Genomic DNA, 57671 nt, shown 5'->3' with positions numbered 1-57671 from the left:
ACTGAGCTGACGTGATATCTTCCAGAATAACGGTAAATTCATCCCCACCTAATCTCGCAACTGTATCGCTGTCCCTTACACAGGAACGGATGCGCCGAGCCACTTCGCACAACAAGATGTCTCCGGCTTTATGGCCCAATGAATCGTTGATATGTTTGAAATGATCCAAGTCGAGAAAGAACACGGCAAGTCGACCATTTTGTCGTTTGGCTTTGTGTATGGCATGTTCAAGGCGATCTTTAAATACACCTCGGTTAGGTAAACCAGTCAGAATATCGCTGCTGGCTAATCTAGTCAGTCGCTCTTCATTCTGACGTTGATGAGTCACATCTTCATACAGCCAGATGGATCCCTCTGCTGGATTGACCGGATCAATTACCTGACCGGCGACTGCACACCAGAATTTCTCGCCATTAGCACGGATCATTTCAACCTGAGCTTCAAAGTTTTCAGCTTCAGACAATGTGCTGTAAGCCTGTTCGCCAAAGCGTTCAAAAGCTTCTTCGCTGGGATGCAGACATAAAGTGCTTTTGCCTTCAATATCCTCTCGGGAAAACAGAAACAATTGTTCGAATTTATTATTTACCCGAATAATCTGGCGATTCTTGATAAAAGCAATACCTACCATGGCATTTTCAAGAATGGCATTTAATTCATTACTGGTTTGGACTAATGCCAGTTTGGTTCTTTTCCATGAGCTGATATCCGATATCACGCAAACCCAGATATCGTCATCAAACTCTGATAAAGGACTGAGCGAGACCCACATGGAAAATGACTCACCAAACCAGTTCAAACCCTCAAACTCACGATTGTCTTTTTGCTGCTGCTCAATATCACCAAGCGAGTGAATCGATTCCGTTTGTGCAAAGAACTGCAATATTTTCTGGCCAGCCAATTGGCTTTCACTGGCCTTTAATATTTTTTCTGCCGCCGGATTACAGGAACTGATTGTTCCATCGGCCTGAAGCGCCAGAATAGCTTCCGGAACACCATTAAGAATGGCACGAATCCGTGTTTCCCGCACCTCCAGTGAGTGTCTGGTCTCATCCAGTGTCTCAATCAGACTCTGGGTTTGCGCAGCAAAAACATTAAAGTCATTGGCAAGTAAGTTAAATTCACTTTGACCATTATCTGTTGGCATCCGGGTATCAAAATTCTGAGCAGACAAGGAATGCATCGCTTTACGTAAGCGTTGCATCGGCTGATTAATACGTGCTGTCATGGTGAGTACAAAACCGGTAATACCTAACGAAATAATCAAACAACTTATAATCATCCACCATTTGGCTGTCTTGGCCAGTGCGGCTGAGGCCTGCGTTCTGACCAGCCCCTGCTCCCCTACTCTGGCGGAAAGGTTATTCAGATTCAGCATCAATATTTCCAATATATCCAACCCCTGCTGTTGCACGATTTGGGATTGTTCATATGCCTCTATTTGTCGGATACGCAATTGATAAACCGAATTATCATTGTCTACTACCAAGTGAATAAAGCTATCAATCTGTTGTTGTAATCTATCGGCCTGTAGCATCAAATCAGGGTAATTTTGTAGATGCTGCTTGATTACCAAAATAGCATTACGCAACATCGCCTCTTGTTCCCTAATATCGTTTTCCCTGATACTCAGCAGCAAATCCTGATTTTGTGTTTCACGAATTTTCTGACTTAACATACTGATACGCAACACATTCAGCATCAAAGAATAGCTGCTTCGTTCTACGGCACTGTAATTATCAATTAACGTAGTTGTATCAGACTGTTCAACTAATGCAGGAGGACGTAAGGACTGGATTTGTCTGGTCAGGGTCAAATCAATTTTGCCGGTAATCGCTTCGGCAATTTCCTGAATTTCTTCTCCCAGCAAGGACACACTTTCGGTACGTTGTTCAAGCTGTTCAGATAATTGGTGCTGAACCTGCATTTGCTGCAGTAACTGACTATCAGTTTCGAGAAACTGTTGATAATAATCAGTTAAAACAGTGGTGAGCTCTGGTGAAATTTCCAGCTCCTGCATACTTACCAGTAAACGTTGCCAGGTTTGTTCGAATTCAGCCTCAAGCGGCGCTCGTTTAGCAACACTGGCAAGTTCATCAGCATTTTGGGCACTGATAATCTGCTTCTGCCTGGTAATAAAGGCGGCCGCGCTGGTCGTAATTTGTCGAGCATTATCTACCAGCGGAAACACTTGTTCGGTAAGCTGGAGTTGATTTTTGGTGTAATGATGATGGCTGAACATGGCTATTGCCGCCATTAGCAATACCATCAATACGGTAATGACTGCCCAGAAGTGCAGCAGTGCACGGATGCTCCAGTTTTTAAACATATTTTCCCTGTTCATTTTGCTCACATCCTGTAGATGAAGCTACTGTGGTAACTCAAAGTCACGCCATTCAAAGGATCTAAACGAACCGTTTTCAAGTTTGCTGAGCCAGACTTTGTTGCCTACAGCAGAGGTATTACTGGCAAAACTGCTCTGGGTCTCCAGACCAATATCCCAATCCTTCAGATCATAAAGAGCATCAACTACTGACTGTCGTGTTACTGGACCATCAATACGTTTTAATGCCTGGCAAAATACTTTTGCCACGATGTAGCCTTCCAGAGAGACCGTATTGGGCTGCAAGTTTTTATCATATTGCGCCAAAGCCTGCCGATATTCATTGACGATCGGCAAATCCGCATCGACTTCCGGCACAACCTGACTGACCAGAACATTTGCATCAATCCCTTTAAGAGATTGCTCCAGTACATGGCTACCGACAAATGACACATTCACAAACCACATGTCCGGCTTATCTGCATGCAATAGTTTTATAAACTTGGCCGATGGGGCATAACTGCCAGCCATCAGAATAACTTTGGGTGTTTTTTTTGCTTTGAGAATCGTCGCAACAGCACTTTCGACATTCATTGTATTGCGAGAATAATAGGCATGAGGCAGGTACTCCGCCCGATAAAACCCTTTGGCTTGCAAGGCCAGCGCAGCTGACTGATATACCGCATTGCCATAACTATCCTGCTGCGTAAAAAAAGCGATCTCATCGGCTTGAATGCCCGCATTCAATAAACCGTAAATCAACGTTGCGACTTCCTGTCGATATCCTGGCCGAATATTAATGATATAACGACTAGGGGGATCTCGCCTTAGCACTTCACCGCCGGAAAATGCACCGACCAAAGCAACCTGAGATTGTTCCGCAATCGGAACAGTGACAACTGCCGTTGGTGTTCCAACATTACCCAGTACCGCCACGACATCATGCTCAGTAATAAGCTGCCGCATATTAGAGGCTGCCAGAACTGGTTCGTAGGAGTCATCCAGTGCCAATAGTTCAATACGATTGCCCTGAATGCCTCCCTGATCATTTACTTTGGAAAAAAAAGCGTTTATTCCGGCTTGCATTGACAATCCCATTTCAGCTAGTGGACCAGTCAATGCACTACTCATGCCAACATGTATATTTTCAGCCAGGACGTTTTTCGTCAGCAAAAGGCCAACGCAACACAGAATAACAAGCCTATTCATCCTTGCGGGCTTCATTCTTTACTTGTGGTTCTTCATCCGCTTCGGTCTCTTCAGGATCGTTATCATCATCCATCAATACCCGGTTAGCGGCGCCATCCATATCGTCGTACTGACCACTTCGAACAGCCCAGAAAAACACTGCAACACCCACCAGGCCCAGCAATAACATACCGGGTAAAAGTCCATAAATGACTTCCATAGCCTACCTCTTTACTATTCGACTAATCCTGGCAGCATTACCAATGACAAGTAACGAACTAATCGGCATCGTGATTGCTGCCAGTAAGGGACTGACTAAGGCCATCATAGCTAATGGAACCATAATCACGTTATAACTTATGGATAATACAATATTCTGCCGGATGGTGCGTAATGTCCGAGCAGCCAACTGCCTTGCCAAAGCGACCTGACTCAGTTGATTATGCGATAGGATAATATCGGCACTTTCAATAGAGACATCGGTCCCCGAAGCCAGAGCTATACCCACATCAGCCTGAATTAATGCGGGTGAATCATTAATGCCATCACCGACCATTGCAACAAAATCGCCTTGTTGCTGTAATCGCTGAATCACCTGCCGTTTCTCAGCAGGCAATACTTCGGCCAATCGCTGGATATTGCCTAAATCTGCGGTAACCGAATCCACTACCAGTTGACGATCACCACTTAATACAGTGACTTTAAGCCCCTGTGCCAACATGTCAGCAATCACGTTTTTTGCGTCATCTCGTAACGTATCGAACAAGCCTAAAATGCCTATCAGTTTTTGATCACGTGCCACAAATACACCGCTGATCCCTTGTTGTTCCAGCTGATTGACCTGTGATTGCCATTCGCCATTTAGCTTTATATCATGCAGCGTCATCCATTCCGCCGTACCTACCAGAATTTTCTGTCCCTCAATATCCGCTTCCACCCCTCTTCCCGGAGAAGCATTAAACCTGGAAATCTCCAATAAAGGCAGATTCTCTTGCTGAGCGGCTGAGATAATGGTTTTTGCAATACCGTGTTCGGACTGTTGCTCTGCTGACGCCGCAATCTGTAAGACCGTTTGTGGGGAAATGCCTTCCGCGGTGAATCGTTTAACCAGCCTTAATTTACCTTCAGTCAATGTGCCTGTTTTATCAAACACATAATGAGTCACACTGGATAACTTCTCTAATGCAACACCTTGTTTGATCAAAATACCATTGCTAGCCCCTACACCACTGGCAACCGCAATCGACATTGGGGTTGCCATGCCAAAAGCACAGGGACAGGTCACTACTAATACTGAGGCTGCAGCCAATAATGCTTTTTCAAAATCACTTCCCACCCAGTACATAAAGGTCAATGTAGCAAGGGTCAAGGTAATTACCACAAACCAGGGAACGATTTTGTCTGCCAGGGTTTGAATAGGGGCTTTAGAGGTTTGCGCCTCATCCATCAGCGCAATGATTTTCGCCAGGGCAGTATGGCGTAACACATGTTTTGCTCTGACAACAAAAGCGCCTTCCCCATTAATACTGCCGGCCACTACAGAATCTTCAGGTTGTTTGCGAATCGGTTGTGATTCGCCAGTCAACATTGATTCATCGACGACACTTTCACCCTCGGTCACAATGCCATCGACTGGTATATTCTCACCGGGACGGACCAGCACCAAATCCCCTGCTTTTACCGAACGGATAGGCACTGTTTTCTGGACACCCGCTTCAATTAGGGTTGCCAGTTTCGGTTGTAACTCCAGCATGCGCCGCGTTGCGGATAGCGCGTTCCGCTTGGAAAGCGCTTCCAAATATCGGCCAATAAGAATCACAAAGATAAAATTCACTACCGTATCAAAGAAGACTTCGCCATCTAACGATCCAGTGAAGGTGATATACGTTGAGTAAATATAGGTTGCAGTAGCACCGATAGCAATCGGTAAATCCATGGTCAGATAACGGCTGCGTAATCCACTTATTGAATTGTGAAAAAATGGATAACCTGAATAAAGCAATGTTGGTGTGGCAATAAAAAAGCCCACCCAATGAAACAGATTGCGGAACTCGTCTTCTGCTGCACCGGAATACAATGCAATGGAAACCCACATCAGGTTCATCATGGCAAAACCGGCAAAAGCCATTCGATATACTAATCCACGATGACGCTTGGCCAATGCACCTTCTGCCGTTTCCGGGTCAAAAGGCACTGCTGCATAGCCCAGTTTAGCGAGGTGCTGCATTAAAACAGATAAGGAAGTTTCGCGATTATCCCAGCGAATTCGACAGCGTTTTGCTGTCAAATTTACATCTGCCTCCAACACACCCGGTAATTTATGTAGTGCATGTTCAATTAACCAAACGCAGGCAGCACAATGTATCCCCTCGATTAACAGGTAAATGGTGCGTTTATCGCCTAGATCATCAACATAATCTGCCTGAATTTCATCAATATCATAGGCATGAAAATCATTAGCTGTTTCAGGCGGGGGGGCAAGTGATTCGCCTTCTGGCGTTTTATTATAAAAACCCTGTAGTCCCGCTGCGTAGATTGTCTGGCATGCCATTTGGCAGCCATGACAACAAAAGTCATGTGGAAGGGAATTTATTTGTGCAGTAAATTCACCGGGATTTTTGACAATTAATCCACAATGAAAACATTCGCTTTTTTTAGTTTGCGCGGCAGATTCAGACAAAAACTATCAACTTGCTTTTAAATAATTAAGGATCAATATAAATTCTGCGGGTGATCAGAAACTCATCATCTCCACGTTTGGCTTCAACTATTATGTCCCAGTTACCTGGCAAGCCAAACTCAATATCCGCGCCATAACGTCCCAGACCAATAGGATTCATTTCAACCGAAAAATCTTCACGCTGATCTGAAGGGCGATAAGCGAATAAGCTGACAGAATCCAATTCTACAGTTGTAGAATTTTTTCCTTGGATCAGCACTTCATAAGCCTGACGCTGATTGACCCGGTTATTTGCAGGAACCATAATAACCCCGCTCCAGCCGAGCTTATTTTCCTGTTCAAGCTGCATATCTTTCTCAGCGTAAGCCTTGCCTCGCTCATAGTAATTATCGACGACCAGATTTGGTGGCGACTTAAATGCCAGGTAGATAAATATGATATTCATCGTGACAAACGTGCACAAAAAAGCGAGAAAACCTAAGACCCATGGATTCTTCAGTGCTTGATTATTTTCTTGTGAGATTGCCATCATTTCGGCCCCATAAAGACACTTTCATACTGGACAGAAACACCCGGGTTGGAAACGACATTAGCAATAAAAGTCAGGTGTTCAAGTTCTTTGTTGAGTTCTCCATCTGGCACTCTAACCAGTGCCTGTAATGGAATAACCTTACCGGGTTCAATAATAACGCTGTGGTCAATACCATGCAAAGTGGCGCCTTCCAAACCACTGATGCCATACTGAACTTCCATGGTTTTATTGGTTTTGTTAAGCATTTTAAGTGTGTAACGGTTCTGAATAGATCCATCACTTAGCTGAACAAATACCGGTTGTCGATTGTGAATAACCTGAAACTCTGTCGACGAGAGCGTGGCAAATCCATAACCAACGCCAGACATTGCCATCATCAATATAAATGAATAAATAATAACTCTCGGACGTTTATATAACGGGGCCGGTTGAGCATTGTGATGTAAATCCTTGTATGACGCATAACGAATCAGACCACGAGGCTGATTGGTTTTGTCCATAATACTGTCACAGGCATCAATACACATACCACAGGTGATACATCCCTCTTGTTGCCCCTTACGTATATCAATTCCGGTAGGACATACTGCAACACACACCTTGCAATCGATACAGCTGCCTTTACTAGAGTCCATAGCACCTTTTTTAAGCTTACCACGGGGTTCGCCACGTTCGGCATCATATGCTGGCAGCACGGTATCCTGATCATACATAACTCCTTGCAGACGGGCATATGGGCATAGCCAGAAACAGACCTGCTCACGCATAAATCCAGCAAAGATATATGTTCCAATAGTAAACATAGCCAGGACTATCCAGGCAGCTAATGACGCCTGCAGATGAAAATAGTCATACCAGAGTTGATACGCATCGGTAAACCAGGCAGCAAAGGTAACGCCAGTCAGTAAGGCAATTGACAACCATAAAGCATGTTTCAGAACAATGCGGGAGACTTTGCTGATGGTATTCGGTGAGTTTTTAAACTTCATCGCTTTTTGAGGTGTATCACCTTCAATACGGGTTTCGATAAAGGTAAAAACATCGGTCCAGACAGTTTGAAAACAGAAATAACCACAGAATACCCGACCCGCAATACTGGTTACTGCCGCCAACAATATGGCAAAGAATAATAATGTAAGGGAAAGCATCCAGATATCTTGTGGGAAAATGGTGATATCTAAAAAGTTGAATTGACGATTGGGGATATCGAAAAGAATTGCCTGTTGGCCGTTCCAGCGTAGGTAAGGCCCAATAAAGAAAATTAACCAGACCGACATACCAAACCATTTAAGGCGTCTGAAACGACCAGACATCCGCTTTGCTACGACCTTAGTGCCACCGGCATTAACATGCCAGTCAGAGACCTCATCATAGATGTCATTAATATTGAGCTCTGCTGACTTCAGTTGTTCCGACACAGTTTGTACCTCACAGGCAACTTATCCGATGGAATTATACCACGCCAAATAATATAAGCATTTACTAATTTAGCTTTTGACGTACAAAAAAAGCCGACAAAATCGGCTTTTTTTGATTCGTCGCTCTGTCAATTATCGTTGGAACTGTCTTCCATGTTTTTAACGACCTTGTAGGCAATCACGCCAATCACAACAATTGTCAATACAAGACTTACAATCGCACCAATCGCTACAGCATCTAAACCCATATCAATCTCCTTGAATCTATCGACTCGTAATTACGTTAGCTTGAGTCTACTCTACGCCACCACCGAGTTGATGGACATAAACAGCCAGTTTTTTGATTTCAGTTTCTGAAAGCCGTTGAGTTTCATCACCTTCATAATATTCTTCAGGATCATCACCGTATTCTTCTGCTTCCAAACGTACGGCAAGCTTTTCATTCCAGGCTGGCATTACTGCAATACGAGTCTTTGGATCATTCGCAGCATTTACGCCGTGAAGAATCGTATGGCGAATTTCATCCGGTTCCCCAGAAAAGCGCCAGACTTTATCTGATAAGTTAGCCGAGCCTAATTGCTGAATGCCTTTAGCATCTGCACCATGGCATGCTACACAACCTTTTTCGTTGTAAAGTTTCCATTGCGCTTCGGTGGCTTCACCAGCCGAGTTACTCAACACGAATTCAACCAGACCATCCACTTCTTCTTCGGTTAACAGCTCAGCATGTGCTGGCATCATTCCTTGACGACCTTTGGCCAGGGTTTCAATGATCTTGTTTACCGTTCCACCGTACAACCAGTCATCATCAGCCAGGATAGGATATCCCGAACCAGGTTGAGGATATCCACCCACACCATGACAAGCGGCACAATTGTCACCATAAAGCACTTTGCTTGAACCTACTGCATAGCGTAACAGCTCATCATCTTCGAGAATTTCTTCTGCTGACATTGCAGCAATACGATCTTCAAAAGGTGCACGTTTTTCCTGAATTTTTGCCATGTCATCCTTGTATTCATTGATCTGCGTCCAGCCCAGAATACCTTCGGTGTTTCCATTCACTAATGGCAGAGAAGGATAAAGAATAAAATACACCAGCACTAACAAACCGCTCAGGTATAAAGCTATTGTCCACCAACGCGGCGGTGGATTAGTCAATTCTCTGATGCCATCCCATTCATGTCCGGTATCAGGACATTCATTTGGGTTTTTATTGTTATCAGCCATCATTTTTCTCCGAATTTATATCGTCATCTCTCAGTGGCAAGTCACGATGCGATTCAAGTTTTTCTTTGTTTTTAGGGCGTAACACCCAGAAATACATACCAAACATCAGTAAGAAAATAACAACCGTCAGAATGGTACCCACCCAATCGCTTACGGTCATTGCAGACCAGTTTGTCTTAAAATAAGACAGAAAATCACTCACGGTAATCTCTTCCTGGTTCAAATTGAATCATGGTGCCAAGCACTTGCAGATAAGCGACCAGAGCATCCATTTCAGTTTTGCCTTCTACGAATTCTGCTGCTCCCAGAATTTCTTCATCACTGTAAGGAACCCCCAGGACTTTCATTGCTTTGAGTCGCTTAACCATGCCTTCACCATCGATGGTGGATTTGTCCAGCCAAGGATATCTAGGCATAACGGATTCAGGTACAACAGAACGCGGGTCACGCAAATGCTGAATATGCCATGCATCAGAGTATTTACCACCAACACGCGCTAAATCAGGACCGGTACGCTTGGAACCCCACTGAAATGGGTGGTCATATTTGGACTCAACAGCCAATGAATAATGACCATAACGATCTTTTTCATCACGGAATGGACGTACCATTTGTGAATGACACAGATAGCAACCTTCCCGCTGATAAATGTCACGTCCAGCTAGCTCAAGTGCAGTGTATGGACGTACACCCTGCAGTTCTTCGTATTCTGGAAAAACATCATCCTCAAAAGTATTATCCAAATAGAACAATGGAACGATCTCGACAATACCACCGACTGACACTACCAACGCCGTCGCTAGCACCAGCCCCCACACATTTTGTTCTACCCACTCTTGAAAGCTAATGCGTTTATTAGATTTTTTAGCCATGCTGATACCCTCAAATATTCGCTGCAGTTGCCATTTCGGCGGACGGTTTTGCAATCGCGCGGCGAATAGTCACTGTTACGTTAAACAGCATGATGACCGCACCCAGGAAGAAAATCAGTCCACCAATTGCACGCATCGCGTAATAAGGATGCATTTGTGCTACAGACTCAACAAAGGTGTAGGCCAAATTGCCATATTCATCGTATGCACGCCACATCAGGCCTTGCATGATACCGGACACCCACATTGCAGTGATGTAAATTGCGGTACCAATAGTCGCCATCCAGAAATGCAGATTGACCAGTTTGACTGAATACATGGTTGTACCCCACATACGTTCGACCATATGGTACAAGGCACCCACAGAAACCATTGCAACCCAACCAAGTGCGCCTGAATGAACGTGACCGATAGTCCAGTCAGTGTAATGTGACAACGCATTTACGGTTTTCGAAGCCATAACCGGACCTTCGAAAGTTGACATCGCATAGAACGCCAAAGAGACAATCAGGAAACGTAAAATATAGTCTGTACGTAATTTGTCCCACGCACCGCTCAGGGTAAACATACCGTTTAACGCACCACCCCATGAAGGAATAATCATCGCAAGGGAAATGGCTGCACCCAGTGAACCGGTCCAATCTGGCAGAGCGGTATATTGAAGATGGTGAGCCCCCAACCAGACATAACCGAATACCAGCGCCCAGAAGTGGATAACTGACAGGCGGTACGAGTAAACCGGACGGTTTGCCTGTTTAGGTACGAAGTAATACATGATGCCTAGGAAACCAGCAGTCAGGAAGAAACCAACAGCGTTATGACCCCACCACCATTGAATCATCGCATCCTGAACCCCGGAGAAAATGGAATAGGATTTCCACATACTGACGGGAATAGACAGACTATTGACTACATGGAGGTAGGTAATCATGATCATCATTGCCAGGAAGAACCAGTTGGCAACATAGATATGCGAAACCTTTCGGATCGATAAGGTCATGATGAAATTGAACATGTAGGCAATCCAAACCACCGCAATTAAAATATCCAGCGGCCATTCCAGTTCAGCATATTCTTTTGATTGAGTCAGACCTAAAGGCAGAGTAATGATGGCTCCGAGAATAATCAGGTTCCAGCCCCAGAAGGTGAACCATGCCAATTTATCACTCCACAGTCTGACGCCAGAGGTGCGTTGAACAACATAAAATGCTGTCGCCATCAAAGTCGAACCACCAAACGCAAAGATAACCGTATTGGTATGTAATGGGCGTAGTCGACCAAAACTGATATACGGATTATCAAAATTCAAATCTGGCCAGGCTAACTGCGATGCAATAAATACACCCATACCCGTTCCGGCAACCAAATAGACACACGCCATATAGGCGAACCATTTGACCACTTCAAAGTTGTACTGTTGTTTCGCCTGCATAGCGATCACACCTTCTCTTTCATGAAAACTCTTTCACTGTTTCTTTATTAAGAAAACAGAACCCCATTTCATTCTGCCTAACGTTCCAGCTAATGAATTTTACCGCAAAACAACTAGGTTGATGATTTCAAATCCGTGATCCAGATCAATTTTGCTGGTTTTGCTTCTACTTTCACTGGCTTGAAGTTATCCAAATAGGAGAATTTTCCTGACTTCATCTGACGGGGTCAAGTATTAGCAAAAAAGCTATTTCAGCAGAAGCTAATAAGTAACGTAAAAACAATGATTTAATCCATATGTTTAATATGGTTATTTACTTGTTCAATTGCGGTGCATTAGTCGTCATCCGCATTAATTGTAAAAGTAAATCAATACTATTGGTTTTCTGCCTTCATTCAACAGCAAGTTATAGGTACGGCAAGCAGCGCCAAGTGACATGGTTTCCAGTGAGATCCCATACTGTGCCAGGTTGCCAGTAATTTGTAATATATTGGGAGTAATACCTTCGTTATTCACCATAATGACAACGTCAGCATTGAAGGATTTTATTATCTCAATTTGAGAATCGCTAGACTGTTCAGCGAGAGTTTGGAGATCCAGTGCATCGAATACACCTTCAGGAGATAAAACACAGTCATGTGTTATTTGTTGTGGAATTTGATTTGGAGCTTGAATCAGTAGAAAGCCGTCGCCATAACTTTTAATTACAAGAGCGTCAGTAACGGCTTCCTGACTAATTTTCATTTTTGTTAAAAACCAGCGGCATTATTAACGCGATCGCGTAATTCTTTTCCGGGTTTAAAGTGTGGTACATATTTTTCATCAAGTTTAACGGATTCACCGCTTTTTGGATTACGTCCTACTCTTGGTGGACGATGATGCAAGGTGAAACTGCCAAACCCTCTGATCTCAATACGATCACCACGTGACAGACAATCGCTCATCTGTTCAAGAATTAACTTCACCGCTAGTTCAACGTCTCGGTAATTCAATAGAGATTGTTTTTCGGATAGTATTTCTATCAAATCAGACTTGGTCATAATTTCCTAGATTCCCGGCAGTAGACTTTTGGGTTATGCCTTAAATAAAAAGGCAGCTGTATAACAAGAAAATGAGCATCCGGCCTGACCGGATGCTCACCCAATGATCAGATTAGCTGTCTTTCTGATTCATCTGTTCTTTCAGCAAATCACCTAAAGTGGTATTGCCGGAACTAACATTACTGTACTCTTTCACTGCTTCAGATTCTTCCTGATCATCCTTAGCTTTGATTGACAGAGTCAGCGTGCGATCCTTGCGAGACATTCCTGTAAATTTAGCTTCAACTTCATCACCGATATTCAGCACTTTGCTGGCATCTTCGATACGCTCACGTGCGATATCAGCTACGCGAACGTAACCTTCAACACCTTCAGCCAATTCAATCGTTGCACCTTTAGCATCAACTGCAATGACTTTACCAGTCACAACGGTGCCACGTGGGTGTTCAGACAGATAAGCTGAGAACGGATCGTCCTGCAATTGTTTGATACCCAGTGAAATCCGTTCACGTTCAGGGTCAATCGCCAATACAACAGCTTCCACTTCATCGCCTTTTTTGAAGTCACGAATTAATTCTTCGTTTTCTTCTTCCCAAGAGATGTCTGACAAGTGGATCAGGCCGTCAATGCCACCATCCAGACCAATGAAGATACCGAAATCAGTGATTGATTTGATAGCGCCGCTGACTTTATCACCTTTGTTATGAGTCATTGAGAACTCTTCCCAAGGGTTAGTCTGGCACTGTTTGATACCCAGTGAGATACGACGACGTTCAGCGTCAATATCCAGAACCATAACTTCAACTTCATCACCCAAAGTAACCAGTTTAGAAGGGTGAACGTTTTTGTTGGTCCAGTCCATTTCAGACATGTGAACCAAACCTTCAACACCATCTTCGATTTCAACAAAGCAACCGTAGTCAGCAATGTTAGTGACTTTACCCTGGATGCGGGTGCTATTTGGATAACGACGTGCGATATCTTTCCATGGATCGTCGCCCAACTGTTTCAGGCCTAGCGATACACGTTCACGTTCTTTATCAAATTTCAGAACCTGTACATCGATTTCGTCACCGATAGCGACAACTTCTGAAGGATGTTTAACACGTTTCCATGCCATATCAGTGATATGCAACAGACCGTCAATACCACCCAAGTCAACAAACGCGCCGTAATCAGTCAGGTTCTTAACGATACCTTTAACAACTTTGCCTTCTTCCAATGTTTCCAGAAGGGCTTCGCGTTCAACGCTGTTCTCAGCTTCCATAATGGCACGACGAGAAACAACGATATTGTTACGTGGGCGATCCAGCTTAATCAGTTTGAACTCAAGCTCTTTGCCTTCGAGGTGTGAAGTATCACGGATAGGACGTACATCAACAAGTGAACCCGGCAGAAACGCTCGGATGTTTTCCAGATCTACAGTGAAACCACCTTTAACCTTACCGGAAATAATACCGATAACAGTTTCATTGGCTTCAAATGCATGTTCCAATCTAATCCATGCTTCAGCGGCTTTGGCTTTTTCACGTGATAATTGTGTTGCACCAAATCCATCTTCCAGTGTTTCCAGAGAAACATCGACCAAATCACCAACAGAAACGGTGATTTCACCTTTTTCGTTCATGAACTCGGCAACTGGGATAGCGCCTTCAGATTTCAGACCTGCGTTAACCATAACAACATCAGGACCAACATTGACTACCGTACCGGTAACAATTTTGCCTGGTTGCATTGGGGTTGCGTTTAGACTCTCTTCAAAGAGATCAGCAAAGCTTTCGCTCATTATAAATATCCTTGATCCTGTTCAGATAACAGAATCGCCCGTTAGTCCTGCGATTGCAGGAAATTAACAAAAAACCTGCCTGGAACACCCAGACAAGTACCCTAATAAATCAGCCGATTAATGCACTGACTTTTTCTAAAACAGCTTCGATACCGAGTTGTGTTGAATCGAGAATAACGGCATCATCGGCAGGCCGTAGTGGCGCTACTTCACGTTGCGTATCCCGTTCATCACGTTCTGATATTTCGGCTACGAGATCGGAAAGGTTACTATCAATTCCTTTCTCTTTCAACTGCTTATATCGTCTCTCCGCCCGAACCTTGGCACTGGCTGTGAGAAAGACTTTGTATGGCGCATCTGGAAACACCACCGTACCCATATCGCGGCCATCTGTGACTAAACCTGGCGGTTGGCAAAAATCACGCTGTCTTTGTAATAAAGCTGAGCGAACTGCCGGAAATGCGGCAACTTTTGATGCGGCATTGCCGGCCTGTTCAGAACGAATCAGTAACGAAACATCTTCGCCTTCGAGAATAACCTGCAACTGTCCATCCTTTAACACAAACTGCACATCCAGCTGACCCGCTATGGATGCCAGCGCTGCTTCATCCGTTAAATCAATTTGATGCTTTAATGCCGCCTGAGCCAGGACACGGTAAATTGCACCACTATCCAGGTAGTGCCAACCCAGCTTTTCTGCCATACGCTGGGCCAAAGTGCCCTTTCCGGAGCCGCTTGGACCATCAATTGTTAATACAGGTATATCAGACATCGAAGGCATCAATCTGCAAACCACAGTGAGTCGCTAATTCGACAAAATTTGGAAATGAGGTTGCCACATTGGCACAGTCATTAATCTGTATGGCGCCGCCAGCCTGTAGTGCCGCCATAGCAAATGACATCGCAATACGGTGATCACCATGTCCATCCACTTCGCCACTGCCAATAATGCCACCTTCTATAATCATGCCATCAGACGTTGGCTGAGCATCGATGCCGAGTGCCTGTAATCCATCAGCCATGACCTGAATTCGGTCACTCTCTTTCACCCGTAATTCTTCAGCACCCGTCAATACTGTGCGGCCTTCTGCACAGGCTGCGGCAATAAATATTGCCGGAAATTCATCAATCGCCAATGGCACCTGATCCTGAGGAATTTCAATTCCGCTCAACGGTGCATAGCGAACCCGGATATCTGCCACCGGTTCACCACCGGTTACCGCTTCGTTGCTCAAGCTTATATCCGCCCCCATTTGCTTCAAAATATTGATGACACCCGTCCGCGTAGGGTTAATACCTACATGTTGCAGAGTAATATCCGAACCCGGTGCAATAGCGGCTCCCACCATAAAGAACGTGGCCGAGGAAATATCGCCAGGCACATCAATACTGGTTGCGGTTAATTTTCCGCCACCCTGAATACTGATGCGGTTACCGTGAACCACGACTGGATATCCCATGCCTTGCAACATGCGTTCAGTATGATCGCGAGTCGGGGCAGGTTCCGTCACGCTAGTGGTTCCTTCAGCATACATGCCGGCAAGTAACAGACAGGATTTAACCTGAGCACTGGCCATTGGCAAGTCATATTCAATAGCCTTTAATTTATGGCCACCATGAATAGTCAGAGGCGGTTTACCATCTGCACTATCGATATTTGCCCCCATGAGGGCTAAGGGATCGGTTACCCGACGCATGGGACGACCTGATAAAGATTTATCACCACTCATCGTCACATCAAAACTTTGCCCTGCCAATAAACCACTTAATAAGCGAATTGACGTGCCAGAGTTACCGACATATACATCATTTTCCGGGGCTTTCAGTCCATGCATACCGACACCATGCACGGTGACTTTGCCATCCGTCGGCCCATCAATTTTGACACCCATGGCACGAAAAGCGGCCAATGTCGCTAGTGCATCTTCACCTTCCAGAAAACCGCTGATTTCAGTCACACCCTCTGCCAGTGATCCCAGCATAATAGAACGATGTGAAATGGATTTATCTCCGGGCACGCGGAAGCTGCCTGTTAATTGACCACCAGCCTGTACTATAAATTTACGATCCTGCTGCCCGCTCACGCTACTGTTCACTCCCACTTTACACTTCGCTGTTATCTTTCAGATCTGGATCGGCGAAACGTGTATCTCTGGCCCGTTTTGCTCGCCCGAATATATCAATAAGATAATCGCCATCATCTTGCCGAATCGCCTGTTCAATCTTATCCAGACCACTACGATATTGTTGTAATAATTCTAGAATCGCACTACGGTTGCCGAGGCAGATATCCCGCCACATCACTGCATCACTTGACGCGATCCGGGAAAAATCTCGAAAGCCACCAGCGGCATATCGCAATACTTCATCGCAATCTTCACGCTGGGCTAACATTCCGACCAGATTAAACGCCAAAACATGCGGTAAATGACTGGTAGCAGCCAGCACCACATCATGATGCTCAACCTCCATTTCAAATACATCTGCACCGGCCTGTTGCCACATTTGACGCACTTGTTCCAGAGCTGATTTATTGGTTTCTGCCACTGGGGTTAAAACGACCCGATGCTGTTGATAAAGCTCAGCAAACGCAGCTGATGGGCCACTTTTCTCAGTACCGGCAATCGGATGGCCTGGCACAAAGTGATCAAACTTAATCCCCAATGCCTGGCGAGCCGCATCAATAACCTGTTGTTTGGCACTGCCACCATCAGTCACAATCGTCTGCGGTTTAAGATGCGGTGCTATTTGTTCAAATACTGCCTGCATCGCCCCCATTGGTACTGCCACAAATACCATATCGGCATCTGCTACGGCCTCCGCCAGCGACGCTGCTGCTTTATCGATAATACCTAACGCCAAAGCTTCTTCACGCGCGGCCTGAGAGCGAGAGAAACCTGTCACCTGTTCAACCAATCCGGCTTTTTTTAATGCCAAAGCCAGTGAACCGCCAATCAGTCCAACGCCGATGATAGCCAGATGCTTAATCATTTGGCCTCTGACAAACTGTTTGCCAATGCTTCAAGACAACGCTGGTTTTCATGCTCCAGGCCGATGCTTATGCGTAAATGGTTTGGCAGACCATAGCCTGCAACCGGTCTGACAATAACGCCCTGTTGCAGCAGCTTTTCATAAATATCAGCAGCATTGGTGTTTACATCAACACAGATAAAATTGGCTTTTGAGGGAATATAATTCAATCCCATCGCATCAAAGCCATCGATGTATTGCTGCATCCCTTCGGTATTCACCTGTTTAGCACATTGCAGATAATCTTCATCGCCCAACGCGGCAATCGCAGCACTCATCGCCAGATGATTGACATTAAATGGCTGGCGCAGACGATTTAATAAATCAGCAATCTCTGGACTTGATAGCGCAAAACCCACCCGTAATCCCGCCAGACCATAAGCCTTGGAAAAGGTACGGCAAATGATTAAGTTAGGAAACTGTTTGAGCCAATCAATGCTGTTTACCTCTTCATCGCCATATTCAATATAGGCTTCATCCAATACGACTATCACGTTATCAGCAACTGACTGCAGAAAAGTATGAACTTCCGTTGCCGGAATATGCGTTCCGGTGGGATTGTTAGGATTGGCAATAAAAATCAGCTTGGTTTTTTCAGTGATGGCCCGCTGCATGGCTGTTAAATCATGTCCATACTGTTTGGCGGGCACTTCCACCAATGTGGCACCTATTGCCTGCGTCACCAATGGATATACTGCAAACGCGTGTTGGGAGAATATGACTTCATCCGCAGGTGAAGCAAAACAGCGAGCAATAAGCTCCAGCACATCGTTAGAACCATTCCCTAAGGTAATCTGGTTGGCATCAATCTGAAACTTTTCAGATAAAGCCAGTTTTAATGCATAGCCATTACCATCCGGATAACGGGTTAAATCGCGAGTTGCCAACGCAATTGCAGCTTGTGCAGCTTGTGATGGACCAATCGGACTCTCATTTGAGGCGAGTTTGATGACATCTCTTACGCCATATTGACGTTGTAATTCCTCAATGGGTTTTCCCGGTACATAAGGCTGCAAACCGGCAATGCTTTCTACCGCTAAATCACACAGATTCATTTTTGCTCCGCTGGTTTTTTGAAACTATCCACAATCAACAATACGGCGCCAATACAAATAGCCGCATCGGCTATATTAAAGGCTGGCCAGTGATAACTTCCAACATAGATATCTATAAAATCAATAACATAGCCATGGATGAATCGATCAATAACATTGCCGATAGCACCGCCAATAATCAATGCAATTGCTATCGCTTCGACTTTTGCCTGCGCTTTCAAACGTGATAACCAAATCATTAACACTATTGAAACGGAGATCGCCAGACCAATAAAGAAAAAGCGTTGCCAGCCACCGGCCCCCGCCAGAAAACTGAATGCCGCTCCACTATTGTGTGCCAAAGTGAAATTGAAATACGGCATCACGGCGACGGTTTGATAAAGCTCCAGCCAGTTTGCCATAACAACTTTGGTCAGCTGATCCAGCACAATAACCAGGGCGCTAATCCATAACCACTTCATCATAATATTGGCCTCAGGCAAAACGGCGGGTTTCGCCATCGCCATCTACGTTTTCAACACAGCGACCACATAATTCAGGGTGGTCAGCGTGACTGCCCACATCGTCAGTTTGGTGCCAGCAACGTTCGCAGCGAGAATTTGCAGAAGCTTGAATATTGACTGCCAGGCCCGTCAAACCGGTATTAATAGCCGTTCCCGGTTTATCTGCCATTGCAAAACGCCTGGCTGACGATGTAATCAATACGAACTTCAACTCATCGCCAACTTTATTCAATATTTCCAGCAACTTATCTTCTGCATACAGATTAACGTCAGCAGTTAAACCGCCTTTTACTTCGCCGTGATTTCGTTTGTTTTCCAATTCTTTTGCTACGGCTTCACGTACAGAAAACAACTGTTGCCAATCAGCCACCGACAAAACACTATCTTGCGATAAAGGTTCCAGAGATTGATACCAGTCATTCAATAACACCGAAGCATTACGTTGACCCGGAATAAACTCCCAAAGCTCATCCGCAGTGAAACTCAGTATCGGTGCAATCCAGCGGCTTAACGCTTCGAGGATATGATACATAGCTGTTTGCGATGAACGGCGTCCAAGGCTGTCAGCTGGCATCGTATACTGCCGATCTTTGGTGATATCCAGATAGGCACTGCCCAGCTCATTGGCACAGAAGTTATGTACTTTCTGATAAATCAGATGGAACTGATAGCTTTCATAAGCCGCCAGGATTTCCAGCTGCAGATGATAGGCACGATCCATTACCCAGCGATCCAGTGGTAATAACTTCTCCGTGGCGACCAGATTGGCGGCAGGATCAAAATCATTCAGATTCGATAATAAATACCGTGCAGTATTACGAATACGGCGATATGAGTCCGCGGTGCGTTTCAGAATTTCATCCGATACCGTCATTTCAGCACTGTAATCCGTCGCCGCTACCCAGAGACGGATAATATCGGCACCAAGATTATTGACTACTTTTTGCGGTGAAACCGTATTTCCCTTGGATTTGGACATTTTCTTGCCTTCGGCATCCACGGTAAACCCGTGGGTCAGCACCGCTTTGTAAGGTGCTTTACCAGTAGTAGCAACTGATGTCAGTAATGATGATTGGAACCAGCCACGGTGTTGATCACTGCCTTCAAGATACAAATCTGCAGGGCGTTGTAAATCATCACGCCGGGTTAACACGCAGGCATGTGAGACTCCGGAATCAAACCAGACATCCAGCGTATCGGTGACTTTGAAATAATTTTCTGCGTCTGCACCAATCAAATCGCTGGCATCCATATCAAACCAGGCATCGATACCCTCCTGTTCAACAGCCAAAGCAACTTTTTCGATTAAAGCCTGTGAATCGGGATGTAATTCCCCACTCTGCTGATGAACAAATAATGGAATAGGCACACCCCAGGTACGTTGGCGGGAGATACACCAATCCGGACGACCTGACACCATATTTTCAATACGTTTCTGGCCCCAGTCCGGCATCCATTTAGTGGTAGCAATCGCCTGCATGGCCTGATCGCGCAAACCATTCTGATTCATGCTGACAAACCATTGAGGTGTGGCACGAAAAATAATCGGCGTTTTATGCCGCCAGCAATGTGGATAGCTGTGACGGATATCGATATGGCACAGCAAAGCCGATTTTTCTTTTAATAATTCAATAACCTGTGGATTGGCCTTAAATACCGACTCACCGGCAAACACTGGGGTATCAGGCAAAAACACACCATTGCCCCCCACTGGATTATCTACTTCCAGCTTATATTTCAGACCAACAATATAATCATCCTGACCGTGACCGGGAGCAGTATGTACCGCACCGGTACCGGCATCAGTCGTGACATGGTCACCCAGAATAACTGGCACCTTGCGATCATAAAACGGGTGTTGCAACTGTAAACCTTCAAGCGTTGCGCCTTTAACCCGGGCAATCACTTCACCGGTTAATTGATAACGTTCCAGCGCTTTTTCATACAACGCTTCAGCGAGCACCAAACGCTCGTTATCACATTGCACCACAACATAATCTAACTCAGGATGTAAACAAACAGCCTGATTGGCAGGCAGTGTCCATGGTGTGGTAGTCCAGATAGCAATGCTGACAGCGCCAGAGCCATTGTTCGGACAGGCTTTATCAAATGCAGCCACATCGACCAAAGGAAAACGGACATCAATGGCCGGTGACGTTTTATCCTCATATTCGACTTCGGCTTCAGCCAAAGCTGAACCACAATCCACACACCAGTGAACCGGTTTCACACCCTTGTGTAAATGACCGTTTTCAATGATTTCACCCAATGTGCGGATAATGTCAGCCTCAAACTGAAAATCCATGGTCAGATAAGGATTATCCCAATCGGCCAGTACACCCAGTCGTTTGAAATCTTCACGTTGCCCATCAACCTGTTTAGCCGCATAGTCACGACAGGCCTGACGGAACTCTGCCGGACTGACTTTTACACCGGGCTTACCAACTTTTTTCTCGACATTTAATTCAATAGGCAGACCATGGCAATCCCAGCCGGGAACATAGGGAGTATCAAAACCACTAAGGGTTTTGGATTTAAGAATAATATCCTTGAGGATTTTATTAACGGCATGGCCGATATGGATTTCACCATTGGCATATGGAGGTCCATCATGCAGAATGAATTTGGGTTTATTTTGATTTTTTTGTCGCAACTGCTGATAAAGTTCTTGCTCCTGCCAACGCTTTAACATTACTGGCTCACGATTGGGCAAGCCGGCTTTCATTGGAAAGTCAGTCGCAGGAAGATTTAAAGTCTGTTTGTAGTCGGCCACAAAACGTCTCGTTGTCGTCAAATAATAAAGCGCTCGATTATACGGGTTTTTCGCGCTGACCTAAATCACTGAAAAGAGTTTGTTTGGCCTTTGCCTGATGTTACACAGTAAAATGCCCAATCATTGTCCCCTTTGTTAATTTAAGAGCACCACATTCAATGACTGCAACGGAAAAAGTGATCATTAAAGGCATCACCAAAGACGGCGGTAAATTTCGCCCCAGTGACTGGGCTGAACGACTGTGTGGTGCGGTGGCCAGTTATGGTCCTGGTAGAAGAATTATCTTTCACCCACGGGTAAAACTCGCCTCATTGGAAGGCACAAAATGTGTAGTAATTGATGCGCAGCTTGAAGAAGAAGATGTCATGTTGTTCGAGTTTCTCATCGAATTTGCTGACGATAACCAGCTGCAAGTTGAAAGAATGGCGAAGCTACCCGAATCATAGGCTGAAGATTGGCGCTATTTTAGTCTCAACAGAGATGACGATGGAAAGATAAACAGGCTCTAATCTTCATGCTCGGCGTCCGGCCAGTTCTGGATATAATTTTTTAACAGTTTATTTTCAAACTTCGCTTTTTTCAGCAGCTCTTCCACAATATCGGTTATGGATAACATGCCTTCAAGATTGCCTTTGTAAACTACCGGTAAATGACGGATATTATGCTCGACCATCATATTCATCACTTCTTCAAGCGTATTATCCGGATCACAAGTATAGGGATTGGGTGTCATGGCATCAGCGGCAGTTTTCGGCTCCCACATGGCGTGCTTCTTGTGCAACACATTCAGCAAATCACGCTCTGACAAAATTCCCACTAACGCACCGTTATCCGTCACCACTAATGAACCAATACGATGTTCCATCATCAAATGAACGGCTTTGTCCAGCGAATCGGTTGGTGTCAGGCCGATAACCGGCTTACCTTTGTTTTTGGTAATGAGTCTGACTTTCATCTCTCTCTCCGGTAACGAATGGAAAATTCATTCTGCTTGAGAGTGGCGCCAATTAGCAAGACTGTCAATAAAGTTTCAATATAAATCAGAGGCTACAAGCCGAAGCTATGTAGCCTCATATGTCCATTACCAGTTGTAACTGCCCGTTAGCATCACACGGCGCCCTTCACCGAAATAACATAGTTGTTCAGTGCATGACGTATCGTATTCTTTATCGAATAAATTTGTGACGTGTAATGCCAGTCCAATATTTTGAATCTGATAACGCAGGCTGGCATCCATAACGGTATAACTTTCACTGTCCAGCTCTGCGACGGTCTCACCGGTTACAAAAGCAATCGTGTTGTTATTTAACGTCGAGTAGCTGCTTTGACCCACATAATGCAGCCCCAAACCTAATCCCAAGTTTTTAAACATCCCGGTTTGTTGGGTATAGTCCAGCCAGACACTGGCAGTCTCGTCAGGTTGCATTGGCGTTCGACTGTCTTCTTCCCAGGCATTAGGTGATTTGGTGATACGAGCATTAATATAACTATAGGCTGCCGATAATCTGAAACTATCTGATAAAGCCATTGCAGCTTCAATTTCTACCCCTTTGGATTTAACTTCACCGACTTGGCGGCGAGTGGCTACACCGGCAGAGTTATATTCACTTAACACATAATTCTCTTTGGTCAGTTCAAACAAAGCCAAACTGATAAAGCTGTCGCTGCCTTCAGGTTGAAATTTAACCCCAATCTCATATTGATCAGAGAGCTCGGGATCGAACAAATTACCGTTAACATCGGTATCGTTGACAACATTAAATGCTTCGCTATAACTGATATAAGGCGCAATACCATTATCAAACTTGTAGACAAGACCCAATCGACCGGAAAACTGTTTTTCTGACTGACTAACATCAGAAGCAGAATTTTCCCTGTCAAAATTGACATCAATATCCGTTTTCACCCAGTCATAACGCCCACCCACCATCAGACGCCATTTGTTATAGGCAATCTGATCCTGAAGATAGGCACCAGTCTGACGACTGTAAACCTCTCGATCTTTTAGCAAGGCCGGATAGGCGATCTCCTGATCATAGTCAGGACTCAGGTAGTTAATAGACGGGGCATTACTTCTGTAGCGCTGTTCATCGGCATTGCTATAGCGCCAATCCAAACCAATCATCATTTGGTGAGCCAGAGCACCTGTGTCAAAAACCGTTTCAAGACGATTATCAATGGCAAGCGCATCCAGTTTTTCATTCTCTATTGCTGCGTTGCGCTGTAAGTCAGCGGTAAGAGGATTACCACCGCGTAGTGACAGATAGCGATAGTTGAGATCCACCTTGTCATAGCGAAGGTTTTGGCGAAATGCCCAACTATCGTTGATGACATGGGAGAACTCGTAACCCACTGATTGATAATCACGCTCGAACTTGTTGAAATCATCATCACCAATAAAAAAGCCGTTATCAATATCGTAAGTTGTCCCAATAGCGTTGAAAGCTTCAAGAATATAAGGCGAGAGATGTTGATTAAAACTGTAGATCTGATCATCTTTTTGTTGCAATGCTAACAGCGTAAGTTGTGTGTCATCACTTATATTCCAGGTAATTGATGGTGCGATCAATTTACGCCTGGTTTCATTTTGATCGACTTCTGTGTTGGCCTCATTGCCCAAGACTATCAGGCGATATAAAAATTGGCCGTCTTCATCAATCGCGCCGCTGAAATCACCACTTAATTCAGCAAAATCATCCGATCCCGCAGATACTCGCAATTCACGTCGTGTTTCTTCGGTCGGCCGTTTAGTGACCAGATTCACCAGACCACCCGGCTGCGCCTGCCCATAAAGCACTGAACTAGGGCCACGGAGCACTTCGATCCGTTCCAGTGTGTAATTATCAGCCCGTGGCAAACCGTAAAGACTGGTCGGTTGCAATAAACCATCTCGGTAAACTTGTGATTTGGCATCAAAACCGCGGAGACTGAACCAGTCATAACGTGTGTCATAGCCGTAAGGAACACTCAAGCTCGGCGTGTAACGTAATGCATCCTGAACATTTAATGCCCCACGAAGCTGCAGTTGCTGCTGGGTAATAACAGAAACGGATTGTGGTGTATCCAATAAATCGGCACTGCCTTTGGTGGCTGAGGTACTTCGGACAGCTGCATATCCCGCTAATGGTGCATAAGGCGAAATGACTGTCTGCTGTCCCGTTACGGTAACCACTGGCAATAAGGCACTTGTCGAACCTGTATCAGTGATCAAGAAACTCTTATCCGCTTGTTTTTGAACAGTAAGTGAGGTGGATTTTAATAACTGTGTTAAGCCTGCTTCTACTGAATATTCCCCGCGGAGTCCTTGACTTTGCAGTCCCTGAGTCAGTTCTGGTGAGTAGGTCAATAAAATATCGGCTTGCTGGCCAAATTGATTTAAAACAGAAGACAGTGAGCCTGCGCTGATATCAAACTTAACTTGATCATGAAGACCTTTGGTCGACATTTCAGCCGCTTGCACTGTATTGGTTGTGGTGAACAATAAGCCACCACTAAAGAGTATTGCGAGGGTCACGGCGCTCAATAGCGTCGGTGTTTGAAGGGTAGTTTTTAACATTTTATTTCTCGTTCTCCAGTAACAATTCAAGTCTCTATCTGTACTGTCACGTGAGAAATAAAAACGGACCACAAAAAATTAATTTTTTGATTTTGCCTTCAATGTTATCCAGTAGCGGGTTCGGTAAACCAGTTCAATCGGCAGTGAGGTAGTTAACGCTCGAAGGACACGATCAATATCATCCAGCGGATAGGTACCCGAAACCCGCATTTGGCTCACCGAGTTATCACAATGAATCCAGCCATGGTGGTGATAACCAAGCTCTTTTACAAAGTCACTCAGAAACATCGCATCAACAACCAGTATATTTTGCTGCCAGGCCAGATCACTACTTTCCGCAACCATCAATTCACTTAAGCCATTCTGGTCAAATACCAGTTTCTGTCCTGACTCTATGCGTAACGGTGAAAAGTGCAATTGATCTGTTTGCCATAAATTGACGGCTCCCTCATAGACAGCCAATAATCCGTCTTGCTCACGGCTGCGAATATAAAACCGGGTACCAAGTGGTTGAAAACGCGCCCATGCAGCATAAACGACCAACGGCCTGGCGGCCTCACCCCTAGCTGTTTCTATCAATACATCGCCGGTTAACAAATAAAGGCTACGTTCATTTATGGAGAAACTGACGTTAATAGCACTCTCTGCATTGAGCTCAATTCGCGTACCGTCGTTGAGAGTAATTTGCCTGGTTTCGCCCTTACCAGTGCGGTAGTCAGCCGCCATAACTGGAAATAACTGATGACGTTGTAAAGCGATCCCACCACCAGCACCGACAAAAGCGATGGCGAGGATGGATCGAAGCAATTGGCGACGATTTTTGTTCTCAAGCGTCACACTTTTATGGGTAAGCGTTTTGGAAATTGGGTTAGCCAATGAGCCCAATTCCTGATTGAATTGTTCGATTTTCAACCACGCTTGATAATGCGTTTGGTCACTATCGATCCATGCTTTCCAGCTTCGTTGGAGCTCGGCATCCTGTGGGCTTTCTTTGAGCGAGAAATACCATTCCACCGCTTGTACAGCAATATCTTCGTTAATCTTCAGTGCCGCCATAGTTTATTGAAGATTAATAGCGAAATAACACTGTGCGGCAGCCTGAGTCAGATAACGCTTAACGGTGGAAATGGAAATATTGAGTTTCTCGGCAATCTGCTGGTAACGCATACCATCAAGCTGGGAATACAAAAAAGCCCGTTTGACTATGGCAGGCAATCCATCCAAACGCGCATTTATCTCTACTATCGTTTCGATAATCACAGCCCGCTCCTCTTCTGAAGGATGCAATGGTTCTGGATACGCCCGCAAAGCGTCGAGGTAAGCCTGTTCAATTTGCTGGTGACGCCAATGATTGGCAAGACTGCGGCGAGCGATAGTTGTGAGAAAGGCCCGCGGCTCATGGATCTGTTTGTTTTCTTCACGAGTCAGTAATTTAACAAACACATCATGAGAAATATCCGCCGCAAATTCAGGAGAGTCCAGTTTTCTGCGTAGCCAACTCAGCAGCCAAGAGTGATGATCTTTATATAATTCGCCAATATAGTGCTGATCGATTATCTCTGAAGCCGACATGGAAAACTTGACCGTATAAAGTAATGAGAATCATTATCATATAATGACAGACATTACATAGGCAAACTGTCGTGCCGACTAAATCAGAGATGTTCGCGGGTAGAACGGAATTCAATTTCCGGCCAGCGTTCGATTGTCAGATCCAGATTGACCCGTGTCGGGGCAATATAGGTTAGGTTGTCCGCTCCGTCCAGGGCCAGGTTCATCGACGCTTTACGCTTGAATTCCTCCAGCTTTTTCACATCATCGCAATACACCCAGCGTGCGGTATGCACCTGAACCGGTTCATATGCGCATTCAACACCATACTCACCTTTCAATCGGTGTACGACAACATCAAATTGCAATACACCAACCGCGCCGAGAATCAGGTCATTGTTATCCAATGGACGAAATAACTGGGTGGCGCCCTCTTCACTGAGTTGTTGTAATCCTTTTAACAAGGCTTTGTTTTTTAATGGATCTTTTAAACGAACGCGCCGGAATAATTCTGGAGCAAAGTAAGGAATGCCGGTGAATTGCAGATCTTCACCCTGGGTAAAGGTATCGCCAATCTGGATGGTGCCATGATTATGTAACCCGAGAATATCACCCGGCCATGCTTCTTCAGCCTGCTCCCGCTCAGCAGCCATAAAGGTCACTGCATTGGCGATAGTCACATCTTTGCCAATGCGCGTCTGCCGGAGTTTCATGCCTTTGGTGTAATGACCGCTACAGACACGCATAAAGGCAATGCGATCCCGATGCTTAGGATCCATATTGGCCTGGATCTTAAATACAAAGCCGCTGAAGATATCTTCATCGGCTGCTACGTCACGGGTTTTTGTTTCCCTTGGTTGTGGTGCTGGCGCATATTCAACATAGGCATCCATCAATTCGGTGACACCAAAGTTATTCATTGCTGAACCAAAAAACACCGGCGTCATTTGTCCAGACAAAAAGTCATCAAGATTAAATTGGTCGCTGGCACCGCGAACCAGTTCAATTTCTTCCCGTAACTCCTCAGCCATTGAGCCAAATAGTTCATCCAGACGCGGGTTATCCAACCCTTGAATCACTTCACCTGCATCGGCATCTTTGCCATGCGCTTCGAACAAGCGAATATTGTCATTATAAAGATGAAAAATCCCCTTAAAGCCTTTTCCCATACCAATTGGCCAGGTAATTGGTGCACAGCGGATATTCAGAATATTTTCAACTTCGCTAAGCAGATCCAAAGGATCACGGCCTTCCCGATCCAACTTGTTGATAAAGGTTAGTATTGGCGTATCGCGTAGACGGCAGACTTCCATTAATTTAATGGTACGTTCTTCGACACCTTTGGCACTGTCAATGACCATCAATGCAGAATCTACTGCTGTCAGCGTGCGATAGGTATCCTCAGAAAAATCAGCATGGCCTGGTGTGTCCAACAGATTTACAATGCGGTCTTTATAGGGGAATTGCATCACTGAAGAGGTCACTGAGATACCCCGCTCCTTCTCCATTTCCATCCAGTCCGAGGTGGCATGCTTATCGGTTTTGCGTGATTTCACGCTACCAGCCATTTGAATAGCCCCCCCAAATAACAACAGTTTTTCAGTCAGGGTGGTTTTACCGGCATCAGGATGCGAAATGATAGCAAAGGTCCTTCGCTTATTGATTTCATTAAGAAAATCTTGGTTTGCCATGTATAAATTCTTTTAGTTTGTACACGGATTTGTACACACTTTTGGAAGTACTCTCTTTTCAGTTCTTCACTTGTCAAATCCGTCGTGTTAATCGTAATTGGCCGCTATTTTCGCTGATCTTGACTTTATAAACAATCAATGGTTATCTAATCGGTTACCATTTACTCTCAGCGTGCGCCAATGCTCAGTTGTAGCTGTTTGCAATCGTTGCTTCTTCAGCTCATGAACAACTGTGGCTAAACCACAAATTCCTTCGCTACCAGAAATCGATGATAGCTTGTCGTACTACACCGATGATGGTGCAGTTGCCGTTGATCGGTATTGCAGGGTATTGCGGGTTCAAAGGTTTTAGGTACTTCTGTTCACCATCAATAACTAACTGCTTAAAGGTTGCTTCTTTCGAATCATCCAAACGCGCAACAACCAATGAACCTGAAGAGTAAGGTAATTCAGGATCAACAACGATCACTGCCCCCTCAGGTATGGATTTTTTTCCGCTTGGATTTTCCATACTGTCGCCTTTTACGCGAAGTGCGAAACAACCCTCATGTGCTTTCCCAGTGACTTCACGCCACTCCTCAGCATCTTCATGGGCAAATCCCTCCGCTATTTCAGTCCAATCACCGGCCTGAACCCAGTTAATGAGAGGAATTCTTCCCTTAATATCAGGCCCGACTTCTACATTACCGACCCCCAAGCCAATCTCGCCATCACCTGTGGCGAGCCAATGAGCATTCACGCGAAGCGCCTCCGCGATCTGCATGGTGTAACGAGACCTAGCCGATTTACCAGAGCAAATCTGGCTGATCGACTGCTGTTTGATACCAATGCGACGAGCCAACTCAGACTGAGTCACCCCAGTAAGCTGCAAGGCATGGTTTAGTCGTTCGGATAAAGTTTTCATAAGCCCGTATTCTACAAATAAAACTGTAGTCTTTCAACAATTTTAACTGTTGACTAATCTACAGTTTAAACTGTAACATTCAATCTTGTAACAGTTATTATTGTAACAGGAGACGGTATGGAAGTGTTCAACACGACACAAAAACATCTCCGCCGTGCCATTGATTTGGTCGGCGGGCAATCAGCATTAGCACGAGCCATCAACTCAAAACAGCAAAACGTCTGGTTTTGGTTGAATAAATCAGGGCGTGTTCCCGCTGAATTCGTTTTACCCATCGAACAAGCTACGCAAGGACAGGTAACCCGATCCCAGTTAAGACCGGACATCTATCCCGAATGCCCAAGCGAGCTGAAAGCCAGTAACCAGTAGGATTAAGGGCAAATAATGGTCAGCATTTTACGTAAACACAAAAGCGAGTTCCTCCATGCGTGATTATGGCAAGGTCTATACCCGCTTTTGGCTAAAGCAAAACGTTTTGTCCTGGAGTGACTCAGCGAAGTTGCTAGGGCTGTATTTGCTTACATGCCCACATTGTAATTTGCTTGGCTGCTTTCGATTGCCGATTGGTTACGTTGCTTCTGACTTGAACTGGGATGAGCAACAGGTTGCCAAGGCTCTAAATGAGTTAGAACAAGATCAGTTCCTCATTCGTTGCGAGGAATCCGGTTGGACTTTGATTCGGAGCTTTCTGAAGCACAACCCAATCGAAAACCCAAACCAAGGTAAGGCAGCCTTTCGGTTGCTTAAAGATGTACCTGCCGACTTCATTGGTATGGCATCGCTTTTGAAATCTCTTGCCGCTTTTCAAGCTCGGCTACCAGAAGAATTTTCATCATTGTTTATGCCAGATGGCAACCCGGTAAGGGACTCTCAACGGTCGGATGACTCTGAGAGAAGCAATAAACCAACAGTTAAAACTGTTGACCACATACAGTTTGAAGACTTCTGGGATGTACAAATACGCAAAGAAAAAAAAGCGAAAGCCAAAGAAGAATGGCTACGCATGGGCCTCAATGAAGACCATGAACTCGCCTTGGAAGTGCTAACACGCTGGAAAGAGCAACGAGACAACCGATTGCAGTATCAAGATCGGACTAAGACCCCTATGCCACATAACTGGCTTTTAAACCGGCAATGGGAAGACGAGTACGTTCGCATTGATGAAGTACAGCAATCATCGACGAGCCTAAAGGGCAGCAATCACCAATTGAACATTGAAGAAAGCAATCGCCGCATTGCTGAAAGCTGGGCCGGACCAGGTATTCGGGAGGTTCGTTCAAGTGCAGGAGGTTGATAAACGCGAGTTTGCTGAAGTTTGGGGAGCAGCTTGGGCCATGTATGGCAAAAGCGTATCACCACAATTGCTATCCATCGCATTTGAAGCCCTTCGTGCTTATAGCATTGAAGAAGTGCGAATCGGTCTGACTCGGCATATTCAATCACCGGATACAGGGCAATTTTTTCCAAAGCCCGCTGACGTCATCAAGCATATTGATGGCAACTCTGGCTCAAGAGCCATGGTTGCTTGGAACAAAGTCGACAAGGCTATTCGTCAGGTTGGCGCTTGGACATCCGTGATGTTTGACGATGCGCTTATTCACCGCGTTATTTCAGACATGGGGGGGTGGGTTGAACTCTGCAAGGTTGACGACAGGGAATACCCCTTTAAGCAAAAAGAGTTTTTAGCACGCTACCAGGCTTACTTGCTGCGGGACGAAGTGGGTGAATACCCAAGGCTATTACAGGGTATTGCAGACCATCAGAACCAGCAAAAAGGATTTGATATGCAAGCGCCGGTTGCCGTGGGCGACTGGTCAAAAGCGGCACAAGTTTACACGAGAGGCATCGCTGACTTTAGCGCAGTGCCTTTAAAAAGAATAAGCCCGAAAGCCATTCAGGCGCTTCTCGGAAATCAATTAGAGGACAAAAATGAAAACGATTAAAGCAAAAACCATTGCCCTAGCGATAGCCATGTCCGCAAGCACTTCAGTCTATGCTTTTCCGGGCTATCAGTGGGAAAAAGCAGCACAACGCGTTGGTATTGATCCAGTCATGCTCTACGCCGTTGCCTTGGCTGAGTCGGCTTCACATCGAGGTCTCAACATGACCAGTCCATGGCCATACGCAATTCGCAATGGTTCAAACGCAACCTACGCCAAATCTAAGACAGAAGCAGAGCAACTGTTAAACCAGGCACTGCAAGAGAGTGAAAAATATCAGCTCGATATTGGCCTTATGCAAATCAATTTGCATTGGCATGGGCATCGGGTGAGCTCAGCAGCGGAACTGCTAGACCCCATCACCAACCTTACGGTCGGCTCAAGTATTTTGGCCGAAGCAATCAAGTCTTCACCAAATGATTTAGAGCTTGGCATAGGCCGCTATCACAGTTGGAACGAAGAGCGTGCACGCTGGTATGGGCAAAGAGTGCTTTCTATCTATCGCAATATTTTACATGAACTGGAGGTCCGTCAATGACAACCAATCAACAAGACTTCTATCAATTAAATTTGGCGTACCTACACGCAGCACGGGAATTGGCGCGCATTGATCCGCAAGAAGCGGTCTTGCGCTTTGGACTTACACGCGACGTGGTGGATGCTCTGATTAATGCTGGTGTTGACGACCTGCAACGAGTAGCGACCTCATCATTCATGCTGTTTCAACCAAGGGGTAACCAAAGCCAACTGATTGAGATGGTGAAGAGCAAAGGCACAGGTATCCCAAGAATCGCTTATTTATTATCAACCTTAAACAACAAGGGGGATGCATGATTGATAACCTGTCCAAAAGTGAGCTGTTTACCCGAGCCTCGCTGCTTATTAAATACGGATTTCGAACAACCATTATCGCGCTCGATACAGGTTTGCCAATCCACATTATCAGAAGGCTTCACAAAGAAGTGACTGGCAAGTCACCTTGTCCTGGTCAATTGCCAGAATCTGATGCCATCGTTAAAAGCAGAAGAGCATTAGTTGAAGGCTCTCTGCTGATGGCGCTTTATGTCAATATTGGTGGTGATAATGTCTACAAGCAATTAAATATCGATGCTTTGATGAAGGCTTACGATGCGTATTTGGTTGCAAGAGAAGAAGCAGATCTTCCAGCTGAGATCCCCTGGAAAAAACTGACCATCAATGAAGGTTGGGTTCTAGCTCGTGATTTAAGATCACAGCTTGCATCCTTACACCGGTGTCGATGCGGCAGTCTGTATTTGACGGTATCACAACAGCGCATTCAGCTTAAATGCCCTGTGTGTGAGATTATGGCCGAGCAAACCACTAGAGCACTTTTTGAGAACTAACATGCTGATGCATGATTTGATTGTGCACCGCCCGTGCACTTTGAGAGTACGAAGAAGATGACAAACTTACTTAAATCTTTACCAGCACGCTGCTGGTTTATATCACTGGGGCTTTTTCTGGCGACTTTGGCTGCGGCTCATTTCTTTCCATCAGAAATATTAACGGCATCTGCCAAGTTAGCGGCTTTGCCATTTCTGTTCTGCACCGTCGTTTTTTTCAGCTACTTGGGATTCAAAGCAACTGCTAGTCCTATCGGCCTTATAACCATCACCACTATGTTTTTAGCAATCGCATATTGGCAAGCGAGTTGGGCAATTTTATGTGTCGGTTTAGCTTTCTTAGGCTTAAGCGGACTAATCCATTTATTTCAAAGACAACTGAAAGATACCGGGCGAGAACTAAGCCTGAGCGAAAAAAAATATTGGTACTGGGTAAACGAATTTGCAGACGGTCGCTCATCTATCCTCCCCAAAAGGCCAAAAAAATAGCCAGCCCATCACAAGCTGGCTACCTTCTGTTTTTAGTTCCTTCCTGAAGCCTGGTTATAGGCCCTAATATCGATCAAGTTGTTCTGAGCATAATCTCCCGCAAGGGATGCATTTGAGATCACTGCAATCTGCTTATCCACAAATGCTTTATCTTCTTCGGACACACTGTCGGGGATGTAAGCACCGCTCTCATCTTTTTGACGATACTCATTTAGCATTTGCTCCCTTAGACCAAGCATTTCAGGCGACCAACTCGATGAATCTTCAGAGTTGAAAACGCGCCCCGCCAAACCTTCATTGAAAGCTTGAGCGAACACTTGACTTTGAATCGGGGTCAATCCCATTCTCTGCCCTTCGCTGTATGCTTCCTGTTTAAAATCATCGGCATACTGTTCTAAGAACTCACCATATCGATTGTTAACTGCCGCACCGAATGCCCCAGCCAACATGGCTTCAGACTTAGTACCCCAGTTTACTTCGGAGGCATACTGCGAACTCGATCCACTGAATGCATCATTAAACGCCGTCAATGGATTTTCCAAAGAGGTTCCGGCGTCAACGGCTGCTTTTAAGCCATCCCAGGTTGATTTACTGGCCACCGTTGCATTGTGCAAGAAACCTCGTGAGCCAGGATCTTCAAGCGCTTGTTCTTTGTAACTCTCATAGTCTTCGCCAAAGTGATTCAAGGTATGCAGTGCTGCATCAGTATGCTTGCCACTGAAATCACCAATAGCACTGGCGCTGTTGAAGAACATTTCAGCACCAGAAACTCCGCTATCATCAGCCATAATGCGTGCTCGCCACTGAGACCCAGCTTCACTGTTTAGTCCAGATTGATAGGTACTTGTGTCAGAAACTACGGCCTGTTGGGCTTGTTGTTGATGCGCATTTAGTTGTCCATCAACACCAGACAAATTAGTTTGGTAAGCTGATTGAGCTGCGTTGAACTGAGTTTGAACAGTTGCAGCATCCTCGTAGCCGCCCAATACACCCGATTCCACTTGGCTTTGAGTGCCACCAAAAGTAGGTGCAGCTGATGACAAGCCTTCATTAGAGCGCGGTTGAATTGATCGTAAATCGGCTCCGGTAGCCATGGCCATAACAGTCATTGCTGCTTGATAATCATTGTCGCGTTCAGCGGGCGTCGATGAGTTGCTATAGGTTAAAGACTCCATAGCTGCGGCCACATACGCCTGATTATCATCAGGTAGCAAGCGCTGATACATTGGAAGGTTTTCACGTAATCGGTTACCTGCTTCAACATGCTGGTTCATATAGCGACCTAAATAATCCATGACATCAGGATTATCCGCTGCTAATCGAGTTAACGTTGCACCATCCGTGTTCCTTTGTCCTGATAGACTGTAGCTGGCCTGATCAAGCTCACTAAAGCGGTTTGATGCCGTGATAACGTCTTGTGCTGAACTCTGAAGTGACTGATAGTCTTGGTTAGACAACGACATTTCAACGCCAGAACGTCTTGAATCTGAAAGGTCCTTAACCATGGCATCGCGAAACTCAGCACGTCGTGAATCACTCGATGCCAAGCTTTGCATCTCCCCAGTGAGCGTATTTGCGGTCGTAGATCGAGAACTGCCTTCTGACGACTCAACTTGGCCACTAAAGTTTCCACCTAAATCCAAGCCTGCTCGTAACCGTGATATCTTTGGCACTCTTGATGATTCAGGCTTATCCACTCCTGGTAGGTTGCCTTGTGGGGAGTCATTCCCCCCTGTACCAAGTAATCTTCCCAAGAACCCTTTATCTGCTACTTCTTTATCACCGGTATTTGTAATGGTTCCATCTCCACCGACCCTAAGGCCTCCCGATAACACGCCCGATACCAAGCCACGTACAGCATCTTTTTTATCGTCTCCAAAACCATACCGAGTTTGCAGGTCATCAGTAACCTGATTAACAACGGCGCTAGATGCGGAATTAGAAGAACCGATCTGACGTCCAACCGAAGAAAGGTTGTCGTAACTTAGCTTTTCACCAAAAGTTCGACTCATGGTATTGCCAACTTGACGGCTAAAGGCTTGAGTTGCCTGAGTCATGGATTCTTTTGCAGAACCGACCATTGAACCCACCGCATTTCCGACAGAGAAACTGCTTAGTAGGTTTGACGCGCCGGTCATAGCAGAACCTGTGAGGGCTGAATTTTGGAACATTGACTGTGATTGCATCACCGGGGCATTTTTCGCGACATCTGGACTTGCCATCTTTTCATCAATGGCATCACCGTTTTGAAGACGTCCAGCCAAGTGGGTAGCGGTTATTGCTGAGCCATACACGAGCATGAGCGAAATCGCCGGAACACTCGACGCCAACATGCCGCCAGTAGCTATCCAGGTTTGCAGCACTGAATCCATCTGCATCATCCCAGCAAAAGATGGCACTTCTGTACCTGCAAAGGCATCAAGAGCCGACATTTTCCCAGCAACGGTTAAATGGATATATAGGTTAATGATGGCCATGACAGGCATCCAAAGTTGAATCCAAAGCAGGATTAACAAGTACTTCCCGGCCATTCGCATCCCGATTTGGCCAAGGGCAATCACAAAGGCCATCAATGGGGTGATGGCGTAAATGAAACCCTCAAAAAACGTCATCATCGGACGAACGATACTTTGGAACAGGGTCTGCTCCGCCGCCCATTGTGTATTGCGCTGCTCAATCGCTTGGTTAACCATGACGGCTGCGGTGAAAGCTTGATCATCCATATACTTGCCCGTCACGCTTTGCTCATAAATAGGCAAAAGCACCGACGCGGTCATGTACTCTTGGGTGTTTACTGAAGCCAAACCAAGGTTATTCAGTGCATTTCGGATAACGTCATCAGTGTCCGTTGCAGACGAAGTCCCCAATGAGGCTGACAGAACCTGTTTAAGCCTTGGAATGAAGGTTGATTCTGTCATGAGTTTCAGCTGGCTATAGGCATCGGTGCAGTCCAGATCGCTACTGCTACCACTGAGCATGATGCGCGTGCCATAAATGCGCGAATCAAACCTAATCGCAGTCATCGGGTTGGGGTCACTCAGCACCTGATCGAGGTTCTTTTGTCCAATGTCGATACCAATCAAGGTGCACTCTTTGATGTAGTTAAACCACGATTGCTCGATGTCCGAACCGGCGACACGATTTGCATCACCCAAACCAGAGCGATCCATCACCTGTTTTCTCACTTTAATCAGTGACTGTAAACTGGATGCAAAGCCGTATTCCGTCATGGCGGGAGTTGAGAACGCCGTTTCAAACAATCGCGTGATTTGAAAGCCAACAGTCGAAATTGTACTGCCTGCGGCAGCAACACCGATGGGCACATTATCAACCACTCGAACTTGTCCCGTGTACGCATCCTCAATGCTCACTCGGGTACTGGGTCCAAACATGGTTGCAAAGACTAGCCATGAGACTAAAACGTGTTGAAAGTTAATCCCACGACCGCCTTGCATTAAGGCCTGGACAGAGACCATCAATACCCCAATGAGCAAGCCAATGCGAACCATTGAAGTAAAATCGCCTGTACCAGTGATCATCGCGACAGCGTTCAGGACCTGCTCTAAAAAAGCCGAATCCCCGATGGAATAGATTTCCCACATGACCTATTCCCCCAGCGCCGTAGATTTAACGGTGTAATAACGCTGTTTGCGAATGGTCTGAATCACCTGGTTAAAATGTGCCAGCAACTCTTGCTCTGAGCCGTATCTTCGCTGCAACGCGGCGTACTCCTCATTGATTTGGCGACGTGCACGTTCAAGGTCTTCCGTTAATAACTTCGCATAGGCATGATCTTCCACACCGGAGGTACTTCTAGCTGCATTGAGCATGTCTTCAACCAATGCTCGGGCCATCTCAACAGCAATAAATGGAGCCGCTCGTGAAGCAAACGACCTAGCAGCCCCTTCATTTAATGCAGAAAGTGTTCGAATCATGCCGCCAATACTCGCGGGAGCCGAGGTCATAAAAGCCTTTTCGGTGGTGCTAGCAGCCCCTGTATTTCGAGCAAATTTAAAAATAATGCCGTTACTAGAACCTGTACCTAGAAGTAAATTTTCTACCTGGGTTGATAACCCGGTTAGGGTAACGTTAGTGATTGACGGATTCAGACAGCCGTCTTGTGTCACTGTGTCACATCGGTACATAGCGACGTTACCGCCATGAATTAGATGCTCAATAGTCACTTTATTGCCATTCAGTCTGGTCAGTTTTGGGGCTTTACCTTGACCATCAGCCGCATTAGCCAAATCACCAACGATGATCGAACCAGTCACCGACATAACCGCTTCAAGAAAACGATCATCCCCCGATGCAAACCAGCTTGATGCCGAGTGACGTTTCAGTGCTCGCCAAACCAAGTTGCCTTTAATCGTTTTGTTCACATCAGATGCCGCGACACTCGAAGCGTTCTCATATGGGTTCTTACCATTGGACTCACTCCAACTGGTAAAAACGTCTCCAGCCCCTTTAAGTGAGCTCAACATGCTGGCTTCTGTTTGCCCCTTTTTACCAAAAGCAGCCAGGGTATCGTTCACGACTCCCTGAGCCATTTGACAGGAATTGCCAAAATACTCGTTCAACTGCTGGATTTTCTTTTGCAGTGTCTCCATGTGCTGGGAGCATTTCTCACACATAGCACTGAGCGCCAATTGGAATGCGTATCCCTTGGCATTTGCCGCTACAGAGCGAAGTAATTGAACAAACTGATCCGCGTTAACAAATGACAAACTTCCAGCGAACATATCAATGCCGCCACAACCAGCTTGGAATGACGAAGGCACCATAGAGACGAGGTTTTCGTTCATGATCCTGTTACGAACAACAACACTTCCACCAGATATAACGCCACGCCGCTGACTCTCGAATACACCAGGCGCAGTGGTGTTGGTCATTGAACCAAATAACTGGTTCATCTCCTGTTGCAAGCTTGCTTGGCTCATAGAAGAAAAACCAATCGCACAGGCGATTAGCGATACTTGGAATACTTTTTTCATCGTTATAACCCTCCTTGTGCACGCAGATAGCGAACAAGGAACTCAGGGTCCTGTAATATTTTTTCGTTAAGCTCTTGGGCTGACATCGCGAGTGAAACGCCGGGCTGAACAGGTCTGGTGGCATAGTAAGTTTGATCGTCAATCCAACCGGCTTGATGGGCTGCAAGAATGATTCGATTATTGAGCTCATCAAGGCTCATTGCGCCCTGGCCAATCGGAGTGATGACATTAGGCGGGTCAACTAAGAAAACCGCAGGAACAGTCGTAACAGACAAGGATTGTGCTTGTCCTGAATCGACTTTGTAATTGGGAAACTCTCCACCCGGTAAAGGCATGCCATCGACAGCAATAGCAAACACCTCGAAACCGTAGTTCAAAGCCATGGATTCGATGATAGGCGCTTGAGCATGGCAATAAGGGCAATCCGAACGATAGAAGAAGAACAAGCCAGCCCGTTTTGCTACTTCACCTAAAGCTACATCACGTTGAGCGCCAGCTTCTCGATCCATCCGATTGGCAGCATAGGTCGCCAAGGGTCTGCGACTGATTTCATCCAAAACAGGATCGCCCATGACCACCTGCTGACTAACATCAGCAAACTGTGAGCCCTTATCCATCATGACGCGCTGAAGATACAGATAAGCCCTGACGTTCTCATTCGTCGGCTCATCAATTGCCTTGTCCATGAACGACTGCATATGCTCTCGGAACCATGCGGCACTGAAGGGCTTTAGTTCGCTCTGACTGGACTCCACGACACCAGTTTCCGGCTCTATCAGCTCATCAGGCTGTTCAGGTTCAGGAATGACCTGATACCAAAACCAGCCTTCCTGACCACGCTGATAGAATTGCCCATCACTAGCATGGGCGGGCAAGATGAGTAGAAAGAAAATAATGATTGGGATGGTCACCCATAGGATGCACCAAGGTAACAAGGGGGTTCTCATTGTCAGCTCCAGAAATTTCACAGAGCCAACATGCTAAAGATCCCCGTAAGAGCGATTGGCCAGATAGATGAAGGAATTGTGAGTGTTTCTGACTAGCTGTTTTGACCAGTAACAACAGCTAACTTTAATGAGCAAAATATATGACGACGATTGATGGGGGGAGCCGATCAGATCGTAGCTTCTTGATTTAGTTCCATCGATTTAAGCAACAAAGCCGGATGCAGTGTAAATATGGGATAATAATCTCCTACCTTTGTGATGCTCTTATTAATCGGGGTCTGTTCCGTTATCGCTATCTAATCTAAGAACAAGGGCACTCGTATTTGAGTGCCCATGGTTTATCTGGATTCAATGGCTGGCTAATCAGGAGGCTACATCATGCCCGTGACAAGGCCTGCCGCCACAAAAAATACGATCATCCACAGCACCGAAAGGTTGAGCTTTTTGTGTAGATAGAAACCTACAATCACTAACGCCATGTCGATGGGAGCAACAACTGCGCTGCTAAATACTGGCTGGTAAAGTGCCGAGAGTAGCAATCCTACTACCGAGGCGTTTACACCGTTGATGGCGCCGGAGACCAACGGTTTGCTTGCCAGTGCTTGCCAGTTTTTAAGTACGCCAAGCAGTAAAAGAAAACCTGGTAGGAATACACCAAGCGTTGCGATCAGCGCACCTAAAATTGGCGTATCCGAAAGCTCATAACCGATAAAAGTTGCAAAGGTGAACATTGGCCCCGGTACAGCTTGTGCAGCGGCGTAGCCTGTTAAAAATACATCTGGGCTGAGCTGATCGCCAACAATGTTTTGCAGAAGCGGCAGCACCACATGACCGCCACCAAACACTAAGCTACCAGCTTGGAAAAAATCACTAAACAGCCCAAGCAAAGGCAACGTATGAGCCACTAACGGTAAGCCGAGTAAAAGCACCGCAAATAGAGCCAGTGGCGCTATAGACGGTTTAAACGGCTCGGTTGATGGCACGGAGCCTTTCCTCAGATATCGCAAACCGACAATACCGGCTCCGAGCAACACGAACATTTGCGTCATGATGCTTGGTGCCACCAACAACGCAATCGCAGTCGCGACGCACAAACCAGCGGTCAGTTTGCTTTGGCAGAAGTTTTTGTACATGCCCCAGGTCGCATCCGCCACGACAACGACAGCTAGTAGTTTTAGCCCGTGAACGATGTTTTGAAACATTGCGGTGTCGGTGATTTGGCTACTCACCATCGCTAGCGCCAACATGATGATCACCGAAGGAAGCGTGAATCCGACAAATGCTGCGCATGCACCACTTAAACCGCCGCGCTTATAACCCAATGCAAAGCCGACTTGGCTTGATCCCGGTCCCGGCAAAAACTGACTGAGCGCGACAATTTGAGCGTACTCGCTGTCATCAAGCCATTTCAGTTTCTCAACAAAGGTTTGGCGAAAATAACCAATATGAGCCGCTGGGCCGCCGAAGCTGAACCAACCCAGCCAGAAAAAAGTCTTGAAGATAGTGAACATGTCGAGCCTGTTTATTTAAAAAGCATTTTTGCTAATTTATCGAATGCTATAAAATGACTCAAATTGATGATTTTGATTTCATCTATGAATGAAATGGGATGAGGGTGTTGAAGTGAAAGAGGACATTCAGTGGCGCAACATTGACTTGAACTTGTTGGTGACGTTTTCCTACCTGTATCGCCATCGAAGCGTTAGCGTCGCGGCAGAGAAAAGTTGCGTTAGCCAGTCGGCGATGAGCCATAGTTTATCTCGTTTGAGGTTGTTGTTTGATGACCCGCTTTTTGAGCGCAAAGGGCATAAGATGCAGCCCACAGAGCACGCTCACCACATCGCGCCAACCGTGCATAACTTGCTGGACTCTATCGCCAAAGACTTGCTCACTAAGTCTGCCTTCCAACCTGAAAATTACGCGGGTGTATGTCGCATTGGGTTAACGGATTATGCTGAGTTTATCTTTGCGCCTCGGGTTTATGACGAAATACGTCAGCGCGCACCAGAGGCGCAGATCAGTTTTATTAACGTCAATCGTAGCAACTACGTGGCATTAACAGAGCAGGAAAAGCTCGATGTCATTATTGGCAGCATTCCGTTGTTAGATGACAACTTTGAGAGCTTGTACTTGTACACCGAAAAACACGTGTGCATGTGTGATAAACAGGTATTGAAAGGGGAAACACAGCTGTCTCTGGAAGCGTTCGCTAACATCGGGCAAGCTCTGGTAAGTCCCGATGGGAGCTTAAAGACACAAGTAGACCAAAAGCTCGCAGAACACGGCTTGAGGCGTAAAGTCACCGTGGCTTCGCGCAATTTTCTCACCATTCGGCATTTATTGAAAAAGCGCGATCTAATTGCCATCGTGCCAGAAAAAATGGCGTTGGCGGAGGGCTTTTCGGACGATCTCATTACTGTTAAGCCGCCGATCGCCGTTGCGGATTTTGATATTGCCATGCTGTGGCATTCCAGCCGAAACAATGAAGACAAAGGCATTTGGCTACGCAAGTTAATTTCTTCGACCATCAGCTCTAAATGATAAACATTTTGGGCACTCATCGTGCCTAGAGTTATTTGTTGTTGAACTTCTTACTACCCACTGAGTTATTAGCGTTACACCGAAATAGTACTGATTAAGTAAAATGAATGTCTTTGGTTAGGAGTAATGATACTCCTGATTTAATTCATAAAAGAGGATAATGGAAAAGGTATCATTGAGTTGTACCAGGTTGCTGAGGTCTGCTATCGGCACCTAAGTAAGTATCGCCAATACACATTAGCTCACTTTACTGCAATAACTGTAACCAACGTTTTCATTCGGTCACCCGGAATCATAACAAAGTGCATTTTGCTACCAAGATGCTGCCAGAACTCGGCCTCTTGTGCATATTTTTTTGCTTTTTGGATAGCGACGTTTTCTGGCAACTGAGTTTTAGTTAGCCCCGAACATAGCAGCTTTGAGCACAAAGCCTTCCAAGGATGCTTAGGTACACCGTCTGAAAGCCGTTCCACAAACCGTTCCAGTGCATGACGAGTCACCACGACAGGTCCAATGTTCGGAACGTTGATGACCTCATCGATTTCTCTCACTGTAGCATTATCGACGCTGTATTCTTCGAAGGAATGTGAGAGCCAATCGTCCCGCTTCTCTACCGAGATCTGTGCTTCCTGGTATCGAGTGAGCAAAAACCTGGTCAGGCTGTAAAGTGAATGCTGAGTTGAGCGTTGTTTCTGTAACTTTTTGATGGCTCCTTTACTGACTCGGATTTGAAGCCCATTGCCGCTTCGGTTAATGCCCATCACCTCTTTCACTGACAGTAGGTGGTGAATTGCATAGAGCTCAGCGGCAATTGGCTTTTGCTGCTCAGGTAGCATGTCGTATTGCTCACCTAAATCGACCTTTAGCTCACCACCTCTTCGAAGGCCGGTCTTCCAGTAAACCGTAAACTCACCATCAGTCTGCTTTGTTAACAGGGTTAATACCATCATGTTTGTTTCTCCTATTGGTTATCTATTTTTCATTCTCCATGTTTTTTCAAATATGCAAGGCGCAAAAAAAGGGGCCGAAGCCCCTTGGATCAGATATGAACTTTCGGAAAGCCCATGGCACCGTAAACATTCAGCACATCATTCCAATCCCAACTTTTCACGCCAAGTGACGTTGGTATCGGGGGGATCAACACTTGCGTCAGAATGCCTTTCTGCCAGGCTTTTTTCTTGAGTTCATTCGCTGCATTCAGGCCGGTCTCAGAGAGATCGTGGTCTGCCCAGATGTACAGCATTTTCACATTACTTGGTGGTTCAAACCTAGCCAGTAGCGTTGCATTCACAACCGACCAACATGTTTGCCCCGTTGCTCTGGTTACCGCTAGGGCCGTTTCTATACCTTCAGAAACACCTAGTACTTCACCTGGCTCACCTATCGGAATGGCACCACCAGTGATTGTTCTGTCACTTGGTATCGGCATCATCTTTTTAGGCTTTTCAACCGGCGCTTTGAATCCATCTTCACTTAGGTAGATCCGATGAAACGTGGCCGAACGCCCTTGCTGAGTAACGATTTTACCTAGCAGCGCTGGGTAGCTATCGATAAACAGACCATCTTCATCATGGTAAGGCAAGCTTGGATGAAACCTCAGCACCGAATCCCATTCAGGACGAAGCCGCGTCACAATGCCACGACGATGCAAGTAGTTCCAAACTGGTTGCGCACGAGTATCTGCAAGAGAAAACGTTTCTCCCCAGGTTTGATTCAAGCGATGGATAATCGCTTTGTCCTCGTCCTGCTTTCTAGCCTTCCAATCAACAGCGTTACGCGTTATTGCCCGAGAAGGTGCTTGTATTTGTCCGGGTTGAATACCAAGAACCTGGCCGATTGCTTCAATAGACTGAGCAAAGTTCCACCCATTAATCCAAGACAACAGTTCAAAACCATCATGAAAGATACCGCAGGTGTTACAAACGCCACCTCCGGTATATTCAGCATCTTTGAACAGCCTAAAGCCATCACGACCGCCATGAACAGGGCAAGCCACATGACGGCCTTTTCGAGCAATAGCGGCATCAAGTTCTGGCACCAATGCCGCCAATACCTGAAGCCATTGACCATTAAGATATGGCCTCACTGTTTCAATCTGTAAAGGTATCGCCATATAACCTCCTTAAGTAAAAAGCCGACTCCTACCACAGGTGGTAAAAGTCAGCTTGGGTCCTGCATTGAGCCGTTTGGTTAATGCAGGAACGTTAGTCAAGCTGGATACCATGTCGTCTTAATAGCCACATGATGGAATCACGAAGCACATCAGGATCAACAACCGCAGCTATTGCGCAAACACGAAAGCAAAATGGCGTTAATTCGTCATTTTGAATCCACGACAACACATCCTTTCGCAATCGAGTACTGACACGACCGTCTAGCAATACACGGATCGCATCCAATAGAATGCCTTCGCGTAACTGCCAGATTTCCGTGTCAGACCAAGTGACAGGGGCATCATCAAACTCAAATAGAAATTCGAGCTGTGCTGATGTGTGCTGATGGGGCTGCTTTTGTGATGTAGGAGAATGGGCAATACGCCCATTCATTAAAGATAACCGCGTTCGGCAAGCGAAACGCAGCCCTCGGATGCGACCACGACATGGTCAAGCGTTCGAATATCAACAAGTGACAAGGCGTCACGGAGTCGATGAGTTATGCGTTTATCAGCTTCACTGGGCTCAGGATCACCCGATGGATGGTTATGAACCAGTATCACTGCTGCCGCATTAAGCTCTAGCGCACGCTTTGTTACTTCCCTTGGATACACGCTCGCCGCATCTAAAGTGCCTTTGAACAGCTCTTCAAATCGAATAACGCGATGCTTTGTATCAAGAAACAGCACGCCAAAGACTTCGTGCTCATACTCGTGCATCAGTGTTTGCAGGTATGAGAACGCCGACGATGGCTGTTCAATTTTGCGACCTTTACTCAATCGACCACGGGCAAGCTTAAGCGCCATATCTAAAATATCCGCTTCGGTCACTTGCTCAGGAACGATATAAGTACCGGCTTCTTCGCCAGCTAAGAACTTTCTGTTTTTCATAGGAGTCTCCAAAAAAAACGGAGACGAACCCATGCCCTGACGGGGACGGAATCGTCCCCGCAGGGTGGTAAAGTTGATGTGGTTACTGAACTAACAGTTGTTGTGTTACTTCGAATAACTCACGCTTCAGATCTTTGACGTCGTTAATCACGATGCTTTGAGGAAAGAATTTCTCAACACTGCGTGTTTGAATCCCGATCCCCAGCAGCTCAAAGCCACTTCGTCTGCAACGGTCAACAATGTCATGCGTAGCAGCCCAGTCATCTGGGTCACCATCGGTTAGCACTATCATTAGCTTTCGCTTCTGTTTTTGTGCTAACAAACTGTTTGCCGCAAACCACATCGCTTGTGCCATAGGCGTACAACCTCGTGGTTTTTGGTCAAAACAGGCAGCCCGATGTCGAACCGATTGCTTGGGTAATAACGCGATAGAAACGTCCTGATGAATACCAGGAAAATAACTGACCGCAGGTACAACACCCGGTATGCCTTCCAGTGCCATGGCCAAAGCCAAAGCGGCTTCATTGGCAACATGAAAGTACTTTCGATTACCTTCGCCAATGGGCTTACCCATTGAGCCTGATATATCAACAAGCAAGTGCACAGCAGCATTGGGCGCAATGCGAGGTTGCCTTTGAATAAACAATCTCGACTCACCTGCTTGTGAAGCGGCAAGACGATGGGTTGCAACTCGAAGACCTTGCCGTTTGGCATGATTCCGATTGTCCTGACTGGACTGAACCATGCCCCTAAGTCGGGCTCGAATTTGAGCGGACTCAGACGCCGACAAGGTCAAGATGGCCTCGTCACCCAACATAGCTTGCTCTGCTTGGGGCAAACTGAGTGGAGTGACGCCCTGATGTCCTTCAGCTTGTTCCGACAACACTTCTGCCACTTGTGCAAAGGTATCGGGTTCAAACTGAGCGGCACTGGCCTCTAGGGCTTGTCGCAAATTGTCAGCTTGATCAGAGTGATCTGAATCACCTGTTTCAGCAACATCCCCCGTTGCAGACGAGTCTGTTTCTGGGGTTTGACTATCACTACTGTTATTGCTGTCATTACTCGCATCTTGTCCAATGTCATCACCGCCATCAGCATCCGACTCATCCTGTGGTGGACGAGATTCTTCTTCCAACATGGCAACGATGGCATCGACAAGTTTCAGCACTTCACCTGTAGACCCTAAGCTAGGCACTGCTGTCAGCATGGCACTTAACCGGCTCATCGCTGCGGCTGGAAAGAGTTGTCTCACTCTTTCATCAACTGCTTGATACAAAGGCGTCAGCGCTTTCTGGCCCAGAAAATGGCATCTCAAGCGGAACAACAACCAGGCTTGCAAGTTAGATGCAGGCTCAAGCTGTTCAGGTACACTCATTTGCTGAGTGTCCACCATGTACTCAATCACTTGCGAAATACTGCGCCGGGTTCCGGGGTAATCCTTTGCCAATTCGTTTTCAATGCGAACGTCCTCAATGATATTGAGAAGTGCCTTACGGATCGGCTTGGACGACGCCTTCTGCACCATGTCAAAATTAGTATGCCGAATATGCGCCGCTTCATGAGCCAGATAACCCCAAGCTATCTGTTGATAGTGTGGGTCGTCTGGGTTTGCTGTTGGGATCACAATCCGCTCACCATCGGTAAACGCATCTTGTCCTTGAATAAGCACCTTCACACCAAACTTTTCGCCATAAGCGGCGGCAACGATTGGCAGTGCGTTTTTTAATGGATGATTCATGGGAGTCTCCTAATCATTAGGGGGAATACTCCCTCAGCGGGAGCGTTTCCCCGCTGGTAATGTAAGTGTTTAAACCTGTGCTTTTAGCTTATCCAGGTCGTATTTTTGACCTAACCAAGCCACCAATTGAGCTGGACTCTCGTGCTGCTCAAATGACGTTTTAAGCTGGTCTAAACTCAGGATGTCATCCAATGTCAGACCGTACTGGTCTTGTAACTGAGCAGACACCTCGTGTTGATATTGCAGCCAGGCCCGCTCATGAACGGTTTGCTGCAATGCCATGTTTGGAACAAATACTATGGCCGTTACCCAAGCTCCTTGTGCGTCCGCATCTGCGATCAGCACAGGGTTCTTAGGGATCACGACACTATGTGTTGAGTACGACCGTTGTACTAACGCTCGACAACACGCCACTTCTGGTATCGATTCACTTTCAACCGCATCAGTCACACCACGAAAATGCGGTTCAAACTGGTTCAGTTGGCTGGGGTTATGGATGGTTGATTGCATAATTTCCTCTTACATAGTTCAGAGGACATGCGCCCTTCAGGGCAACATGCCCTCAAGGACGTTAGAAATAAAATGAGTTTGGTACAGTCGAACCAAGGTTTGGTCTGACGGTTGGTTGTGGTATTGCACGTAAGTTATCTGCCTGAGCAGATACTGGCTGTGCGGGTTTAGGTTCAGGTTTGGGCATCAGTTGTCTGATATCCAATTGACCTTCACCGTGCATTCTCATCTTGTCTGGATCAGACAAAATTAAAATGGTCGCCATCAGTTCGTGATAGAGATTGTCTGTCACAGGGCCGGTCTTCGGCAGACGAACAAATAAATTGTCCATCGCTTCAACCATCGGCTGAACTCGATGATCCAGGAATGACAAACCATCCAACTTGTCTCTTAATCGCTTGAGAGGATTAAGGGCTCGCTGGCTGATTTGATTCTTACCTGCAACGGAACGCTCAAACAGTTCATTGGCATCACGAGCCACCTCCCTAAAGAGGGTGTGTCCCATGCCATTGACCTTGTCATCTAAGCCACCACCTTGTTCAGCCGGTTGCATTCGATAGATGGCATAATCGAACTGAAGCCGTTGTTCCACGTCTTCGATGGGTGACAGCGCACGCCGGATTGCATCTGCAAATTCCGGGTGTTTTGCAACCCAGTCAAACGTCACCTGATCATAGTTGTCCAAGAACAACTGCTTGCACTGCGCAAACTCCTGACCGATCCGGTCAAGCTCTGGAACAATCTGATCAATTCGGTCCTCAGGGACGGCATAGCCACCTAAAAACCGCACACCGACTTGCTCACACAAGCGCTGCGCTTCTTTCTTAAGCCTTTCAAAGTTCGCCAATGCCTCAGGGTCGCAAATTTTTTTACTCCCTAAGCTGGCAACATCCTTCGGTGGAAGTTGGCTGCCATTGGCTAGTCTGAAATCTTCAGGCCTTAGTTTTTTTCTACCGCTCCAGATGGAACAGTCGATGTGACAAATCAAAAGTTTGTCGAGGGTTTGAATACTCATAGTGCATCCTCATGTAAGATGGGGACGCACCACTCCCAACAGGAGCAATGGCCCCCGTTTGGGTGGTAGTAGCTGACGCGCTAATGGCAATACCACTATCAGAAATAGTAATTTTGCGAATCAGGCGACGATTGGTTGAGATCGATTTTCGCAGGCATTAAGTCCAGTGCTTCAGCTATCGGGCGAACCCGCTCTAAATCACTGCCTAGCAACCGCAATACATCTTTTTCCAACTTCAGTTGGTCGGATACTTCTATCCCTTCAGAACTCGCTACTGTTAGCGAACACAGTGGTGGTAATTGACGCTTAAAGGCCAGTAACAGCAACAATGGCCACGGGCCATCATCATTGTTAACAATGCCAGCGCCTTCACCTGACACCATGCTGATTTGATTGGTACTAGGTAATCCGCTTTTGCAAAACCCTAATGACCATTCTCCAATCCTGACCTGGTTATCATCAATAACAGCCAAGCCATAGGCTTCAAGCAGCTTTGCCATATCGAACAACGCTTTTTGCGCCAGCGAGATTTGGCCATTGACGTCCTTGCGAGTACGAAACTCCCAACTGACGTTATTGGCACACGCGACGCTATCTAGCGCATTTGAGAGTTCAAATGGCCGCCCTTGATGATCAATGCCGACTTGTCCAACCAATCGATAACCCTTGTTGATTTTCTCATTGATTCGTCGGTCTGCTTCAGCGTTAGGATCAGTCGAATCAATCAATCGCTGCTGCGACAATTGACCTGCTTTTCCAAACCGAACTTCAATCTCCTGGTTATCTGATCCAACGTAAATGGCCCATTCTTTGGCTGTCCCATCAGAATGACTGTAACGGTAAAGAGCAAAGCACTTTTCCATCATCAATCCTCCCAGTGGTCACCGAAGACATCAGCGGCAATACGGTGAATGGCTTCTCGTTGCTCCAACTCAGCACGAGCCGTCAAAGACCGAACCAGTGCATACTCCACTGCGTTAGGAGCGCCTTTAAAAGCAAGTGTTAACTTTGCCCAGCGCACCAAGGTCCGAGTGGACATGGTGATACTGAGTTCTGCACCGCCATCCGCGCCCCCAATAAAAAGACGACGAATGTCACCTGCCACCTTCACCATTTTTTGGCGAAAGACCTCTGGTAAGCCCGGCGCAACGTTCTCCAGAATGGCTTCCTCTACAGATGGTTCTGCATAGGTCGCTTCAATGATTCTAAAGCGATCAAGGAAAGCCAAATTCTGTTGAAGCACGCCTTGATACAAGCCCGTTTGGTCACCGCTGCCCGCACTGTTGCCGGTAGCGATAAAACGAAACTTGTTGTGTGGCATGATGATCTCTCCGCCATTTTGTGCGATGACCAAAGGGGCACCTTCCAAAATGTCATTGAGCCCAGCCAGTTCAGCAGGCTCAGCAAGATCCATTTCATTAATGATCAGCAAATGGCCATGCTTGACAGCCAGTGCCAGAGGTCCATACACAAAGGTCATGTTGCCATTAACCAGTGTGTGGTGACCGATAAGATCGGACAATTCCAATCGACCGTGCGCAGTAATTTGCTGAACAGGCCAATTCAATCGAGAAGCAACTTGGCAAATTAGCGAGGTCTTCCCGCATCCAGTTGGGCCTGTAATATACAAACCGTCACCGTCTGGGTGAGACAAGAACGCCAATACGTCACGTAAGTCTTCTTTTCTAAAGACATACTCGTCCTTGCGAACGGGAATGTTTGGATGGGTAGTGTCGGCACTAAATCCTTCCAGAACGAAAGCATCAGGAGCCGGGACATTAAACGCTTGATTCACTTGAACCAAAAATGGGGATTGTTCAGTCATGGTAAACCTCATCAGTTTTGACGAGGCCCCATGCCCCAACAGGGAATGAAGTCCCCGTCGGGTGGTGTGTTGATTGTGGTATGGCTGTGTATGTAAGAGTTCAGCTCGCTCTATCATTCGTACCCAGCATTGGCTACGAGTGAAACTGCTTTCTGATGCACTCGATGTAAGCGCATGAGAAAGGAGCCGACATCGGCTCCAAGTGAACGTTAAAAGTAAAATGAGCTCGGTGAGTCACCTGGCAGAACCAAGTTCTCTTGCTCAAGGCTGATTTTGATTGGTGTTTCAACGGGCTGCTCTGGCTTATTGGTGCTGATACGCAACCGCTCTTGTGGCGCTTTTCGGTAAGCAGCTAAAACCTGTTCATCCAGCTCGCCTAATTTATCGGTGGCCAATTGCTTATAGTCCACCGTGCCCGCCATCATGTAGCGGCTGAGTTTGACCCCAGCATAGTCGGCATGAGCGTAGTTACCCATCATGGCGACCAATTTTGACTGAGCGTCTCGCATTTCCTCTTTCAAAGATTTAATGTGATTTTCCAGTCGAACCACTTCGGCATGTGCTGAGCAATACTGCCGTGATAGCGATGTCCAACGGTATTGGGCTTCACCCTTGGGAACAAAACAATCTTGCTCAGGGCATTTTGACGGTTCTTTTTTGGTCTGTACTAACTCCCAAAACTGAAGCGCTGTTTCTTGCAACTCAGTTAAGAACGCCGCGTCTCGTTGTATTTCAAACTCAATCAGTTGATCCTCAAAATAGAATACCAACCAACCACGCGTGCTATTGGCGACCAGTATTTGATGCTGTACTTGTACCCAATACAACTGGTACGCCTCGCTTTGTTGTCGGTGAGCTTGCACATCCTCAAAAACTGACTGGCAAGGACATTTCAGTTCAACGGGTTCGCCCGCATCGTTGATGCCATCAAAGCTGGCTCGAAAGATTGCGTTATGATCGGCTTCTGCACATAACGGCAGAAGAAAGTCATTATGCGCATTCTCAAATGCTCGCCTTGCTTGAGGCTCCAACCTTATACCGCGAAGCACATTTGGATTATTCGACAGGTCTTCCGGTAATACGAATCCAGTTTTTTCTGCCCATAATCGCCAAGGTGTTTTGTAGGGTGAACGCCCCATAATAATTGGGGCTTCAGATGCCGTAACCCCTGCAATGCGCCACTGGTGCCATGCAGGAGTACGTTGTGATAGGTCGATAACCTTCATATTGCCTCCTTTGAGGGGGAGACTCCCCCGAAGGAGAGAACTCCCCTTCAGGGTTAAGTGGTTACTTTGCTGCTTGTGCTAACGCTGTTTGGTGCTGAACAACACTTGCTTGAACCGAATCAATTGCCGCTTTACCGGCTTGAATCGAACCTAAGACAAGGGCAACAACCAATACCAAGCGAAAAAGTGAGGCTGATTTAGTCATGGAAGATCTCCAAAAAAGACGAGACCTTCCCCCTGATGGGAGAATAATCCCGCCAGGGTTAGTAAAATGAATGCGTGGCGCTAAGAAGCTAAAGGCTGTGTGAGCGCTTTGGCTGCTTGTTGCTGTGCATTAAAGATTTCTTGTTTCGCAAACGTCAGCTCAACACCTTGAAAATGTTCATTGGCATATTCCAATGCACTATTCCAAGCGTTTGAAGCTTCCGCCCGCTCGATAAGCTTGTAAACAAGCCCTCGGGTTCGATCATCAACTTGCTCGGGTGGAATCACAGATGGCTCAACAACGTGTGTTGCTTGGCCTTCGATAATTCGCTCCGCTTCGTCTTGATCGAAAATTCCCACAAAGCCAAACGCAATGCGGGAACACTGGATCATGGATTTATGCCTTAGCATTCGCTTAGTGTGCGTCTGCCATGGACCATCTACCCGGTAAGGGCCATTTTTGCCGTTACCTTCAAAAGGTGGTCGATAGACTTCATCCAGATACTCAGTGATTTTGACTGGGTGCGAACGGTCGCGCCGGTAGATAATGCATTCCATCCATTCAGGGCATTCTTTCGCGCCATCCAGTGAGACTTTGTTTTCTGAAGTCTTAAACTCCATGCCATCAAACTGGTCGTGTTGATTGATGATGCGAGACCATCCATCGACACCTACCACTGGAATAATTCCAGCTTGCTTATCAGGGAACGCAAAAATCTCTTTGGTGAAAGGGTTCAAGCCGTACTGATCTGCAACCACCAAGAGCGCCATCATCTGCTCATTGGTCGGTGCACTACCGTCACGTTGCTTGAATGCTGTTGCTTTTAGGGTATCGAACAACTTGTTTGGATCGACACTAAAGCGCTCAGCAAAGCGTTGGATTAGCTTTGGTTTTTCCATTGTGGACTCCGACAATCAAAGTGGGAGTCTGCCCCTGACGGGAAAGTACTCCCGGCTGGGTTAAAGCGTTTTCGCTCGGTTAAAAATCTGGTTCAGGATAAGTTTGTGCCCAATTAGTTTGGGAGCCCGCATCATCCGCCGGTGATGGCTCAGATGCTTTGTTCACACTATCAAGAAGCAGAAACTCGTCCGCGTCCACTTCGGTCAATCGATGTTTAATGCCATCTTTCTCCCATGAGCGCGTGCGCTGAGGCCCTTGAACAAAAAGCTTTGCTCCTTTTTGGATTAAATCTTTTGCCCTGAGCCCTAACTTAAATCCACCACGATCTCGAAAAACGACCCGATGCCATTCCGTATGCTCTTTGAGCTCATTGGATTGACGGTCGCGCCATTTCTCAGAAGTGGCCAGCGAAATGCTGGTCACCAAATCACCTGATGGATAGGCTCGCGTCTCTGGCTCAGAGCCAACGTAGCCTATGAGTGTTACTTGGTTTTTCATGATGTTCTCCTCGTCTTAGTTGAACTCTGTGCACACAGTCGCTTCTACCCGGCTGGGCAAAGAAGACTGACGACGCAGATAGGTTGGTATTTCGAGTAAAGCCATGTCGTACTGATGTGGCTCTTTGTAAAACGCAGATGTCAAACGGGGCATACCAGGAGCTTTAGGCACTGCCATTGGACGACGTTTTGGTGTTGGTGTGAGCAATCGCTTGATTTGAGTAAGTACAAATCGAAACGGGCGCACGCTTTGACGAGCAAGCAATCGCAAAAGCGACCAGCTCAGTTTTGCAAGCAACATAATGCCTGCGATTTGGATAATAAATCCGAAGATATATTCCATTGGTGACTCCTTATGTTGGTTTTGAAGGAGTCACCCCCAACTGGGGAAAACTCCCCCAGCTGGGTGGTGAAAAGGCGAACCGTAAGGAACGCATGGTTGAGCATGTAAAAACATGCAGGCTATTTGTTTAAGGAGGCTAGCTACCTCTTAGTACCACTGAGAAAACTCAGCGGCGGGCTTCCTTTGAGCTCATGCTCTCAGGCGCAGATATCACTGAAACAGATCAGCAATATTTGATAGTCAGTGTAACCGTCTTATCCAGACAGGATAGTTAGAAAGATGCTCAATTCTTCCACCTAGCTGAAAGGCCATTACCTCACAGAGGATTAGTCTAGGGACTGATTATTGTCATATCAGGAGCAAACTTATGGCCCAAGCAAAACCCAATTACTCAAAACCCATCTTTGAACAATCATTCACAATTAACAGCTTACAGGCGCAACGTGTCGTTGACCGTGTTTTTAGGCGCACGGTCAGTGCGCTCTACGGAATCGATGTCATCCTACGCATCATTGGCGATGAGAACGAAATTGATGAAGTGGAACAGATCATTAGCCAGCTGATCGAGGATTGCGCTATGGCGGTAGACAACGAACAAGCTCGTTTGGACAAACTGATGGAGTCCAACGGTATCGATGAAGTACCTGACTACACCGATCCGATTACCTTCAACGCCAAAATCAGCTCGCCTCAGGTTGGCCAGTTTGTTGGCTTAGTGCGCAAACTCGATGCGTTGATGATCTCAATGGACACACTCTGGTTATCTAGCGTGCTTAGCAACAAGCAACGCGTTGATGGCAACTACGCATGGCAACAGCGCATTATCAAACTTGCACGACGCATTATTGATATCGAAATTCGAGCACGAAAATCAGCCCAAGCTAAGGGTAAAGAAGCAGAAGTTGAGCAAGCGGTGCCTTCAACCGATGACGATATCACTGAAGAGGAAACAGATAACCCCGCCAACTAGCCAACTAGGCTCCCATCAACCAGCCCCTCTCGAAGGGGCACTATATCGCTATCCATGCTATCGGTAATGAGTTCAATAAACAGTATACAATGTACGCATAATGCAGTACATTGTATTGCTTATTTATCATGGAGAAGCACAGTGTCGCGTTCCAAAGAAGAGACTTTGTCAATACGAACATCTAAAGAAATCAAGCTGTTGCTAAAAGCAGCAGCGGAAAAAGAACATCGCTCTCAAGCGTCTATGATAGAAATACTAATTTTGGATTATGCAAAATCGAATGGGCTAAGCACCATCATAGCCTCAGATAATACTAAGTAGTTACGTCTGATTATTTTAAATCGTTATTAATATGATGAAATAATTAGTATTTAATACGATAAACGACTGAGTAATTCGATTATAAATGAACATTGCAAAGGGGAATAATAGTGGCTAACGGTAAAATACTGAGACAGTTGATTAGGGCTGGAACCATTGGTGATTCCGAGGCCTTTCGGCTTGCTTCAGAAGCTGTTATTCAAGATGAGCGTCAAAAGCAACATCACCTTCTTGCAAATGATCTTGAGCAGATATTGTATGGTGAGCATTTAAGACCGCTTAAACAAAATGGACGTAACGCTTTGCCTACTCCTCCTGTAGATAAAGAGCGAGGACTACCACTTTTAGATGTTCGACAAGCTCAGCGACCAATAGAAGAAATGGTTTTACCTGAATCTAGTATCGCACCCATCGAGGAACTTCTTGAGGAACACCGCCGTGTCGATGTACTGAGAAGTTTTGGAATGAAGCCTTCTGGAAAAATTATTTTTCATGGTCCTCCAGGTTGCGGGAAAACCTTAGCAGCTGAGGTCATTGCTTTTGAGCTTGATTTACCTCTTGCAATTGTTCGTCTCGATGCGTTGGTATCTTCTTTTTTGGGTGAAACAGCCGCGAATCTTCGCAAAGTTTTTGATTTTGTTTCTGAACATTCTATGGTGGTTTTATTTGATGAATTTGACGCCATAGGCAAAGAACGTTCTGACTCAGGTGAACATGGTGAGTTACGCCGCGTCGTTAACGCAGTGCTTCAGATGATGGACGCTTATCAAGGGAAGAGTCTAATTTTAGCAGCTACAAACCATGAGCACATTTTAGACAGTGCTATCTGGCGACGCTTCGATGAAAAAATTGACTTCCCATTACCTGATGAGCTGCAAATACAACAAATTCTTTCACTCAAATTGCGTGGTGTACGTCGCCAATTTGAGTTAGATGATAAATCTATCCTCGGGATATTTTCTACAAAGAGTGGCGCTGATATTGAACGTATTGTTCGTAGAGCAGTAAAAAGGATGATCCTACGTAGTCAGGAATTTTTGACCGTTAAGGACTTGAAGCAAGCAGCTTCTCGAGAAAGTTAAAAAAGGGACTAGGAATGGCTAATTATGAACATCTTAAGATTGAAAGAGAACTGCTTGAAAATGAACGTAGAACAAGGAAAGTCAATATCCCAAAACATCCACGAGGTGATCTTCGGGGGCATGGTCAAAAATTATCTAGAGACTTAACTGAATCAATCAGATTCGCACAAAGTCAGCAAACGTCACGTCCGGGTAATTTTGTACTGAAAATTCGTTATACAGGACTTCTCGATATTACCCATCTAAACAAACATGGTATCGAGTTTGTAAGCCAAGAAGACAATCATCTGTGTGTTGTTTTTGTTGATGAAACCGGAATGACTGTGTTTGAAGATCACCTGCAACGCTTAGGTTTGGACGAGACAGAATTGACGTACAAGCAGATTCTCGAGGCCATAGAGGGAATCGATAACTGGACAAGTGATGACCGGAAAAGTTGGGCTCTAAGAAGGCATGGCTTACCAAGGTCAGAGAAGTTTCTCTTAGATGTAGAGCTTTGGCCTGTAGCTGTTGCTCATCACCCAGAGAGATTAAGCACTTGTGATGCATTTGAGCGTTGGCTAGCTCATAACGGAATACGGCGAACAGATAAAGTTAACCTTGATAGCTTAGTAATGTACCGTTTGGAGGTTAACTCTAGTCAGGCTAATCTACTGCTGAATCACTCTGATGTCAGACTTGTTGATCTCCCCCCCAAGAGCGGTATTCGCTATAGCCAACTAAATTGTGACATCAATAGAATTCCTGAAGGAATACAATCCCCTACTCATCAAGCTGCAAGAGTTTGCGTCCTTGATAGCGGAGTAAATACTAACCACCCCCTGTTGGCACCCGCAATTGCGGAAAGTGCAGACTTTATTGGTGATACAGACGGCATGGATTTGAATGGTCATGGCACTGCTGTTGCTGGTGTAGCTCTGTATGGTGACTTGGAAGCGTGTAACTCAACAAATTATTGGCACCCTGAACTTTGGATTTTCAATGGTAGAATTCTTGATGAGAATGCAGAATTTGACTCCAGTTCTATCGAAAAAACTCTCATTGAAGCTGTAACCTATTTTGTCGAAGAACACCAATGTCGGATTTTCAATTTGTCGTTAGGGAATTCCAATGCACCTTACGATAATCGTCATATTCGAGGAATTGCGTATGTCTTGGATAAATTGGCTAGGGACTTCAATATCTTATTTGTCGTTTCTGCTGGGAACTTCTCAGGCTCTATCGATCCAGATGTGCCAAGACATAGCTGGAGAGACGAGTTTCCAGAATACCTTCTAGCTGACGAAAGTATTATCATAGATCCAGCTCCGGCACTAAACGTTCTAACGGTGGGAAGCTTGGCTCGACATAATGCGACTTTCGATGCTCAACGGTATCCTGAAATTGGGCAATTGGCTCCAGCCACAGAAAATCAACCATCCCCATTTACACGTCACGGTCCCACTATTAAAGGTGCAATTAAACCCGAGCTGGTAGCTATGGGTGGAAACTTGGCTTCTCCAATAAGAACAGGCAACGAACTCAATGCAGTTATGCGAGGCATGGGGGTACTGACCTGTAATAGTCGATTCGTTGGGAACACATTGTTTAGCGAAATTAGCGGAACAAGTTTTGCGGCACCTTACATTACCCATCTTGCAGGTCGTTTATTGAATAACTACCCGAAGGCTTCTGCTAATTTGCTCAGAGCACTACTGGTTAATCATGCGAATATGCTGTCGGAGATTGAAAGCAGCTTTCCTGAAGATATGAAGAAATCTTATAGGAGCGCAAATGGACGAGATGCGTTTAGAGATATAGCTGGTTATGGTGCTGTTGATGAGGGGGAGCTTTTTAGATCTTCACAAAATGCCGTTGTCTTAATGGCTGAAGAGAAAATTGAAAACAACTCGCATCACTTTTTCGAACTGCCGCTTCCCGATGATTTTTTAAGGTCTCAGCGTGCTTCCAGAGAAATTAGAGTTACTCTGTCTTATTGTCCAGCGGTCAGGACAACTAGGATAGACTATGTGGCCACTAAAATGTCTTTTAGGTTAGTCAAAGATCAGTCGCTTGAGTCTGTTCAAAGGCATTTCAATCACAGTACTCAGGATGAAACTAAAACCAGAAATGATGATGCTACAAGTAATAGGGACATAAGTGCTGAATTAAGAGGTAAAG

At 46.0% G+C, this 57671-nt stretch carries 56 protein-coding genes (2 of these 56 cut by a window edge); 13 read left to right on the top strand and 43 right to left on the bottom strand.

What is annotated here, in order from left to right:
* The 19 genes from B4F66_RS09480 to ileS all read right to left on the bottom strand — a co-directional run.
* Nucleotides 1–2341: the 5' portion of an EAL domain-containing protein gene (locus B4F66_RS09480; protein WP_292355454.1), read on the bottom strand. It extends 1016 nt beyond the left edge of the window; the window shows 2341 of its 3357 coding nt (coding positions 1–2341); the start codon lies at nucleotides 2339–2341; its stop codon lies off the left edge, out of view.
* 24 nt (nucleotides 2342–2365) lie between these two features.
* Nucleotides 2366–3451, bottom strand: a complete 1086-nt coding sequence (locus tag B4F66_RS09475; RefSeq protein ID WP_292355452.1) for an ABC transporter substrate-binding protein — start codon at nucleotides 3449–3451, stop codon at nucleotides 2366–2368.
* A gap of 70 nt (nucleotides 3452–3521) precedes the next feature.
* The gene (ccoS, locus tag B4F66_RS09470) at nucleotides 3522–3728 is read right to left on the bottom strand and encodes a cbb3-type cytochrome oxidase assembly protein CcoS (RefSeq protein ID WP_292355450.1); all 207 of its coding nucleotides are present in this window, start codon (nucleotides 3726–3728) and stop codon (nucleotides 3522–3524) included.
* A 3-nt stretch (nucleotides 3729–3731) separates the two neighbouring features.
* The gene (locus B4F66_RS09465) at nucleotides 3732–6188 is read right to left on the bottom strand and encodes a heavy metal translocating P-type ATPase (protein WP_292355448.1); all 2457 of its coding nucleotides are present in this window, start codon (nucleotides 6186–6188) and stop codon (nucleotides 3732–3734) included.
* A 25-nt stretch (nucleotides 6189–6213) separates the two neighbouring features.
* The gene (locus B4F66_RS09460) at nucleotides 6214–6720 is read right to left on the bottom strand and encodes a FixH family protein (protein WP_292402114.1); all 507 of its coding nucleotides are present in this window, start codon (nucleotides 6718–6720) and stop codon (nucleotides 6214–6216) included.
* A complete protein-coding gene (gene ccoG / locus B4F66_RS09455; RefSeq protein ID WP_292355444.1) occupies nucleotides 6717–8138 on the bottom strand; it encodes a cytochrome c oxidase accessory protein CcoG in 1422 nt (473 codons plus the stop codon). Before ccoG ends, B4F66_RS09460 begins: the two co-directional genes overlap by 4 nt.
* 294 nt (nucleotides 8139–8432) lie before the next feature.
* The gene (gene ccoP / locus B4F66_RS09450) at nucleotides 8433–9368 is read right to left on the bottom strand and encodes a cytochrome-c oxidase, cbb3-type subunit III (protein WP_292355442.1); all 936 of its coding nucleotides are present in this window, start codon (nucleotides 9366–9368) and stop codon (nucleotides 8433–8435) included.
* Nucleotides 9361–9570 (bottom strand): cbb3-type cytochrome c oxidase subunit 3, encoded by a 210-nt coding sequence (locus tag B4F66_RS09445; protein WP_292355440.1) that lies wholly within the window; start codon nucleotides 9568–9570, stop codon nucleotides 9361–9363. The genes ccoP and B4F66_RS09445 overlap by 8 nt, the downstream gene beginning before the upstream one ends.
* A complete protein-coding gene (gene ccoO / locus B4F66_RS09440; RefSeq protein WP_292355438.1) occupies nucleotides 9563–10240 on the bottom strand; it encodes a cytochrome-c oxidase, cbb3-type subunit II in 678 nt (225 codons plus the stop codon). The genes B4F66_RS09445 and ccoO overlap by 8 nt, the downstream gene beginning before the upstream one ends.
* Before the next feature lie 10 nt (nucleotides 10241–10250).
* Nucleotides 10251–11672, bottom strand: a complete 1422-nt coding sequence (gene ccoN, locus B4F66_RS09435; protein ID WP_292355436.1) for a cytochrome-c oxidase, cbb3-type subunit I — start codon at nucleotides 11670–11672, stop codon at nucleotides 10251–10253.
* 351 nt (nucleotides 11673–12023) lie between these two features.
* Nucleotides 12024–12416, bottom strand: coding sequence for an MTH938/NDUFAF3 family protein (locus B4F66_RS09430; protein WP_292355434.1), 393 nt, complete (start codon nucleotides 12414–12416; stop codon nucleotides 12024–12026).
* Between the two features lie 5 nt (nucleotides 12417–12421).
* Nucleotides 12422–12712 carry an integration host factor subunit beta gene (locus tag B4F66_RS09425; protein ID WP_069296502.1) on the bottom strand — a complete coding sequence of 97 codons (291 nt, stop codon included), beginning with the start codon at nucleotides 12710–12712 and terminating at the stop codon, nucleotides 12422–12424.
* 112 nt (nucleotides 12713–12824) lie between these two features.
* Nucleotides 12825–14498, bottom strand: a complete 1674-nt coding sequence (gene rpsA, locus B4F66_RS09420) for a 30S ribosomal protein S1 (RefSeq protein WP_292355430.1) — start codon at nucleotides 14496–14498, stop codon at nucleotides 12825–12827.
* 109 nt (nucleotides 14499–14607) lie between these two features.
* Entirely contained in the window at nucleotides 14608–15270 is a 663-nt protein-coding gene (gene cmk, locus B4F66_RS09415; RefSeq protein WP_292355429.1) for a (d)CMP kinase, read from the bottom strand.
* Nucleotides 15263–16582: a 3-phosphoshikimate 1-carboxyvinyltransferase gene (aroA, locus tag B4F66_RS09410; RefSeq protein WP_292355427.1), complete on the bottom strand. Its 1320-nt coding sequence runs from the start codon at nucleotides 16580–16582 to the stop codon at nucleotides 15263–15265. Before aroA ends, cmk begins: the two co-directional genes overlap by 8 nt.
* Nucleotides 16583–16601: 19 nt before the next feature.
* Nucleotides 16602–17489: a prephenate dehydrogenase gene (locus tag B4F66_RS09405; RefSeq protein ID WP_292355425.1), complete on the bottom strand. Its 888-nt coding sequence runs from the start codon at nucleotides 17487–17489 to the stop codon at nucleotides 16602–16604.
* Nucleotides 17486–18583 (bottom strand): histidinol-phosphate transaminase, encoded by a 1098-nt coding sequence (gene hisC / locus B4F66_RS09400; protein WP_292355423.1) that lies wholly within the window; start codon nucleotides 18581–18583, stop codon nucleotides 17486–17488. Before hisC ends, B4F66_RS09405 begins: the two co-directional genes overlap by 4 nt.
* Nucleotides 18580–19047 carry a signal peptidase II gene (gene lspA / locus B4F66_RS09395; protein ID WP_292355711.1) on the bottom strand — a complete coding sequence of 156 codons (468 nt, stop codon included), beginning with the start codon at nucleotides 19045–19047 and terminating at the stop codon, nucleotides 18580–18582. Before lspA ends, hisC begins: the two co-directional genes overlap by 4 nt.
* 10 nt (nucleotides 19048–19057) lie before the next feature.
* Nucleotides 19058–21859 carry an isoleucine--tRNA ligase gene (ileS, locus tag B4F66_RS09390; RefSeq protein WP_292355421.1) on the bottom strand — a complete coding sequence of 934 codons (2802 nt, stop codon included), beginning with the start codon at nucleotides 21857–21859 and terminating at the stop codon, nucleotides 19058–19060.
* 158 nt (nucleotides 21860–22017) lie between these two features.
* Between ileS and B4F66_RS09385 the strand changes: the two genes are divergently transcribed.
* Nucleotides 22018–22305 (top strand): DUF3579 domain-containing protein, encoded by a 288-nt coding sequence (locus B4F66_RS09385; RefSeq protein WP_292355419.1) that lies wholly within the window; start codon nucleotides 22018–22020, stop codon nucleotides 22303–22305.
* A 59-nt stretch (nucleotides 22306–22364) separates the two neighbouring features.
* Here the strand turns inward: B4F66_RS09385 and B4F66_RS09380 are convergent, their stop codons facing one another.
* From B4F66_RS09380 to B4F66_RS09355, 6 genes are all read right to left on the bottom strand, one after another.
* Nucleotides 22365–22814 (bottom strand): CBS domain-containing protein, encoded by a 450-nt coding sequence (locus tag B4F66_RS09380; RefSeq protein ID WP_292355418.1) that lies wholly within the window; start codon nucleotides 22812–22814, stop codon nucleotides 22365–22367.
* A 126-nt stretch (nucleotides 22815–22940) separates the two neighbouring features.
* Nucleotides 22941–25415, bottom strand: coding sequence for a TonB-dependent siderophore receptor (locus B4F66_RS09375; RefSeq protein WP_292355415.1), 2475 nt, complete (start codon nucleotides 25413–25415; stop codon nucleotides 22941–22943).
* 78 nt (nucleotides 25416–25493) lie between these two features.
* Nucleotides 25494–26471 carry a FecR domain-containing protein gene (locus tag B4F66_RS09370; RefSeq protein ID WP_292355413.1) on the bottom strand — a complete coding sequence of 326 codons (978 nt, stop codon included), beginning with the start codon at nucleotides 26469–26471 and terminating at the stop codon, nucleotides 25494–25496.
* 3 nt (nucleotides 26472–26474) lie between these two features.
* On the bottom strand, nucleotides 26475–26987 hold the full coding sequence (locus B4F66_RS09365) for a sigma-70 family RNA polymerase sigma factor (protein ID WP_292355411.1): 513 nt from the start codon (nucleotides 26985–26987) through the stop codon (nucleotides 26475–26477).
* An 83-nt stretch (nucleotides 26988–27070) separates the two neighbouring features.
* Nucleotides 27071–28657, bottom strand: coding sequence for a peptide chain release factor 3 (locus B4F66_RS09360; protein ID WP_292355409.1), 1587 nt, complete (start codon nucleotides 28655–28657; stop codon nucleotides 27071–27073).
* A gap of 256 nt (nucleotides 28658–28913) precedes the next feature.
* Nucleotides 28914–29561 (bottom strand): LexA family protein, encoded by a 648-nt coding sequence (locus B4F66_RS09355; RefSeq protein ID WP_000854920.1) that lies wholly within the window; start codon nucleotides 29559–29561, stop codon nucleotides 28914–28916.
* A 117-nt stretch (nucleotides 29562–29678) separates the two neighbouring features.
* Between B4F66_RS09355 and B4F66_RS09350 the strand changes: the two genes are divergently transcribed.
* Genes B4F66_RS09350 through eexR form a run of 7 tightly spaced genes read left to right on the top strand, consistent with a single transcriptional unit; the run spans nucleotide 29679 to nucleotide 33354 of the window.
* Nucleotides 29679–29930, top strand: a complete 252-nt coding sequence (locus tag B4F66_RS09350) for a helix-turn-helix domain-containing protein (RefSeq protein WP_000451746.1) — start codon at nucleotides 29679–29681, stop codon at nucleotides 29928–29930.
* Between the two features lie 55 nt (nucleotides 29931–29985).
* Nucleotides 29986–30855, top strand: coding sequence for a hypothetical protein (locus B4F66_RS09345; protein WP_053980136.1), 870 nt, complete (start codon nucleotides 29986–29988; stop codon nucleotides 30853–30855).
* Nucleotides 30842–31504: a DUF6475 domain-containing protein gene (locus B4F66_RS09340; RefSeq protein ID WP_288388998.1), complete on the top strand. Its 663-nt coding sequence runs from the start codon at nucleotides 30842–30844 to the stop codon at nucleotides 31502–31504. Before B4F66_RS09345 ends, B4F66_RS09340 begins: the two co-directional genes overlap by 14 nt.
* The gene (locus B4F66_RS09335) at nucleotides 31491–32039 is read left to right on the top strand and encodes a lytic transglycosylase domain-containing protein (RefSeq protein WP_108945892.1); all 549 of its coding nucleotides are present in this window, start codon (nucleotides 31491–31493) and stop codon (nucleotides 32037–32039) included. Before B4F66_RS09340 ends, B4F66_RS09335 begins: the two co-directional genes overlap by 14 nt.
* On the top strand, nucleotides 32036–32335 hold the full coding sequence (locus B4F66_RS09330) for a flagellar transcriptional regulator FlhD (RefSeq protein WP_000210563.1): 300 nt from the start codon (nucleotides 32036–32038) through the stop codon (nucleotides 32333–32335). Before B4F66_RS09335 ends, B4F66_RS09330 begins: the two co-directional genes overlap by 4 nt.
* Nucleotides 32332–32865: a FlhC family transcriptional regulator gene (locus B4F66_RS09325; RefSeq protein WP_000566753.1), complete on the top strand. Its 534-nt coding sequence runs from the start codon at nucleotides 32332–32334 to the stop codon at nucleotides 32863–32865. The genes B4F66_RS09330 and B4F66_RS09325 overlap by 4 nt, the downstream gene beginning before the upstream one ends.
* A gap of 57 nt (nucleotides 32866–32922) precedes the next feature.
* Nucleotides 32923–33354 (top strand): entry exclusion protein EexR, encoded by a 432-nt coding sequence (eexR, locus tag B4F66_RS09320; RefSeq protein ID WP_108945891.1) that lies wholly within the window; start codon nucleotides 32923–32925, stop codon nucleotides 33352–33354.
* Nucleotides 33355–33386: 32 nt separating this feature from the next.
* On the opposite strand, the gene B4F66_RS09315 is transcribed toward eexR, so the two are convergent.
* The 4 genes from B4F66_RS09315 to chrA all read right to left on the bottom strand — a co-directional run bounded on the left by B4F66_RS09315 (nucleotide 33387) and on the right by chrA (nucleotide 40806).
* Nucleotides 33387–36956 (bottom strand): conjugal transfer protein TraG N-terminal domain-containing protein, encoded by a 3570-nt coding sequence (locus tag B4F66_RS09315; protein ID WP_108945890.1) that lies wholly within the window; start codon nucleotides 36954–36956, stop codon nucleotides 33387–33389.
* 3 nt (nucleotides 36957–36959) lie between these two features.
* Nucleotides 36960–38348: a conjugal transfer protein TraH gene (locus B4F66_RS09310; protein WP_292355295.1), complete on the bottom strand. Its 1389-nt coding sequence runs from the start codon at nucleotides 38346–38348 to the stop codon at nucleotides 36960–36962.
* 2 nt (nucleotides 38349–38350) lie between these two features.
* Nucleotides 38351–39295, bottom strand: coding sequence for a thioredoxin family protein (locus B4F66_RS09305; protein ID WP_292355294.1), 945 nt, complete (start codon nucleotides 39293–39295; stop codon nucleotides 38351–38353).
* Nucleotides 39296–39666: 371 nt separating this feature from the next.
* Nucleotides 39667–40806, bottom strand: coding sequence for a chromate efflux transporter (chrA, locus tag B4F66_RS09300; RefSeq protein ID WP_015066592.1), 1140 nt, complete (start codon nucleotides 40804–40806; stop codon nucleotides 39667–39669).
* 88 nt (nucleotides 40807–40894) lie between these two features.
* Between chrA and B4F66_RS09295 the strand changes: the two genes are divergently transcribed.
* Nucleotides 40895–41836, top strand: coding sequence for a LysR family transcriptional regulator (locus B4F66_RS09295; protein WP_292737044.1), 942 nt, complete (start codon nucleotides 40895–40897; stop codon nucleotides 41834–41836).
* Nucleotides 41837–42078: 242 nt separating this feature from the next.
* On the opposite strand, the gene B4F66_RS09290 is transcribed toward B4F66_RS09295, so the two are convergent.
* From B4F66_RS09290 to B4F66_RS09225, 14 genes are all read right to left on the bottom strand, one after another.
* Nucleotides 42079–42786 carry a hypothetical protein gene (locus B4F66_RS09290; RefSeq protein WP_292355289.1) on the bottom strand — a complete coding sequence of 236 codons (708 nt, stop codon included), beginning with the start codon at nucleotides 42784–42786 and terminating at the stop codon, nucleotides 42079–42081.
* An 89-nt stretch (nucleotides 42787–42875) separates the two neighbouring features.
* A complete protein-coding gene (locus B4F66_RS09285) occupies nucleotides 42876–43949 on the bottom strand; it encodes a DUF7146 domain-containing protein (protein WP_206625211.1) in 1074 nt (357 codons plus the stop codon).
* A gap of 91 nt (nucleotides 43950–44040) precedes the next feature.
* The gene (locus B4F66_RS09280; RefSeq protein WP_292355285.1) at nucleotides 44041–44382 is read right to left on the bottom strand and encodes a plasmid-related protein; all 342 of its coding nucleotides are present in this window, start codon (nucleotides 44380–44382) and stop codon (nucleotides 44041–44043) included.
* Nucleotides 44382–44879 carry a RadC family protein gene (locus B4F66_RS09275; RefSeq protein WP_000797298.1) on the bottom strand — a complete coding sequence of 166 codons (498 nt, stop codon included), beginning with the start codon at nucleotides 44877–44879 and terminating at the stop codon, nucleotides 44382–44384. The genes B4F66_RS09280 and B4F66_RS09275 overlap by 1 nt, the downstream gene beginning before the upstream one ends.
* 82 nt (nucleotides 44880–44961) lie before the next feature.
* Nucleotides 44962–46617: a VWA domain-containing protein gene (locus B4F66_RS09270; protein ID WP_292355273.1), complete on the bottom strand. Its 1656-nt coding sequence runs from the start codon at nucleotides 46615–46617 to the stop codon at nucleotides 44962–44964.
* A 69-nt stretch (nucleotides 46618–46686) separates the two neighbouring features.
* Complete coding sequence (locus B4F66_RS09265; protein WP_292355271.1) at nucleotides 46687–47127, bottom strand: hypothetical protein; 441 nt, start codon at nucleotides 47125–47127, stop codon at nucleotides 46687–46689.
* A gap of 61 nt (nucleotides 47128–47188) precedes the next feature.
* Nucleotides 47189–48142, bottom strand: a complete 954-nt coding sequence (locus B4F66_RS09260; protein WP_292355269.1) for a DUF3150 domain-containing protein — start codon at nucleotides 48140–48142, stop codon at nucleotides 47189–47191.
* Between the two features lie 98 nt (nucleotides 48143–48240).
* A complete protein-coding gene (locus tag B4F66_RS09255) occupies nucleotides 48241–49008 on the bottom strand; it encodes a hypothetical protein (RefSeq protein WP_292355267.1) in 768 nt (255 codons plus the stop codon).
* Nucleotides 49008–49967 (bottom strand): AAA family ATPase, encoded by a 960-nt coding sequence (locus B4F66_RS09250; RefSeq protein ID WP_055464781.1) that lies wholly within the window; start codon nucleotides 49965–49967, stop codon nucleotides 49008–49010. Before B4F66_RS09250 ends, B4F66_RS09255 begins: the two co-directional genes overlap by 1 nt.
* A 209-nt stretch (nucleotides 49968–50176) precedes the next feature.
* On the bottom strand, nucleotides 50177–51193 hold the full coding sequence (locus B4F66_RS09245) for a YqaJ viral recombinase family nuclease (protein ID WP_292355264.1): 1017 nt from the start codon (nucleotides 51191–51193) through the stop codon (nucleotides 50177–50179).
* Nucleotides 51194–51254: 61 nt separating this feature from the next.
* Nucleotides 51255–51398 (bottom strand): hypothetical protein, encoded by a 144-nt coding sequence (locus B4F66_RS09240; protein ID WP_015066581.1) that lies wholly within the window; start codon nucleotides 51396–51398, stop codon nucleotides 51255–51257.
* A gap of 80 nt (nucleotides 51399–51478) precedes the next feature.
* Nucleotides 51479–52297 carry a phage recombination protein Bet gene (bet, locus tag B4F66_RS09235; protein WP_000414662.1) on the bottom strand — a complete coding sequence of 273 codons (819 nt, stop codon included), beginning with the start codon at nucleotides 52295–52297 and terminating at the stop codon, nucleotides 51479–51481.
* Between the two features lie 79 nt (nucleotides 52298–52376).
* Nucleotides 52377–52796 (bottom strand): single-stranded DNA-binding protein, encoded by a 420-nt coding sequence (locus tag B4F66_RS09230; protein ID WP_000795986.1) that lies wholly within the window; start codon nucleotides 52794–52796, stop codon nucleotides 52377–52379.
* A gap of 15 nt (nucleotides 52797–52811) precedes the next feature.
* The gene (locus B4F66_RS09225) at nucleotides 52812–53138 is read right to left on the bottom strand and encodes a hypothetical protein (protein WP_000455722.1); all 327 of its coding nucleotides are present in this window, start codon (nucleotides 53136–53138) and stop codon (nucleotides 52812–52814) included.
* A 367-nt stretch (nucleotides 53139–53505) separates the two neighbouring features.
* Between B4F66_RS09225 and B4F66_RS09220 the strand changes: the two genes are divergently transcribed.
* The 4 genes from B4F66_RS09220 to B4F66_RS09205 form a co-directional block, all read left to right on the top strand.
* Complete coding sequence (locus B4F66_RS09220) at nucleotides 53506–54108, top strand: hypothetical protein (RefSeq protein ID WP_015066579.1); 603 nt, start codon at nucleotides 53506–53508, stop codon at nucleotides 54106–54108.
* Nucleotides 54109–54249: 141 nt separating this feature from the next.
* Nucleotides 54250–54429 (top strand): hypothetical protein, encoded by a 180-nt coding sequence (locus B4F66_RS09215; protein WP_015066578.1) that lies wholly within the window; start codon nucleotides 54250–54252, stop codon nucleotides 54427–54429.
* 110 nt (nucleotides 54430–54539) lie between these two features.
* Nucleotides 54540–55511 carry an AAA family ATPase gene (locus tag B4F66_RS09210; protein WP_020744900.1) on the top strand — a complete coding sequence of 324 codons (972 nt, stop codon included), beginning with the start codon at nucleotides 54540–54542 and terminating at the stop codon, nucleotides 55509–55511.
* A gap of 14 nt (nucleotides 55512–55525) precedes the next feature.
* A protein-coding gene (locus B4F66_RS09205) for a S8 family peptidase (RefSeq protein ID WP_015066576.1) crosses the window boundary here: on the top strand, nucleotides 55526–57671 show its 5' portion. Its footprint extends 233 nt past the window's final position; 2146 of the gene's 2379 nt are visible here — the first part of the coding sequence; it begins with the start codon at nucleotides 55526–55528; its stop codon lies beyond the right edge, outside the window.

The organism is Methylophaga sp. UBA3603 (assembly GCF_002375335.1).
Lineage (GTDB): Bacteria > Pseudomonadota > Gammaproteobacteria > Nitrosococcales > Methylophagaceae > Methylophaga.
The sequence above is the reverse complement of the archived record's forward strand: the minus strand, read 5'-3'. Positions and strand labels throughout refer to the sequence as shown.

Excerpts from the sequence above, each read along its gene's own strand:
- B4F66_RS09475 (WP_292355452.1), bottom strand. The coding sequence starts at position 3,451 with ATGAGTAGTGCATTGACTGGTCCACTAGCTGAAATGGGATTGTCAATG.
- ccoS (WP_292355450.1), bottom strand. The coding sequence starts at position 3,728 with ATGGAAGTCATTTATGGACTTTTACCCGGTATGTTATTGCTGGGCCTG.
- B4F66_RS09460 (WP_292402114.1), bottom strand. The coding sequence starts at position 6,720 with ATGATGGCAATCTCACAAGAAAATAATCAAGCACTGAAGAATCCATGG.
- ccoP (WP_292355442.1), bottom strand. The coding sequence starts at position 9,368 with ATGGCTGATAACAATAAAAACCCAAATGAATGTCCTGATACCGGACAT.
- ccoO (WP_292355438.1), bottom strand. The coding sequence starts at position 10,240 with ATGGCTAAAAAATCTAATAAACGCATTAGCTTTCAAGAGTGGGTAGAA.
- ccoN (WP_292355436.1), bottom strand. The coding sequence starts at position 11,672 with ATGCAGGCGAAACAACAGTACAACTTTGAAGTGGTCAAATGGTTCGCC.
- B4F66_RS09430 (WP_292355434.1), bottom strand. The coding sequence starts at position 12,416 with ATGAAAATTAGTCAGGAAGCCGTTACTGACGCTCTTGTAATTAAAAGT.
- B4F66_RS09425 (WP_069296502.1), bottom strand. The coding sequence starts at position 12,712 with ATGACCAAGTCTGATTTGATAGAAATACTATCCGAAAAACAATCTCTA.
- rpsA (WP_292355430.1), bottom strand. The coding sequence starts at position 14,498 with ATGAGCGAAAGCTTTGCTGATCTCTTTGAAGAGAGTCTAAACGCAACC.
- cmk (WP_292355429.1), bottom strand. The coding sequence starts at position 15,270 with ATGTCTGATATACCTGTATTAACAATTGATGGTCCAAGCGGCTCCGGA.
- B4F66_RS09405 (WP_292355425.1), bottom strand. The coding sequence starts at position 17,489 with ATGATTAAGCATCTGGCTATCATCGGCGTTGGACTGATTGGCGGTTCA.
- hisC (WP_292355423.1), bottom strand. The coding sequence starts at position 18,583 with ATGAATCTGTGTGATTTAGCGGTAGAAAGCATTGCCGGTTTGCAGCCT.
- lspA (WP_292355711.1), bottom strand. The coding sequence starts at position 19,047 with ATGATGAAGTGGTTATGGATTAGCGCCCTGGTTATTGTGCTGGATCAG.
- B4F66_RS09385 (WP_292355419.1), top strand. The coding sequence starts at position 22,018 with ATGACTGCAACGGAAAAAGTGATCATTAAAGGCATCACCAAAGACGGC.
- B4F66_RS09380 (WP_292355418.1), bottom strand. The coding sequence starts at position 22,814 with ATGAAAGTCAGACTCATTACCAAAAACAAAGGTAAGCCGGTTATCGGC.
- B4F66_RS09375 (WP_292355415.1), bottom strand. The coding sequence starts at position 25,415 with ATGTTAAAAACTACCCTTCAAACACCGACGCTATTGAGCGCCGTGACC.
- B4F66_RS09370 (WP_292355413.1), bottom strand. The coding sequence starts at position 26,471 with ATGGCGGCACTGAAGATTAACGAAGATATTGCTGTACAAGCGGTGGAA.
- B4F66_RS09365 (WP_292355411.1), bottom strand. The coding sequence starts at position 26,987 with ATGTCGGCTTCAGAGATAATCGATCAGCACTATATTGGCGAATTATAT.
- B4F66_RS09360 (WP_292355409.1), bottom strand. The coding sequence starts at position 28,657 with ATGGCAAACCAAGATTTTCTTAATGAAATCAATAAGCGAAGGACCTTT.
- B4F66_RS09355 (WP_000854920.1), bottom strand. The coding sequence starts at position 29,561 with ATGAAAACTTTATCCGAACGACTAAACCATGCCTTGCAGCTTACTGGG.
- B4F66_RS09350 (WP_000451746.1), top strand. The coding sequence starts at position 29,679 with ATGGAAGTGTTCAACACGACACAAAAACATCTCCGCCGTGCCATTGAT.
- B4F66_RS09345 (WP_053980136.1), top strand. The coding sequence starts at position 29,986 with ATGCGTGATTATGGCAAGGTCTATACCCGCTTTTGGCTAAAGCAAAAC.
- B4F66_RS09335 (WP_108945892.1), top strand. The coding sequence starts at position 31,491 with ATGAAAACGATTAAAGCAAAAACCATTGCCCTAGCGATAGCCATGTCC.
- B4F66_RS09330 (WP_000210563.1), top strand. The coding sequence starts at position 32,036 with ATGACAACCAATCAACAAGACTTCTATCAATTAAATTTGGCGTACCTA.
- B4F66_RS09325 (WP_000566753.1), top strand. The coding sequence starts at position 32,332 with ATGATTGATAACCTGTCCAAAAGTGAGCTGTTTACCCGAGCCTCGCTG.
- eexR (WP_108945891.1), top strand. The coding sequence starts at position 32,923 with ATGACAAACTTACTTAAATCTTTACCAGCACGCTGCTGGTTTATATCA.
- B4F66_RS09315 (WP_108945890.1), bottom strand. The coding sequence starts at position 36,956 with ATGTGGGAAATCTATTCCATCGGGGATTCGGCTTTTTTAGAGCAGGTC.
- B4F66_RS09310 (WP_292355295.1), bottom strand. The coding sequence starts at position 38,348 with ATGAAAAAAGTATTCCAAGTATCGCTAATCGCCTGTGCGATTGGTTTT.
- B4F66_RS09305 (WP_292355294.1), bottom strand. The coding sequence starts at position 39,295 with ATGAGAACCCCCTTGTTACCTTGGTGCATCCTATGGGTGACCATCCCA.
- chrA (WP_015066592.1), bottom strand. The coding sequence starts at position 40,806 with ATGTTCACTATCTTCAAGACTTTTTTCTGGCTGGGTTGGTTCAGCTTC.
- B4F66_RS09295 (WP_292737044.1), top strand. The coding sequence starts at position 40,895 with ATGAAATGGGATGAGGGTGTTGAAGTGAAAGAGGACATTCAGTGGCGC.
- B4F66_RS09290 (WP_292355289.1), bottom strand. The coding sequence starts at position 42,786 with ATGATGGTATTAACCCTGTTAACAAAGCAGACTGATGGTGAGTTTACG.
- B4F66_RS09285 (WP_206625211.1), bottom strand. The coding sequence starts at position 43,949 with ATGGCGATACCTTTACAGATTGAAACAGTGAGGCCATATCTTAATGGT.
- B4F66_RS09280 (WP_292355285.1), bottom strand. The coding sequence starts at position 44,382 with ATGAATGGGCGTATTGCCCATTCTCCTACATCACAAAAGCAGCCCCAT.
- B4F66_RS09275 (WP_000797298.1), bottom strand. The coding sequence starts at position 44,879 with ATGAAAAACAGAAAGTTCTTAGCTGGCGAAGAAGCCGGTACTTATATC.
- B4F66_RS09270 (WP_292355273.1), bottom strand. The coding sequence starts at position 46,617 with ATGAATCATCCATTAAAAAACGCACTGCCAATCGTTGCCGCCGCTTAT.
- B4F66_RS09265 (WP_292355271.1), bottom strand. The coding sequence starts at position 47,127 with ATGCAATCAACCATCCATAACCCCAGCCAACTGAACCAGTTTGAACCG.
- B4F66_RS09260 (WP_292355269.1), bottom strand. The coding sequence starts at position 48,142 with ATGAGTATTCAAACCCTCGACAAACTTTTGATTTGTCACATCGACTGT.
- B4F66_RS09255 (WP_292355267.1), bottom strand. The coding sequence starts at position 49,008 with ATGATGGAAAAGTGCTTTGCTCTTTACCGTTACAGTCATTCTGATGGG.
- B4F66_RS09250 (WP_055464781.1), bottom strand. The coding sequence starts at position 49,967 with ATGACTGAACAATCCCCATTTTTGGTTCAAGTGAATCAAGCGTTTAAT.
- B4F66_RS09245 (WP_292355264.1), bottom strand. The coding sequence starts at position 51,193 with ATGAAGGTTATCGACCTATCACAACGTACTCCTGCATGGCACCAGTGG.
- B4F66_RS09240 (WP_015066581.1), bottom strand. The coding sequence starts at position 51,398 with ATGACTAAATCAGCCTCACTTTTTCGCTTGGTATTGGTTGTTGCCCTT.
- bet (WP_000414662.1), bottom strand. The coding sequence starts at position 52,297 with ATGGAAAAACCAAAGCTAATCCAACGCTTTGCTGAGCGCTTTAGTGTC.
- B4F66_RS09230 (WP_000795986.1), bottom strand. The coding sequence starts at position 52,796 with ATGAAAAACCAAGTAACACTCATAGGCTACGTTGGCTCTGAGCCAGAG.
- B4F66_RS09225 (WP_000455722.1), bottom strand. The coding sequence starts at position 53,138 with ATGGAATATATCTTCGGATTTATTATCCAAATCGCAGGCATTATGTTG.
- B4F66_RS09220 (WP_015066579.1), top strand. The coding sequence starts at position 53,506 with ATGGCCCAAGCAAAACCCAATTACTCAAAACCCATCTTTGAACAATCA.